General features: G+C 74.1%; 45 protein-coding genes and 1 pseudogene (1 of these 46 only partly in view). 28 read left to right on the forward strand and 18 right to left on the reverse strand.

Annotated elements, in window-relative coordinates; all coding sequences use genetic code 11:
* Positions 1-179: 179 nt before the first annotated feature.
* Together murA and GA0070216_RS02250 are read left to right on the forward strand one after the other, a co-directional pair.
* Complete coding sequence (gene murA, locus GA0070216_RS02245; RefSeq protein ID WP_091237782.1) at positions 180-1,535, forward strand: UDP-N-acetylglucosamine 1-carboxyvinyltransferase; 1,356 nt, start codon at positions 180-182, stop codon at positions 1,533-1,535.
* Between the two features lie 135 nt (positions 1,536-1,670).
* A complete protein-coding gene (locus tag GA0070216_RS02250; RefSeq protein WP_091237786.1) occupies positions 1,671-2,315 on the forward strand; it encodes a DUF3043 domain-containing protein in 645 nt (214 codons plus the stop codon).
* A 90-nt stretch (positions 2,316-2,405) separates the two neighbouring features.
* Here the strand turns inward: GA0070216_RS02250 and GA0070216_RS02255 are convergent, their stop codons facing one another.
* The 3 genes from GA0070216_RS02255 to GA0070216_RS02265 are packed head-to-tail and all read right to left on the reverse strand — an operon-like array spanning position 2,406 to position 5,075.
* Entirely contained in the window at positions 2,406-3,386 is a 981-nt protein-coding gene (locus tag GA0070216_RS02255; RefSeq protein ID WP_091237789.1) for an ABC transporter ATP-binding protein, read from the reverse strand.
* Positions 3,383-4,234, reverse strand: coding sequence for an ABC transporter permease (locus tag GA0070216_RS02260; RefSeq protein WP_245722250.1), 852 nt, complete (start codon positions 4,232-4,234; stop codon positions 3,383-3,385). Before GA0070216_RS02260 ends, GA0070216_RS02255 begins: the two co-directional genes overlap by 4 nt.
* Entirely contained in the window at positions 4,227-5,075 is an 849-nt protein-coding gene (locus GA0070216_RS02265; RefSeq protein ID WP_091237792.1) for an ABC transporter permease, read from the reverse strand. The genes GA0070216_RS02260 and GA0070216_RS02265 overlap by 8 nt, the downstream gene beginning before the upstream one ends.
* A 161-nt stretch (positions 5,076-5,236) precedes the next feature.
* Here GA0070216_RS02265 and GA0070216_RS36000 point away from each other — a divergent pair, with 161 nt between their 5' ends.
* Together GA0070216_RS36000 and GA0070216_RS02275 are read left to right on the forward strand one after the other, a co-directional pair.
* Complete coding sequence (locus GA0070216_RS36000) at positions 5,237-10,090, forward strand: WG repeat-containing protein (protein ID WP_281190392.1); 4,854 nt, start codon at positions 5,237-5,239, stop codon at positions 10,088-10,090.
* Between the two features lie 52 nt (positions 10,091-10,142).
* Positions 10,143-11,141: an aldo/keto reductase family protein gene (locus tag GA0070216_RS02275; protein WP_091237795.1), complete on the forward strand. Its 999-nt coding sequence runs from the start codon at positions 10,143-10,145 to the stop codon at positions 11,139-11,141.
* Positions 11,142-11,189: 48 nt separating this feature from the next.
* Here GA0070216_RS02275 and GA0070216_RS02280 read toward each other — a convergent pair whose 3' ends face one another.
* The gene (locus tag GA0070216_RS02280) at positions 11,190-11,987 is read right to left on the reverse strand and encodes a site-2 protease family protein (protein WP_091237797.1); all 798 of its coding nucleotides are present in this window, start codon (positions 11,985-11,987) and stop codon (positions 11,190-11,192) included.
* Positions 11,987-12,187 (reverse strand): hypothetical protein, encoded by a 201-nt coding sequence (locus GA0070216_RS02285; RefSeq protein ID WP_091237800.1) that lies wholly within the window; start codon positions 12,185-12,187, stop codon positions 11,987-11,989. Before GA0070216_RS02285 ends, GA0070216_RS02280 begins: the two co-directional genes overlap by 1 nt.
* A 171-nt stretch (positions 12,188-12,358) precedes the next feature.
* On the opposite strand from GA0070216_RS02285, the gene GA0070216_RS02290 reads away from it, so the two are divergent.
* The 3 genes from GA0070216_RS02290 (at position 12,359) to GA0070216_RS02300 (ending at position 16,507) form a co-directional block, all read left to right on the forward strand.
* Positions 12,359-14,383 carry a bifunctional adenosylcobinamide kinase/adenosylcobinamide-phosphate guanylyltransferase gene (locus tag GA0070216_RS02290; RefSeq protein WP_091237803.1) on the forward strand — a complete coding sequence of 675 codons (2,025 nt, stop codon included), beginning with the start codon at positions 12,359-12,361 and terminating at the stop codon, positions 14,381-14,383.
* Positions 14,340-15,146 (forward strand): adenosylcobinamide-GDP ribazoletransferase, encoded by an 807-nt coding sequence (cobS, locus tag GA0070216_RS02295; protein WP_091237806.1) that lies wholly within the window; start codon positions 14,340-14,342, stop codon positions 15,144-15,146. The genes GA0070216_RS02290 and cobS overlap by 44 nt, the downstream gene beginning before the upstream one ends.
* A 65-nt stretch (positions 15,147-15,211) precedes the next feature.
* Positions 15,212-16,507 (forward strand): DUF2314 domain-containing protein, encoded by a 1,296-nt coding sequence (locus GA0070216_RS02300; RefSeq protein WP_091238878.1) that lies wholly within the window; start codon positions 15,212-15,214, stop codon positions 16,505-16,507.
* A 342-nt stretch (positions 16,508-16,849) separates the two neighbouring features.
* Here GA0070216_RS02300 and gcvT read toward each other — a convergent pair whose 3' ends face one another.
* On the reverse strand, positions 16,850-17,980 hold the full coding sequence (gene gcvT, locus GA0070216_RS02305; protein WP_091237809.1) for a glycine cleavage system aminomethyltransferase GcvT: 1,131 nt from the start codon (positions 17,978-17,980) through the stop codon (positions 16,850-16,852).
* 161 nt (positions 17,981-18,141) lie between these two features.
* Between gcvT and GA0070216_RS02310 the strand changes: the two genes are divergently transcribed.
* Complete coding sequence (locus tag GA0070216_RS02310) at positions 18,142-19,713, forward strand: leucyl aminopeptidase (protein WP_091237812.1); 1,572 nt, start codon at positions 18,142-18,144, stop codon at positions 19,711-19,713.
* Positions 19,714-19,799: 86 nt separating this feature from the next.
* Here GA0070216_RS02310 and GA0070216_RS02315 read toward each other — a convergent pair whose 3' ends face one another.
* A complete protein-coding gene (locus tag GA0070216_RS02315; RefSeq protein WP_091237814.1) occupies positions 19,800-20,129 on the reverse strand; it encodes a hypothetical protein in 330 nt (109 codons plus the stop codon).
* Between the two features lie 181 nt (positions 20,130-20,310).
* Here GA0070216_RS02315 and lpdA point away from each other — a divergent pair, with 181 nt between their 5' ends.
* From lpdA to GA0070216_RS02360, 9 genes are all read left to right on the forward strand, one after another.
* The gene (gene lpdA / locus GA0070216_RS02320; protein WP_091237817.1) at positions 20,311-21,699 is read left to right on the forward strand and encodes a dihydrolipoyl dehydrogenase; all 1,389 of its coding nucleotides are present in this window, start codon (positions 20,311-20,313) and stop codon (positions 21,697-21,699) included.
* Between the two features lie 71 nt (positions 21,700-21,770).
* On the forward strand, positions 21,771-23,588 hold the full coding sequence (gene sucB / locus GA0070216_RS02325; protein WP_091237819.1) for a 2-oxoglutarate dehydrogenase, E2 component, dihydrolipoamide succinyltransferase: 1,818 nt from the start codon (positions 21,771-21,773) through the stop codon (positions 23,586-23,588).
* A gap of 94 nt (positions 23,589-23,682) precedes the next feature.
* Positions 23,683-23,856 (forward strand): hypothetical protein, encoded by a 174-nt coding sequence (locus GA0070216_RS34320; RefSeq protein ID WP_176738784.1) that lies wholly within the window; start codon positions 23,683-23,685, stop codon positions 23,854-23,856.
* Between the two features lie 77 nt (positions 23,857-23,933).
* Positions 23,934-24,461 carry a hemerythrin domain-containing protein gene (locus GA0070216_RS02335; protein ID WP_218108115.1) on the forward strand — a complete coding sequence of 176 codons (528 nt, stop codon included), beginning with the start codon at positions 23,934-23,936 and terminating at the stop codon, positions 24,459-24,461.
* A 149-nt stretch (positions 24,462-24,610) separates the two neighbouring features.
* Positions 24,611-25,549, forward strand: coding sequence for an LLM class flavin-dependent oxidoreductase (locus tag GA0070216_RS02340; RefSeq protein ID WP_091238884.1), 939 nt, complete (start codon positions 24,611-24,613; stop codon positions 25,547-25,549).
* Between the two features lie 207 nt (positions 25,550-25,756).
* Positions 25,757-26,656, forward strand: coding sequence for a TIGR01777 family oxidoreductase (locus tag GA0070216_RS02345; RefSeq protein ID WP_091237825.1), 900 nt, complete (start codon positions 25,757-25,759; stop codon positions 26,654-26,656).
* A gap of 152 nt (positions 26,657-26,808) precedes the next feature.
* Positions 26,809-28,632: a DUF6311 domain-containing protein gene (locus GA0070216_RS02350; protein ID WP_176738785.1), complete on the forward strand. Its 1,824-nt coding sequence runs from the start codon at positions 26,809-26,811 to the stop codon at positions 28,630-28,632.
* A gap of 73 nt (positions 28,633-28,705) precedes the next feature.
* Positions 28,706-29,344, forward strand: a complete 639-nt coding sequence (gene lipB, locus GA0070216_RS02355) for a lipoyl(octanoyl) transferase LipB (protein WP_091237831.1) — start codon at positions 28,706-28,708, stop codon at positions 29,342-29,344.
* 4 nt (positions 29,345-29,348) lie between these two features.
* Entirely contained in the window at positions 29,349-29,741 is a 393-nt protein-coding gene (locus GA0070216_RS02360) for a VOC family protein (RefSeq protein WP_091237834.1), read from the forward strand.
* Positions 29,742-30,374: 633 nt separating this feature from the next.
* On the opposite strand, the gene aspS is transcribed toward GA0070216_RS02360, so the two are convergent.
* The gene (gene aspS / locus GA0070216_RS02365) at positions 30,375-31,661 is read right to left on the reverse strand and encodes an aspartate--tRNA(Asn) ligase (protein ID WP_091237836.1); all 1,287 of its coding nucleotides are present in this window, start codon (positions 31,659-31,661) and stop codon (positions 30,375-30,377) included.
* Between the two features lie 358 nt (positions 31,662-32,019).
* On the opposite strand from aspS, the gene lipA reads away from it, so the two are divergent.
* The 3 genes from lipA (at position 32,020) to GA0070216_RS02380 (ending at position 35,591) form a co-directional block, all read left to right on the forward strand.
* A complete protein-coding gene (gene lipA, locus GA0070216_RS02370; protein ID WP_091237839.1) occupies positions 32,020-33,069 on the forward strand; it encodes a lipoyl synthase in 1,050 nt (349 codons plus the stop codon).
* Positions 33,070-33,285: 216 nt separating this feature from the next.
* Entirely contained in the window at positions 33,286-34,812 is a 1,527-nt protein-coding gene (locus GA0070216_RS02375) for an NAD(P)/FAD-dependent oxidoreductase (RefSeq protein ID WP_091237842.1), read from the forward strand.
* A gap of 89 nt (positions 34,813-34,901) precedes the next feature.
* A complete protein-coding gene (locus tag GA0070216_RS02380; protein WP_091237844.1) occupies positions 34,902-35,591 on the forward strand; it encodes a DUF4191 domain-containing protein in 690 nt (229 codons plus the stop codon).
* A gap of 124 nt (positions 35,592-35,715) precedes the next feature.
* On the opposite strand, the gene GA0070216_RS02385 is transcribed toward GA0070216_RS02380, so the two are convergent.
* Positions 35,716-36,123 (reverse strand): RDD family protein, encoded by a 408-nt coding sequence (locus GA0070216_RS02385; RefSeq protein ID WP_091238886.1) that lies wholly within the window; start codon positions 36,121-36,123, stop codon positions 35,716-35,718.
* 321 nt (positions 36,124-36,444) lie between these two features.
* Between GA0070216_RS02385 and glnA (GA0070216_RS02390) the strand changes: the two genes are divergently transcribed.
* Positions 36,445-37,869: a type I glutamate--ammonia ligase gene (gene glnA, locus GA0070216_RS02390; RefSeq protein ID WP_091237847.1), complete on the forward strand. Its 1,425-nt coding sequence runs from the start codon at positions 36,445-36,447 to the stop codon at positions 37,867-37,869.
* 15 nt (positions 37,870-37,884) lie between these two features.
* Here glnA (GA0070216_RS02390) and mptB (GA0070216_RS02395) read toward each other — a convergent pair whose 3' ends face one another.
* The gene (gene mptB, locus GA0070216_RS02395; protein WP_091237850.1) at positions 37,885-39,384 is read right to left on the reverse strand and encodes a polyprenol phosphomannose-dependent alpha 1,6 mannosyltransferase MptB; all 1,500 of its coding nucleotides are present in this window, start codon (positions 39,382-39,384) and stop codon (positions 37,885-37,887) included.
* 37 nt (positions 39,385-39,421) lie between these two features.
* Positions 39,422-40,855: a polyprenol phosphomannose-dependent alpha 1,6 mannosyltransferase MptB gene (gene mptB, locus GA0070216_RS02400; protein WP_176738811.1), complete on the reverse strand. Its 1,434-nt coding sequence runs from the start codon at positions 40,853-40,855 to the stop codon at positions 39,422-39,424.
* Positions 40,856-40,899: 44 nt separating this feature from the next.
* Between mptB (GA0070216_RS02400) and GA0070216_RS02405 the strand changes: the two genes are divergently transcribed.
* Positions 40,900-42,798, forward strand: coding sequence for a hypothetical protein (locus GA0070216_RS02405; protein ID WP_091237856.1), 1,899 nt, complete (start codon positions 40,900-40,902; stop codon positions 42,796-42,798).
* 185 nt (positions 42,799-42,983) lie between these two features.
* Here GA0070216_RS02405 and GA0070216_RS02410 read toward each other — a convergent pair whose 3' ends face one another.
* Entirely contained in the window at positions 42,984-43,607 is a 624-nt protein-coding gene (locus GA0070216_RS02410) for a helix-turn-helix domain-containing protein (RefSeq protein WP_245722252.1), read from the reverse strand.
* A gap of 326 nt (positions 43,608-43,933) precedes the next feature.
* Here GA0070216_RS02410 and GA0070216_RS36540 point away from each other — a divergent pair.
* Both GA0070216_RS36540 and GA0070216_RS36545 read left to right on the forward strand, forming a co-directional pair.
* Positions 43,934-45,028 (forward strand): annotated as a pseudogene (locus GA0070216_RS36540) (NAD(P)/FAD-dependent oxidoreductase); the annotation flags it as partial.
* Positions 45,029-45,154: 126 nt separating this feature from the next.
* Positions 45,155-45,775: a class I SAM-dependent methyltransferase gene (locus GA0070216_RS36545; RefSeq protein ID WP_425413127.1), complete on the forward strand. Its 621-nt coding sequence runs from the start codon at positions 45,155-45,157 to the stop codon at positions 45,773-45,775.
* Positions 45,776-45,813: 38 nt separating this feature from the next.
* Here the strand turns inward: GA0070216_RS36545 and GA0070216_RS02420 are convergent, their stop codons facing one another.
* Positions 45,814-48,927, reverse strand: coding sequence for a bifunctional [glutamine synthetase] adenylyltransferase/[glutamine synthetase]-adenylyl-L-tyrosine phosphorylase (locus GA0070216_RS02420; protein WP_091237862.1), 3,114 nt, complete (start codon positions 48,925-48,927; stop codon positions 45,814-45,816).
* Between the two features lies 1 nt (position 48,928).
* Positions 48,929-49,693, reverse strand: a complete 765-nt coding sequence (locus tag GA0070216_RS02425; RefSeq protein ID WP_091237865.1) for a type 1 glutamine amidotransferase — start codon at positions 49,691-49,693, stop codon at positions 48,929-48,931.
* Positions 49,694-49,902: 209 nt separating this feature from the next.
* On the opposite strand from GA0070216_RS02425, the gene GA0070216_RS02430 reads away from it, so the two are divergent.
* Entirely contained in the window at positions 49,903-50,778 is an 876-nt protein-coding gene (locus tag GA0070216_RS02430; RefSeq protein WP_425413128.1) for a S66 peptidase family protein, read from the forward strand.
* Positions 50,779-51,010: 232 nt separating this feature from the next.
* Complete coding sequence (locus GA0070216_RS02435; RefSeq protein ID WP_091237869.1) at positions 51,011-51,502, forward strand: hypothetical protein; 492 nt, start codon at positions 51,011-51,013, stop codon at positions 51,500-51,502.
* Positions 51,503-51,604: 102 nt separating this feature from the next.
* Here GA0070216_RS02435 and GA0070216_RS02440 read toward each other — a convergent pair whose 3' ends face one another.
* The 4 genes from GA0070216_RS02440 to glnA (GA0070216_RS02455) all read right to left on the reverse strand — a co-directional run bounded on the left by GA0070216_RS02440 (position 51,605) and on the right by glnA (GA0070216_RS02455) (position 54,991).
* Complete coding sequence (locus tag GA0070216_RS02440) at positions 51,605-51,979, reverse strand: VOC family protein (RefSeq protein ID WP_091237873.1); 375 nt, start codon at positions 51,977-51,979, stop codon at positions 51,605-51,607.
* 202 nt (positions 51,980-52,181) lie between these two features.
* Positions 52,182-52,874 (reverse strand): helix-turn-helix transcriptional regulator, encoded by a 693-nt coding sequence (locus GA0070216_RS02445; protein ID WP_091237876.1) that lies wholly within the window; start codon positions 52,872-52,874, stop codon positions 52,182-52,184.
* A gap of 117 nt (positions 52,875-52,991) precedes the next feature.
* A complete protein-coding gene (locus tag GA0070216_RS02450) occupies positions 52,992-53,417 on the reverse strand; it encodes a DUF350 domain-containing protein (protein ID WP_091237879.1) in 426 nt (141 codons plus the stop codon).
* Positions 53,418-53,641: 224 nt separating this feature from the next.
* A complete protein-coding gene (gene glnA, locus GA0070216_RS02455) occupies positions 53,642-54,991 on the reverse strand; it encodes a type I glutamate--ammonia ligase (RefSeq protein WP_067306034.1) in 1,350 nt (449 codons plus the stop codon).
* 247 nt (positions 54,992-55,238) lie between these two features.
* Between glnA (GA0070216_RS02455) and GA0070216_RS02460 the strand changes: the two genes are divergently transcribed.
* Together GA0070216_RS02460 and panB are read left to right on the forward strand one after the other, a co-directional pair.
* Positions 55,239-56,999, forward strand: coding sequence for an NAD+ synthase (locus GA0070216_RS02460; RefSeq protein ID WP_091237883.1), 1,761 nt, complete (start codon positions 55,239-55,241; stop codon positions 56,997-56,999).
* Between the two features lie 205 nt (positions 57,000-57,204).
* A protein-coding gene (gene panB, locus GA0070216_RS02465) for a 3-methyl-2-oxobutanoate hydroxymethyltransferase (RefSeq protein ID WP_091237886.1) crosses the window boundary here: on the forward strand, positions 57,205-57,671 show its 5' portion. Its footprint extends 379 nt past the window's final position; 467 of the gene's 846 nt are visible here — the first part of the coding sequence; the start codon lies at positions 57,205-57,207; its stop codon lies off the right edge, out of view.

The following is a 57,671-nucleotide window of genomic DNA, read 5'->3' on the forward strand; positions in this document are numbered from 1 at the left end:
ACCGCACGCTGACCGATTCCTATTTCGTCACGGAGGGCTATGCTGCCGGGGCGACGTACCACGGGGACCGTTTTGAGCCGGCCCCGTTCCGGGTAGCTGGACAGCTCGAACCGGACAGCTGGACAGCATGCCCCATCATCGACTCACCTGGCACCACCCGACACGCGCTGGAGGTTGCGTTGACGGACGACGTCCTGGTCGTACACGGAGGTACTCCGCTCGAAGGGCGGATCCGCGTTCGCGGCGCGAAGAACCTGGTCTCCAAGGCGATGGTCGCGACACTGCTGGGCGACTCGCCCAGCCGGCTGTTCGACGTCCCCAAGATCCGTGACGTCGAGGTGGTCCGCGGGCTGCTCGGCCTGCACGGGGTGAAGGTGACCGACGGCACCGAGGACGGCGAGCTGGTCTTCGACCCGTCCAACGTCGAGAGCGCCAGCACCGACCAGATCAACGTGCACGCCGGGTCCAGCCGGATCCCGATCCTGTTCTGCGGCCCGCTGCTGCACCGGCTCGGCCACGCCTTCATCCCCGACCTGGGCGGCTGCCACATCGGCCCCCGCCCGATCGACTTCCACCTGCAGGCGCTGCGCGAGTTCGGCGCGACGGTGGAGAAGACCCCCGAGGGTCTGCACCTGTCCGCGCCCAACGGGCTGCACGGCACGAAGTTCGCCCTGCCCTACCCGAGCGTCGGCGCGACCGAGCAGGTGCTGCTGACCGCGGTGATGGCCGAGGGCGTCACCGAGCTGCGCAACGCCGCCGTCGAGCCCGAGATCATCGACCTGATCTGCATCCTGCAGAAGATGGGCGCGATCATCAAGGTGCACACCGACCGGGTGATCGAGATCCAGGGCGTCAAGCGGCTGCACGGCTACAGCCACCGCCCGATCCCGGACCGGATCGAGGCGGCGAGCTGGGCGGCGGCGGCGCTGGCCACCCGGGGTCACGTCGAGGTGCTCGGCGCGCAGCAGGCCGACATGATGACCTTCCTGAACATCTTCCGCTCCGTCGGCGGCGAGTACGAGGTCACCGACGCCCGGCCGCCGAAGCTCAGCGACCCGGGCCAGGAGGGCGGCATCCGGTTCTGGCACCCCGGCGGTGAGCTGCACGCGGTGGCGCTGGAGACCGACGTGCACCCCGGCTTCATGACCGACTGGCAGCAGCCGCTGGTGGTGGCGCTGACCCAGGCCCGGGGCCTGTCGATCGTCCACGAGACGGTCTACGAGCAGCGGTTGGGCTACACCGAGGCGCTGAACACGATGGGCGCCAACATCCAGGTCTACCGGGACTGCCTCGGCGGCACCCCGTGCCGGTTCGGCCGGCGCAACTTCAAGCACTCCGCGGTGATCGCCGGCCCGAGCAAGCTGCACGCCGCCGACCTGGTCATCCCGGACCTGCGGGCCGGGTTCAGCCACCTGATCGCGGCGCTCGCCGCCGAGGGCACCTCCCGGGTGTACGGCGTCGACCTGATCAACCGGGGCTACGAGGACTTCGAGGCCAAGCTGGCCAGCCTCGGCGCGCACGCCGAGCGCCCGTAGCCCGCCCCGCCCCGCCGGGCGGCCGGGCCCCCACTCGGCCCGCTCCGTCCGGCGGCCGGGGGCCTGCTCGCCCCGCCCCACCGGGCGGCCGTGACCCCGTTCGACCCGCTCCACCGAGCGCCCGGTGCACCCGTGATGTGCACCGGGCGCCGTCGTGTGGCTACCCTTCACCTCGTGCCGTCGTTGTTTCGTCGCAAGTCCGCCGACTCCGACTCCTCCGCCACCGCCACGGTGGTGACCGAGGAGCCATCCGCCGCGCGCCCCCGGGGCTACACCCCGAGCAAGAAGGAACTGGGCGTCGAGACCCCGAAACGGCCGGTCGCCGGTCGCCGGCCGGCCGGTCCGACCCGGCCGTTGACCAAGGAGGAGGCCCGGGAGCAGCGCCGCAAGGCGCGCACCGAGGCCGCCGCCGAGTTCCGCCGCGAGGGCGGCCCCCGGGACCGGGGGCCGGAACGGCTGCTGGCCCGCAACGTGGTCGACTCCCGCCGGACGATCGGCACCTGGTTCTTCGGCGGCGCGTTGATCGTGCTGATCGGGTCGAACGCCGCGATGCCGCCGGCGATCCGGCTCGCCTCCAACGTGGTGTGGGGCGCGCTCGCGCTCGGCGTGGTGATCGACTCGGTGCTGATCTCCCGCCGGATCAAGAAGCTGGTGCGCAAGCGCCACCCCCACAGCGGTGAGCGGATGGGCTCGCTCTACCTCTACGCGATCATGCGGTCGATCACCTTCCGCCGGATGCGCGCCCCGGCCCCCCGGGTCAAGATCGGCGAAGCGATCTGACCGACGTCCTCCCGACGGCCCCGCCCGGTGGCGGGGCCGTCGTCGTACCCCGGTGATCCCGGCCCCGGGCCGGGCGGGGCGAGCAACCGGTCAGGCCGGGCGGCGCGGGTCGGGGGCGGGGGTCCGGTAGAGCCGGGCCACCACGTCCTCGATGTCCGGTTCGACGATCGAGACGTCGCGCAGCGCGGCCACCCCGGCCAACGCCGACACCACCTCCGCCACCCCCGCCGACTCCAGCGTGTAGACCAACCGGCGGCCGTCCGCCTCGACCCGGTGCAGCGGCGCACCCACCGGCTGCGGCGGCGTCGGCAGCGGGGCGTCCAGCTCGGCGACGACCAGCCGGCGGGAGCCGTACCGGGCGTGCAGGGCGGCGATCGAGCCGTCGTGCACCACCCGGCCGTGGTCGATCACCACCAGCCGGGCGCAGAGCCGCTCGATGTCGGCCAGGTCGTGGGTGGTGAGCACCAGCGTGGTGTCGCCGGCCCGGCCCAGCTCCGCCAGGAAGCCCCGGACCGCCTGCTTGCTCACCACGTCCAGCCCGATGGTCGGCTCGTCGAGGAAGAGCACCTGCGGGCCGTGCAGCAGCGCGGCGGTCAACTCGCCGCGCATCCGCTGCCCCAGCGACAGCTGCCGTACCGGGGTGTCCAGGAAGGCGTCCAGGTCGAGCAGGTCGCGGCAGCGGCGCAGCCGGGCGGCGTGGTCGGCGGCGGGCACCCGGTAGAGGTGGCGCAGCAGGTCGAACGAGTCCGCCAGCGGCAGATCCCACCAGAGCTGGGACCGCTGGCCGAAGACCACCCCGATCCGCAGCGCCAGCCGGGTCCGGTCGGCGACCGGTCGCAGGCCGCAGACCCGGGCCTGACCCGCCGACGGGCTCAGCACCCCGGTGAGCATCTTCAGGGTGGTCGACTTCCCCGCCCCGTTCGGGCCGATGTAGCCGAGCAACTCCCCCCGCTCCACCCGCAGGTCGATGCCGTCCACGGCGGTGACCGTCCGCTTCTCACGGCGCAGCCGGCCCGCCTTCACCCGTACCGTGAACTCCTTGCGCAGCCCGTCCAGCTCGATGACGCTCATGACCCCGTACTCCGGTAGTGGCGGACACCCGTGCGCCAGGCCGCCGCCGCGAGGGCGGCAGCGACCAGCGCCACCGCCGGCGCGGCCCACCCGGCCCACGGTGGCAGGCCGAGCGGGTCGGCGCGGCCCAGCAGCACCAGCGCCGGCTGGTAACTGACGAAGGCGAATCCCAGGCCGTACGCGAAGGCGGCCCGGAACCACCCCTCGAAGACGGTCACCGGGTACGAGGTGAAGTCCCGCCCGCCGTAGGTGACCGAGTTGGCCAGCTCGCCGGAGTCCACCCACCAGAACGACACGGTGGCGGTGGCCACGAAGATCGACCCGAAGAAGACCACCCCGGCCAGGGGGGCCACCACCGCCAGCGCCACCCGGGCCGGGGTCCAGTCGATCCCCGCCGAGCCCAGCGCCACCACCAGCACCCCCACCCCGAACACCCCCCGGGAGACCTTGCGCAGCGGCAGGTTCATCAGCAGCAGCTGGGGAAGCGTGCCGAGTGGTCGGACCAGCACCGCGTCGAACAGGCCGGTGCGCACCAGGCCGGGCAGCCGCTCGATGTTGCCGACCAGCAGATCCGCCACGGCGAAGGCGCTGGACGACAGCCCCACCATCACCAGCGTCTCGCGCAGCGTGAACCCGCCCAACTCCCGGGTCACCCCGTAGATCACCAGGACGGTGACCACGTCGAAGACGGTCGCCCCCACGTTGCCCAGCAGGTCCAGCAGGAACGACGCCCGGTACGCCGTCTGCGACCGGGCCTGCGCCCCGAGCAGCGCCCGGTACGCCCGCACCGTCCCACCCGGTCCGCTGCGCCGGTCGGCTGCGTCGACGAACGCCGGCCGCTCAACCACCCTGCACCACCAGCCGACGCTCGGCCCGGCGCTGCACCAGCCGGCAGGCCCCCAGCACCAGCACCGCCCAGCCGAGCTGGAGCGCTACCAGGCCGACCTGGGTGGCCGGCGGGTCCCGCTCGACCAGCACGTCGAGCGGGGTCTGCAACAGGCTCGGGAACGGGGTGCCGAACCACAGCGCCAGTTGCAGCCACTCCGGCAGGAACCGCAGCGGGAAGTAGAGCCCGGCCAGCACCCCCGAGCCCAGCGTCCACAGCAGCAGCGGACCCCGGGCGTCCTGCCACCAGTACGCGGTGGCGTTGACCAGGAACCGGCAGCCGAAGCAGAGCACCACGGCGGTCACCACGGAGACCGCGAAGAGCCCGACGGTGGGCCACCGGGACGGCAGGTAGACGTCGAAGAAGAGCGGCCCCACCAGGACCGGCGGGAGCAGCCGGGACAGTGCCGCGTAGCCGGCCCGACCCAGGTCGGTGGCGAGGTAGCTGGTCACCGGGTGCACCGGGCGGAGCAGGTCGCTGGCCACGTCGCCGGTGCGGATCCGGTCGGCCAGGTCGCTCCAGCCCCAGAGCAGCACCACGGCGAGCAGCCCCTGCCCCACCCAGACGAAGGTCGCGAGCTGGTCCCGGCCGTACCCGCCGACCGTCCCGGAACCGGCGGCGGCCAGCAGCACCGAGCAGCGCAGGAAACCGAAGACGGTGTTGGTCACGACACCGGCGAAGGCGGCCTGCCGATAGGTGGCGTACCGGCGGAAGCCGGCCCGGGATAAAGCCCCGAATGTCCGGAACCATCGGGTAACGTTTGCGCTCGTGGACGGTGCCACAGTGGCGGTGACCGAGCCCACGCCGCTACCCTCCTTCCGCAGCCCCGCCGTGCCGGACGGGGGACTCTACCGGCATCCCGGAGCGCCCGGCACGACAATTTGCAACGAGGTGACACCGCCGTGAGCGAGCGACGCGAGCCGGGCATCGGACCGCGCCGCACGCGTGGCCACGGAGCCCTCCGATGACGGGCGGTTGGGCCGACCGTTGGGACGCCCCGCCGGAACCCGCCTGGGTGATCGAGCCGACCAGCGAATGGGACCCCCAGTTCCCCGGCCAGCGCTACCCCGGCGACATCGGCAGCCAGTATGCCGACCCCCGGGGACGGGCCACCACCTCCGGCCGCGCCGAGGTGCCCCCGCTCGCCCCGACCCGCCCCGACGGCACCTACCTCGGCCGGTCCTGGGCCGACCAGCAGGACGACGAGACGACCCGCCGGGACGACCCGCACACCGATCACGACGCGTACCGCCGACCGGTCGACGAGGCGTACCGACGGCCCTCCGACGAGCCGATCTGGCAGCGGGAACGCCGTCAGCCCGCGACGGACCGGCACGACGACCGGACCGTACCCGACCGGTACGACGACCGACCGGACGCGGACCGGCAGGCCGGTCGGACCAGTTGGTCCGACCGGCGGCGCAGCAGCGCCGAGCCGGCCCCGACCGGGTGGCACCAGGACCGGTCCGGCACCGACCGGCACCGGACCGGCCGCTACGACACCCCGCCCCGCCAGGACCGCACCGCCCCCGGCGTCACGCCGGTCTCCCCCGGCCGGCCACCCGTCTCCCCCGCCCCACACCACGAGCCGCCCCGCCATGAGCCGCCCCGCCATGAGCCGCCCCTCGGCGGGCGGTCCGGCCGGTTCGCCGAACCCGGCTGGACGTCCGAGCCAGCGCAGGCCCCGCCCCGCCGACGCAGCACCGGCGAACGTCCCGCCGCCGACCGTCCGGCCGCCGACCACCACACCACCGACCGCCCCGCCCCCGACCGCCCCGCCGCCGACGACGGCAGCCGCGACCGGCGTGCCGCCGACGGTGACGGTCGTGCCCGGCGGGACGCCGACGGCCTCGGTCCCGATCGTCGGATCAGCGCCGACGGCGGTCACGACCGCTCTGCCCGCCCCGAGGACAGCTACCGACGGGGCGCTGCCGAAGCCGGATACCAGCGCCCGGCCGCCCGTCACGACGATCACGGCCGCAGGGGCACCGAGGACGGCCACACCCGGCGGACCGCCGACGACTCCCCCGGCTACGACCGCTACACCGCCGACTTCGCCGGCCCCGGCCGTCGGGCCGCCGAGGACCCGTACCGCCGCGCCACCGGCGGGTACGACCCGTTTCCGGCCCGGCCCGAGCGGGACCAGCCGACCCGGTTCCGGGAGGACGAACCGCTCCGGTCGAGCCGTCGGGAGGTTGACGAACGGCCCGCCGCACGGGGCCACGACGACCATCGCCGCCGCCCGCTCGACGACGACCGGGGGGCGATGTCGCCCATTCCCGAGGAGCGGTGGCAGCACCCGCGCGGGCGCGACGAGCGCCGGCCACCGGACCCGCGCGAGGCCGCGGCGCGCAGCGAGGCGTACCCCCACCTGCGTTCCCGCGAGACCGCTGCGCCGTCCGAGCCGTGGAGCCGCTCCGGCACGGACCGGGCGGAAAGGCTGCGCCCCGACCGCGAACCGGAGCACGGCCGCGACGGCCGGCAGCCGTACCCCCGGCCGGAGCGCCACCCGGCCGGGCCGGCCCGGCCGGTCGCCCCGCCCGCCCGCCACGACGACCGCCCGGCGGCCCGGACCGCCCCGGACCCCCTCGGGGACCGTCGGACCCCGGGGCGTCCGGTCTCCGGTACGCCGTTCTACGGCAGGCCACCCGGCCACCCGGTGTCCGGGGTCCCGGTCTCCGGATCGCCGGTCTCCCCGGCTCCGGTGTCGTCGGCATCCGCCGCCCCGCCGGCCGCCCCGCCCGTGACCGGTCCCTGGGGCCCCCGCCCCGGCCCGCCCCCGCCACAGCCCGGCGACCGCCCCGCCGGTGCCCGTCCGGGTGACGTCGCCACCACCCCGGTCGCTGGCCGGCCCGGCCCGGTGCCGCCAGGCACCCCCGCGCCGCCCGCCGACCTGCCGACCCGGGAGCGCCACACCGACCGGTGGTCGTCCGCCCCCGACCCGGACGAGGTGGCCCCGGTCTCGGCACCACCGGCCGCCCGGTTGCACATCGAGTTCCGCCGGCCCACCGAGGCCGCCCCGCCGGTCGATCGGCCCGCCGCCGGACCGAGCACCGACCGGGCCGCCGCCGGGCCACCCCCGGCGGCAACCACGGGCGGCTCCGGAACCGACCGGACCGCGCTGGAGATCACCCCGGACAAGCCACGCCGGTACGTCCCACCGACGCCGGAGCCCGACGCCACCGACCACCGGGACACCGCCGCCCCCCGTACGACGCCGGGAGGCTCGGCGGCATGGTTCCGACCCGGCCGGTCCACCTCCACGCCGGCCACACCACCCGCCCCGAGCACGGCACCCACGGGGACGGCGTCGACCGGCGCTTCGGCGGCCACGACCGAGTCGGTGCCACCCCGCGCGGGTCGCCCGACCTCCACCCCGCTCCCGTCGGACGTGTCGCGGACGGAAGTCCCGGTGCCCCGGTCGCCGGCGCCTCCACCGGCTCCCGACGCCGGTCCCCGGCCGGCCCCACCCACCGGCACCTCCGACGAGGACCGGTCGGCAACCCCGGCCACCGACATCGCCGACGCCGATGGGCGGCCTGCCGTCGCCGACCGTGAAACGGGATTCGTGGACCGGGCGACCAGCGCCGGCCCCTCCGCCGCCCGACCCGGTTCCGACCGCGACTCCCTGCCGACCACCGGCCGGGGCACCCCGCCCGCCGCGACCGACGCCCCCGGTGGGACCGGGCTACCTCCGTCGGCCGACCCCGTCACGCCCGCCGGCTCCCTGGCCGTGCCGACGGACGTCCACGACGGGAACCTGCCACCGCGCCGACCCGCAGTGGCGGTTCCGGCCGACGATTCCGGTCCGGCGCGCGAAACCGCCCCGATCGACCTCGCCGGGCTCGACGCACCCCCGGCCGGCGACGCCGTCCCGACGGCCGTTCCGGGCAGCACTCTCCCGGGCAGCACCCTCCCGGCAACGCCCGCACCCCGCGGCACCGGGACCCGGCCCACCGCCACCGGTCCACGAGGCACCGACCCCGCCGGCGACGGTCCGGCGACCACCACCGCCGGCAGCGCCACCGACAGAACGGCTGCCGTGGCGGCGACCAGCGCACCCGCAGCCCCCGACACCGGGGCGGTCACCGCCACCGGAACGCTGACCGGCGCCACCGGCACCGCAGCGGAGGACGGCGCACCGGCGGCCACCAACGCCGCTACCGGAGCGGCCGCCGGTGCCGGCGATCCGGCCGGCGGCACACCGGAGCGGGCCGTCACCGGAACCCGTCCGGACGACGCCGGCCCGGTGGCGACGGTCGTCGGTGAGCAGGACCGGACGCCGACCCCGGACCGGACCGCGTTCCCCGATCGGGCCACCGCTCCCGACCGGGACGAGACGCCGGACCGGGACGCCACTCCTGACCGGGACGAGACTCCCGACCTGGACGAGACTCCCGACGAGGCCGCGACCGCGGACCGGGAGGCGTCTCCCGGTCGGGTCGCGACCGCGGACCGGACCGTGTCCCCGGACGCCGTCCCGGCTGCGCAGGAGGCCGTGCCCACGCACCTGCTCCAGGGCGATCCGGAGCAGGTGCTGGCCGGCTACCGGTGGCGACTGGACCCGCAGACCCTGCGCGAGGTGGTCGACGACCCGGCCGAGCTGCGGATCATCCGGGGCCGGCTGACCGAGAAGCTCGCCTCGTCGCTGGACAACCGAGCCCGGGCCCGGCTGCTCAGTCTGCGGGCGGTGGTCTCCCGGCTGGTCGACGACCTGGACGACGCGGTGGCCGACGGCCGGCTCGCACTGACCTACGCCGAGGCGACCGGCGAACTGCGGCGTACCGCGCTGGCCCGGGCGCGGCTGGCCGAGGCGCTGCGCTGGAAGGGGGAGTTCGCCGAGGCCGACCGGCTCTTCACCGAGGCCAACTCGACGGAACTGCCGGACCTGCTCCGGTCGGCGCTGCACGAGCACGCCGGCCGGTGCTGCTACGACCAGGGCCGGTTGATCGAGGCGTGCGGGCACTTCGAACGGGCCCTGGACCTGCACCGGGCCGACGATCCGGAGCTGACCGACCGGATCGGGGTGGCGCTGGACGCGGTGCACGCCCGAGCGGTGGCGCGGAAGGGGTTCGGGCCGTACCCGCGCAGCCAGGAGGAGATGCGGCACGGCCGCCGCTCGCCGCTGCCCACCCACGACGGCCAGGACCGCTGGGGGTACGCGGACACCGACGGTGACCTCGTCGTCGAATACCGGTACGCCGAGGCGCAGCCGTTCCACGAGCAGTTGGCCTGGGTACGCCGCCCCGACCAGGCCGGCTGGGAGTTGATCGACGAGGCCGGCACCACCCTGCTCGGCCCCGCGTACGCCCGGGTGCTGCCCTTCTCCGACGGCCTGGCCTGGGTGTCGCAGGGCGGCGACGCGGACTGGTCGGCGATCGAACCCGACGGGACCGTGCTGGTGCCGGGCGGCTTCGAGGAGGTGCGACCGTTCCGGGCCGGGGTGGCCGCCGTGCGGCGGGGCGGCTGGGGGGCGGTGGACCGGCACGGTCGACTGGTCGTCGCGCCGCGCTACCACGGGATCGCCACGATGCTGTCCGACGGTCGTCGGCTCGACGGCTTCACCGACGAGGGACTGGCCGTGGTGGAGCTGGCCGGGCGCCGGGGCGTGCTCGACCGCACCGGCGCGGTGCTGGTCCGGCCGGTGCACCCGGCGTTGGTGATCCACCCGGTGGCGTTCCTGGTCGGCGACGGGATGAGCCACTGGGGGGCGTTGGACCGGCGGGGCGAACCGCTGATCCCCCCGGTGCACGCCGACTGGGACGCGGTGGTGGCGGAGATCGACCGGCTGCTCGCCGACGCCCACCCGGTGCTCTGACGCCCGCCCGCGCCGACGGGTGCCCGGGGCCGGGCGGGGCTAGGGTCGCAGGATGGAATTCCGACACCTTGGCCGCTCGGGCCTCATCGTCAGCGAGATCTCGTACGGCAACTGGATCACCCACGGTTCCCAGGTCGAGGAGGAGGCGGCGCTGGCGTGTGTCCGGGCCGCCCTGGACAGCGGCATCACCACCTTCGACACCGCCGACGTCTACGCCGGCACCCGCGCCGAGACGGTGCTCGGCAAGGCCCTCGCCGGGGAGCGCCGGGAGGGGCTGGAGATCTTCACCAAGGTCTTCTGGCCGACCGGCCCCGGCCGCAACGACCGTGGCCTGTCCCGCAAGCACATCATGGAGTCGATCAACGGCTCGCTGCGCCGCCTCCAGACCGACCACGTGGACCTCTACCAGGCCCACCGGTACGACTACAGCACGCCGCTGGAGGAGACGATGGAGGCCTTCGCCGACGTCGTACGCGCCGGCAAGGCGCACTACATCGGCGTCTCGGAGTGGAAGGCGTCGCAGCTGCGGGAGGCGCACGCCCTCGCCCGGGAACTGCGCATCCCGCTGGTCTCCAACCAGCCGCAGTACTCGATGCTGTGGCGGGTCATCGAGACCGAGGTGGTGCCCGCCAGCGAGGAGCTGGGCATCTCCCAGATCGTCTGGTCGCCGATGGCCCAGGGCGTGCTGTCCGGCAAGTACCTGCCGGGCCAGCCGCCGCCGGCCGGCTCCCGGGCCACCGACGAGAAGTCCGGGGCCAACTTCATCGCGCAGTGGCTGGGCGACGAGGTGCTGACCCGGGTGCAGCAGCTCAAGCCGCTCGCCGAGCAGGCGGGGCTGACCATGCCGCAGCTCGCCGTCGCCTGGGTGCTCCAGAACCCGAACGTCGCCTCGGCGATCATCGGCGCGTCCCGCCCCGACCAGGTCCACGACAACGTCAAGGCGGCCGGGGTGACCCTGGAGGCCGACCTGCTCAAGGCCATCGACGACATCGTCGCCCCGGTCACCGAGCGGGACCCGGCCAAGACCGAGAGCCCGGCCCAGCGCCCCTGACCGGCACCGACCGCACCCCGTCCCGGACGGTTGCCGGGTGGGGTGCGGTCAGGTCCGCCAGAAGCGGATCAGGGACAACGCGGTGCTGTAGAGCCACGGCGGCAGGCCCAGCAGGTCGCTGAGCCAGAAGACGGCGGTGAAGAACCAGTTGCCGATGCGCGGGTTCCACAGCAGGGCGAAGAGCAGGATGAAGCCGAACGGCGCGAACATGTCGTACATCCGGCGCCACTGCGGGTTGAGCCACGGCTGGATCATGTTGCCGCCGTCCAGACCGGGCACCGGGAGCAGGTTCAGCACGCTGGCGGTGAGCTGGAGGAACGCCAGCAGCGCCACCCCGGCCCAGAACTCCAGCGGGCCGCCGGCGTCGATCCCCACCCGCAGCACCACCACCAGCAGCAGGGTGAACAGCACGTTGGTGGCCGGGCCGGCGAGGCTGACCAGGGTGTGCCGCAGCCGCCCCGGGATGGCGTGCCGGTCCACCCAGACCGCCCCACCGGGCAGGCCGATGCCGCCGAGCAGCACCACCACCACCGGCAACACGATCGACAGCAGCGGGTGGGTGTACTTGAGCGGGTTCAACGTCAGGTAGCCCCGGTGGGCGATGTCCCGGTCACCGGCCCGGTACGCGACCACCGCGTGGGCGTACTCGTGCAGGCACAGCGAGACCAGCCAGCCGGAGACGACGAAGAGGAACACGTCGAACCGGACGTTGCCGACCCCGTTCCAGATCAGCACGCCACTGGTCACGAAGAGCGCCACCAGGGCCAGGAAGATCGGACTGGGCCGGAACGCCGCCCGGGGCACACCGAGCACCAACGGCTCGCCCCCCGGACGGTCGTACGCCATCACTCCGCCGTCGGCAGCAGGCTCATCCGGTAGTCCACCCGGTCGTCCTCGACGAGCGTGACCGAGGTGACGCCGGACGCCGCGAGCTCCCGCCATGCCTGACCGATCCAGGACTCGGCGTCCGCCTGGCTGCTGAACGTCTCCGCCGGCCCGTCGACCGGTGCGCCGTCCGTGCCCTCGTACCGCCAGCTCCACGCCATGCCGCGTCTCCCCTCGCCGCTTTGCCGTCCCCGGGGGACGGACCCCCGCAAGCGTAGTCGGCCGTTGCCGGAGCGCACCGGACGCACGCCTGCCGGTGGCCGGGTTCCGCGCAGCGTGACCGGTCCGGGCCGGCGGGCGGGGCCAGGCCGGGCGGCCTTAAGGTACGGGGCATGTCCGTTGACGGGTGGAACACGGTCCTGGTGCTCGGCGGTATCCGTTCGGGCAAGTCGGAGTTCGCCGAGGCCCTGGTGGCCGACGCCCCCACGGTGCGGTACGTGGCGACCTCGGCCGCCGCCGACCCGGACGACACCGAGTGGGCCACCCGACTGGCCGCCCACCGGGCCCGTCGGCCGGGCAGCTGGACCACCGAGGAGACCGCCGGGGACCCGCGCCGGCTGGCCGACGTGCTCGCCTCGGCCGGGCCGAACGAGACCCTGCTCGTGGACGACCTGGGCGGCTGGGTGACCGTGCTGCTCGACCCGGCCCACCAGCCGGCCGACGACGTGGCCACGATCGCCGAACTGGCCGAGGCGGTGCGGGCCAGCGAGGCACGGATCGTGCTGGTCAGCCCGGAGGTGGGGCTGTCGCTGGTGCCGACCACCCCGTTGGGGCGGGCGTTCACCGATGCGCTGGGCGCCGCCAACCGGGCCGTCGCGGACGCCTGCGACGCCGTCGCGCTGGTGGTCGCCGGTCAGCCGGCCTGGCTCAAGCCGTCCACCCCGGCCCGGCTGGTCGGCGTACCCGCCCAGGCCGTCCCGACCGGTGGTACGACCGTCCCGACCAGCAGCACGGGCAGCACGGCGGCCACGGCCGACGGGGCGGCGGACCCGGCCGACGGGCCACCCCCGCCGCTGCCGGAGGTGCTGACCCCCACCGTGCCGGCGGCCCCGGCCGCAGCGGCTGCCGACGGCACCGCCTGGGCGGCACCGACCATGGCGTTGCCGGTGGTCGCCACCGGGCTGGTCATCCAGCCCGGCATGGAACTGCCGATGCCCGACGAGTACGCCGGCCCGCAGGCGGTGCAGCGACTCGGCACCCTGGACCTGCCGGGAGCCGGACTGGGCGTGCTGGAGCGGGTGGTCGAGTTCGCCGCCGCCACCCAGGGCACCCCGACCCCGACGCCGTGGACCGACGTCCGGGTGCTGCTGCTGCACGGCGACCACGCCGGGGGCACGGCGGCCGGGGCGGTGCCCGGGGAGTCGGCCCGGCTGGCCGGGCAGGCCCGCGCCGGCCGGGGGGCGTTGGCCCGGCTGGCCGCCGAGAGCGGTGCCAGCCTCCAGGTGGTGGACGCGCCGCCGTCCGCGCCGATCGAGCACGGGCCGGCGCTGGACACCGACGCCGTCGAGTCGGCCCTGCGCTACGGCTGGCGGTTGGCCGAGGAGGCCGCCGGGGCGGGCGTACGACTGCTGGTGCTCGGCGCGTGCGGGGCCGGTGCCGAGGCCGCCGCCGCCGCGGTGCTGGTCGCTACCGCGGGCGCGGAGGCCCCGACCGTGCTCGGCCGGGTGCACACCGCCGACGGCGAGATCGACGACGCCGCCTGGATGGTGCGCTGCGCCACCGTCCGGGACGCGCTGCACCGCACCCGCCGTTCTCCCCGCGACGCCAAGGACGTGCTGGCCGAGCTGGGCGGCGGTGACGTGGCGGTGGCCACCGGCGTGCTGCTCGGTGCGACCGCCCGCCGGGTGCCGGTGCTGCTCGACGGGCCGGTCGGGCTGGCCGCCGGCATGATCAGCCGGGACCTGGCCGGACAGACCCGGCACTGGTGCCTGCTGGTCGACCACGGCGGCCATCCGGCGGTCCGGCTCGCCGCCGACGTGCTCGGCCTGACCCCGCTGCTGGACCTGCGGCTCGACCTCGGTGAGGGGGCGAACGCGCTGGCCGCCCTGCCGCTGTTGCGCTCGGTGCTGGCGCTGGCGGGGTCGCTGCCCGTGCACCCGCAGCACGGTGGCGTCGACGACGAGCCGGCCGGCGACCCGACCGGGACCAGCACCACGCCGGGCGGCGACGCCCCCGCCGTCACCGTGCCGGCCGACGACACCTCGGCCACCACGCCGACCGGTGCCGCATCGGCGACCGACGAGGCAGCTGAGCCCGACGTTGCCCCGGAGTTCGCCGAGCCCGAGCCGGCCGGCCCGGGTCCGACCACCATCGATGCCGGGCCGGAGCGCGACCCGTCCGGCCGGCGTGCCGGCTGAGTCGGGGCGCGGCGACGGGTTCCGGCTGGCGCTGACCACCTTCACCACCGTCCCGGTCCGCCCCGGCCGGATCGACCGGGCGACGGCGGGCACCGCGATGGCGCTCGCCCCGCTGGTCGGGGTGCTGCTCGGGGCGGTACTCGGTGCGGTGCTGCTGGGCCTGGCCGCGCTCGCCCCACCCCTGGTCGCCGCCGGACTGACCGTCGGGGTGGCGGCCCTGGTCACCCGGGGGCTGCATCTGGACGGGTTGGCCGACACCGTGGACGCGCTGGGGTCGTACCGGCGGGGTTCGGCGGCGCTGGAGATCATGAAGAAGCCGGACGTGGGCCCGTTCGGGGTGGTCGCGCTGGTGGTCGTCCTGCTGCTCCAGACGGCGACCCTCGCCGAGTTGGCCGGACGGTCCTGGCCGGCGACGCTCGCGGCCGTGGTGGCCGGCACCGCCGCCGGTCGGCTCGGGGTCACCCTGGCCTGCCGCCGGGGGGTGCCGGCGGCCCGCCCCGACGGGATGGGCGCGCTGGTCGCCGGGACGGTCGGGCCGGTCGCGCCGGTCGTCGGCACGCTCGCCGTCGCGCTGGCGGCGACGCCGGCCGTGCCGGGCCGCCCGTGGCAGGGGCCGCTGGCCGTGCTGGCCGCCCTCGTCGTCGCCACCGGACTGCTCCGGCACCTGGTACGCCGGCTCGGCGGCATCACCGGCGACGTCCTCGGGGCCATGGTGGAGGTGGTGACCACGCTGGTCTACCTGGGCTTCGTCCTGTCCGGCTGAGGACGACGCGGCGCGCCGGGTAGCGTTTGCCCCGACAGCACCGGCACGGCCTTCCGGGGGACGACTTGCTCATCACGGACGACTTCCTGCCCGTACCGGTCCCGGAGTCGCTCAGCGCGACCTACCTGGTACCGATGGCGGGGTTGCCACCGGTGAGCCCGAAGACCGCGGTACGAGCGCTCGCGGGCCGGCTCGCCGACCCGGTCTACGGCCTGGCCACGCAGATGCTGGACAGCCCGCTGATGTCGGTGGACACCCGCTCGATCGACGAGTTTCCGCAACTGCCGCCGGACCTGCTCACCGCGTTCGGTGCCACCGAGGCCCAGTTGGGCCGGCTCGCCGCCGCCAGCCACCTGGTGGTGGTGCAGGCCGAGTACCGGCCGGGCTGGCCACCGGCGCACGAGTGGGCGGCCCGGGCGGTGGCCGCGGCCGTCGCCGAATCCGTCGACGGTGACGTGGTGGACGTGTTCGGGTTGCAGTTCCTCGACCCGGCGACGGCGCTGAAGTCGCTGCCGGACGCGCAGGGCCGGATCCGGCTGGTCGACTGGGTGCTGGTCCCCTACTCCTCGGACACCGAGGGGCTGTGGTTCACCACCAAGGGGCTGCGCCGCTTCGGGCTGTTGGAGTTGCAGACCCAGGGGGTGCCCGACCATCTCACCCGGGCCTGGGGCGCGGTGCTGACCGGTGCCGCCCGTCGACTGCTGCGGGACTGGACCGACGGGCTGGCCGGCGAGGAGGTGCCGGCGTTCGTGCAGCTTCCGGTGCTGGCCACGGTGACCGGGCACGACATCGCGGTCGCGTACGGCAATCCGGAGCAGCACGGCGCGACGGCCCCGGTGCTGTTGCGGCTGGAGCTGGACCCGGCCACCGACCCCGAGGCCGACTCGTTCCTCAGCCTGCGTCCCCCGCCCGGTCACCCCGGGCCGGACGGCCGCTACTACGCGGCGGCCTGCGCGACCCTCTTCTCCGGCATCGAACCGGACGTCCGGTACGCCCGCTCGGGCGACGCGATGAGCCGGGCCGTCGCCACCGCCCGTGCCGGGCTGGACGACATCCGGGCCCGGTTCCTCGCCGACGGGCTGCCGCCGGAGGCACAGCTGGTGGTCAAGTACGGCCTGGCCGGCGACGACGGCCCCGAGTACGTCTGGGCCGGGGTGAACTCTTGGGACGCCCCGGAGCGGATCATCGGCGCGAGCGCCAGCGACGCCAACACCGACCCCACCGTCCGGATCGGCTCGCCGGTCGAGGTGGCGGTCACCGAGGTCGTCGACTGGGCGGTCCTCGACGGCACCGGCGTCATCGAGGGCGGCTGGACCCAGGCAGTCCTCGACGCCGGCGAACGCCCCCACCCCACCCACTGACCCCACCCGGCCCCACCCCCCACCCCGCCCGAGTCCGCCCGGCTCGGCCCGGCCCGGCTCGGCCCGGCTCGGCCCGGCTCGGCCCGGCTCGGCCCGGCTCGGCCCGGCTCGGCCCGGCCCGGTGATCAAGAGGTTTAGGTCAAAATCCCGGCCTGACATGACGTAAACCTCTTGATCACCGAGGCCGGTCGGGGGCGCGGAGGCCAGCCTCGGGTGATCAAGAGGTTTAGGTCAGGATTTCGGCCTGAGATGACGTAAACCTCTTGATCACCGAGGCCAGCCCGGGGCGAGGCCAGAACCCACGGAGGCCGGCCCGGGGCGAGGCCAGAACCGGTGGGGTGGTTAGCGGACTGAGGGGGTGACGAAGGGGGGGCGGGTCAGGCGCATCTGGGCGCGGCGGCCCCGGATGTCGACCTCGACCAGGTCGCCGTCAGCGAGTTTCGGCTCGGTGTCCAGCAGGGCGAGGGCGATGCCCTGCTTGCGGGTCGGGCTGAAGGTGCCGCTGGTGATCGTGCCGACCGGGGTGTCGCCGACGTGCACGGTCATCCCGGCGCGCGGGATGGCCCGGTCGACGGCTTCCAGGCCGCGCAGCGTACGGCGGGGGCCGGCGGCCTTCTCGGCGCGCAGCGCGTCGCGGCCCCAGAAGGCCGGCTTGTCCCAGCCCACCGCCCAGCCGGAGCGCCCCTGCACGGGGGTGATGTCCAGGGAGAGGTCCTGCCCGTGCAGCGGGTAGCCCATCTCGGTACGCAGGGTGTCCCGGGCTCCCAGCCCGCAGGCGCGCAGCTCGACCTGCGCTCCGACCGCGAAGATCGCATCCCAGACGGCGACGGCGTGTTCGGCCGGCACGACCAGCTCGTAGCCCAGCTCACCGGTGTAACCGGTACGGCAGACGGTCAGCTCGGCACCGGCCAGCGTCGCCGGGGAGAAGCTCATGTAGTCGTGCCCGGTGGGCAGGGCCAGCGCGTCGAGCAGTGCGGCCGAGCGGGGGCCCTGCACGGCCAGCACCGCGTATTGGTCGTGCTCGTCGGTGACCTCGACGTCGGCCGGGGCGGCGGCGCGCAGCCGGCGTACCACCTCGGCGGTGTTCGCCGCGTTGGGGATGAGGAAGACGTGGTCGTCGGCGTACCGGTAGGCGATGATGTCGTCGACCACCCCGCCGGTGGCGTCGTCGCAGCAGAGCGTGTACTGCGCCTTCCCCGCCCCGATCCGGTCCAGGTCGTTGGTCAGGCAGGAGTTGACGAACCGCGCCGCGCCGGGGCCGGTGACCCGCGCCTTGCCCAGGTGTGAGACGTCGAAGACCCCGACCGCCGTCCGGACCGCCGCGTGTTCCTTGAGGACGCCGCCGCCGGCGTACTCCAGGGGCATCTCCCAGCCCCCGAAGGGGGCGAACTTGGCACCGAGCGCGGTGTGCCGCGCGTGCAGCGGGGAACGGCGCAGCCGGGTCGCGGCGGCGTCGGAGGTCACGTCCGTCATGGGTGGCAACTTACCGGTGGGTGCGCCGCTGGTTAGCATCGGCGGGACCCGTCGGCACATCGGCGGGACGCACCCGCGCTCCGGCGGGTAGGTTGCCGCCGGAGACCATCACCGCCGGTACGCGACGACGCGGCCGGCCCGGCCCGCCCGGAGTAGCTTCAGTGACATCGTCCAGCACCACCCTCAGCCTGGTCGACACCGACCCCGCCGAGCTCGCGGTCGACGCGATCGTGATCGGCGTACACAGTCAGACCACCGGCCCGGACGCCACGAGCGGTCCCGCCGGCACCCTGCTGCTGGCCGACGGCGCGGAGAGCATCGCCGCCGCCTTCGACGGCAAGCTGACCGCGACGCTGGCCCTGCTCGGCGCGACCGGCGGCCCGGGCGAGGTGATCAAGCTGGCCACGCTGGGCACCGTCACCGCCCCGCTGGTCCTGGCGGTCGGGCTGGGTCCGGAGCCGACCGGGGCCGCCCCCGCCCCGGAGACCCTGCGCCGGGCCACCGGCGCGGCGGTCCGGGCGCTGGCCGGGGCGCCGCGGGTGGCGCTGAGCCTGCCGCTGCCCGACAACGCCGACGCCCCGGCCGTGCTGCGCGCGGTCGCCGAGGGTGCGCTGCTCGGCGGCTACCGCTTCGCCGGCTACAAGACCACGCCGCAGCCGTCCCGGCGGGAGCCGGTGGCCGAGGTGCTGATCGCCGTACCGGACGCCGCCGACGAGGCCGCCCGGGCCGAGATCGACCGGGCCACCGCGGTGGCCGGTGCGGTGCGGACCAGCCGGGACTGGGTCAACACCGCGCCGAACGAGCTGCGTCCGCCGGCCTTCGCCGAGGCCGTGGCCACCGCCGCCCGGGCCGCCGGGCTCGACGTCGAGGTGCTCGACGAGCAGGAGCTGCGGGCCGGCGGGTACGGCGGCATCACCGCCGTCGGGCAGGGCTCGGAGGCCCCGCCACGCCTGGTCAAGCTGACCTGGACCCCGGTGGGCGAGACCAACGGCAAGCGGGTGGCGCTGGTCGGCAAGGGCATCACCTTCGACACCGGCGGCATCTCGATCAAGCCGGCGCAGGGCATGTGGGAGATGAAGTCCGACATGGCCGGCGCGGCGGCCGTCGGCGCGGCGATGCTGGCGATCGCCGCGCTCAAGCCGTCCGTGACGGTGACCGGTTACCTGCCGATGGCCGAGAACATGCCGTCGGGCACCAGCTACCGGCCGGGTGACGTGGTCACCATGTTCAACGGCAAGCGGGTCGAGGTGCTCAACACCGACGCCGAGGGCCGGATGATCCTCGGCGACGCGATGGCCCGCGCCTGCGCCGACGGGACCGACTACCTGTTCGAGACCTCCACCCTCACCGGCGGCCAGGTGATCGCGCTGGGCAAGCGGATCGCCGGGGTGATGGGCACCCCCGAGCTGTGCGAGCGGGTGAAGGTGGCCGGCGACGCGGTCGGCGAGCCGGCCTGGCCGATGCCGCTGCCGGACGACGTACGCAAGGGCATGGACTCGGACGTGGCGGACATCTCGCAGGTCAACGCGGGCATGGACCGGGCCGGTCACATGTTGCAGGGCGGGGTGTTCCTGCGCGAGTTCGTCACCGACGAGGTGGCCTGGGCGCACATCGACATCGCCGGTCCCAGCTACCACTCGGGTGAGCCGACCGGCTACTGGACCAAGGGCGGCACCGGGGTACCGGTGCGTACCCTGCTGCAACTGGTCGAGGACGTCGCCGCCAACGGCTGACGGATTCGCGACACACGGATTCGCGACACCACGACGGGACGCCCACGGGCGTCCCGTCCGCGTTTCCCGGGTCTACCCGCGCGCGGTCAGAACAGCTCGGGCCGACGCTTGCGGCGCTCGTTGTAGTCGCGCATGCGCTGTGGGTAGCCCATCAGCCGGACGTCGTAGATCGGGATGCCCAGGGCGTGCGCGAAGCGGCGGGCACCGTCCGGGCCGTCGATGCGTCGCCGGGTCCACTCGCCGTCGTCGGCGATCATGATGACGGTGGTGTCGGTCATCGTGGTCCGGGGTTCGACGAACGCCTCGACACCCCGGCGGGTCCGGACGAAGTTGGCCAGATGATCCAGGTCGGCCCGGTCGGCCGGCCGGTCACGGTTGGCCGCGGTCGGCGGTTTGCGTCGCCGGAACAGCGCCACCGGGCGTCTCCTCTCCCCCGTCCATCGTCGAGGACGGTGCCAAGAGTACGTGTCGGTGACGTGTCATTGGGCACCTCGGTACGCGCTGCGGACGGGCAAGTGACAAGATGACCGAGGTGGGGTCTGCCCGTGCCGCCCCGCCGTAACCCCCCGATGCAGCGAAGCGACCAGGGAGTTGGACGTGAGCGAGCCGAACGACGCAACCTTCGACATCGTCATTCTCGGAGGTGGCAGCGGCGGCTACGCGGCGGCGCTGCGTGCCGCCCAGCTTGACCTCTCCGTCGCGCTGATCGAGAAGGGCAAGCTCGGCGGGACCTGCCTGCACAACGGCTGCATCCCGACCAAGGCGCTGCTGCACGCGGCGGAGATCGCCGACCAGACCCGCGAGTCGGCGCAGTTCGGCGTCAAGGCCGAGCTGGTCGGCATCGACATGGCCGGGGTCAACTCGTACAAGGACGGGGTGGTCTCCCGGCTGTACAAGGGCCTCCAGGGGCTGGTCGGCGGCAGCAAGAACATCACCTTCGTGGCGGGCGCCGGCAAGCTGGTCGGCAAGAACGTCGTCGAGGTGGACGGCAAGCGCTACACCGGCCGCAACCTGATCCTGGCCTCCGGCTCGTACGCGAAGAGCCTGCCCGGCCTGGAGGTCGACGGCGAGCGGATCATCACCAGCGACCACGCGCTGACCCTGGACCGCGTCCCGGCGTCGGTGATCGTGCTGGGTGGCGGCGTGATCGGCGTCGAGTTCGCCAGCGTGTGGAGGTCCTTCGGGGTGGACGTGACCATCGTCGAGGCGCTGCCCCGGCTGGTGGCCGCCGAGGACGAGGAGTCGTCGAAGGCGCTGGAGCGGGCGTTCCGCAAGCGGAAGATCAACTTCAAGGTCGGCAAGCCCTTCGAGAAGGTCGAGAAGACCGAGAAGGGCGTCAAGCTGACCATCTCCGGTGGCGAGACCGTCGAGGCCGAGCTGCTGCTGGTCGCCGTCGGGCGGGGTCCGAACACCGCCGACCTCGGCTACGCCGAGCAGGGCGTCAAGCTCGACCGCGGTTACGTGCTGACCGACGAGCGGCTGCGCACCGGGGTGCCGAACGTCTACGCGGTCGGCGACATCGTGCCCGGCCTCCAGCTCGCCCACCGCGGCTTCGCCCAGGGCATCTTCGTCGCCGAGGAGATCGCCGGCCTGAACCCGGCCGTGATCGACGAGGTCGGCATCCCGCGGGTCACCTACTCCGACCCCGAGCTGGCGTCGGTGGGCCTGACCGAGGCGAAGGCCAAGGAGCAGTACGGCGACAAGGTCAAGACCTACAACTACAACCTGGGCGGCAACGGCAAGAGCCAGATCCTCAAGACCGCCGGCTTCGTGAAGCTGGTGCGGGTCGAGGACGGCCCGGTGGTCGGCGTACACATGGTGGGTGCCCGGGTCGGTGAGCTGATCGGCGAGGCGCAGCTCATCTACAACTGGGAGGCCTACCCGGCGGAGGTGGCGCAGCTCGTGCACGCCCACCCGACCCAGAACGAGGCCCTGGGCGAGGCACACCTGGCCCTGGCCGGCAAGCCGCTGCACGCGCACGCCTGACCCACACTCATTCCGCGACGCCGGCGGCAAGCGGGCGAGGATCGCACCAGGCCACGAAGGAGTTTCATAACATGCCGGTATCGGTCACCATGCCTCGGCTCGGCGAGAGCGTCACCGAGGGCACCGTCACCCGCTGGCTCAAGCAGGAGGGCGAGACCGTCGAGGTCGACGAGCCGCTGCTGGAGGTCTCCACCGACAAGGTCGACACCGAGATCCCGTCCCCCGCCGCGGGGGTGCTGAGCCGGATCGTGGTCGCCGAGGACGAGACCGCCGAGGTGGGCAGCGAGCTGGCCGTCATCTCCGGCGAGGGCGAGTCGGCCGGCTCGGCCGCCCCGCAGGAGGACGAGGCCGCCGAGCCGGAGCAGGCCGAGCCGGCCACCGAGCCGACGGCCGCCGCCGAGGGCACCGGCCCGGAGCCCGAGCAGGAGCAGGAGCAGCCGAAGGCGCAGGCCGCCCCGGCGTCCTCGGGTGCGGGCACCGCGGTGAAGATGCCGGCCCTGGGCGAGAGCGTCACCGAGGGCACCGTCACCCGCTGGCTCAAGCAGGTCGGCGAGACCGTCGAGGTCGACGAGCCGCTGCTGGAGGTCTCCACCGACAAGGTCGACACCGAGATCCCGTCGCCGGTCGCCGGCACCGTCCTGGAGATCAAGGTCCCCGAGGACGAGACCGCCGCGGTGGGCGCGGACCTGGCGATCATCGGTACGGCGGACGCCGCCCCGGCCGAGTCGGCACCGGAGCCGGAGCCCGCCCCGAAGGCGGAGGCCAAGCCCGAGCCGAAGCCGGAGCCCGAGGTCGCCGAGCCGACCCCGGGTGCGGGATACAACGAGCCGGCCGCCGAGGCCGAGTCGGCGGCCCAGCCGGCGAAGGCGGAGCAGGCCGCCCAGCCGGCCGCTCCCACCGCCCCGCCGGCCCGGTCGTCGGCCCCCGCCCAGGGCGGCGGCGAGGAGGCCGCCGGTTACGTGACCCCGCTGGTCCGCAAGCTGGCCGGCGAGCACGGCGTCGACCTGGCGTCGGTCAACGGCACCGGGGTCGGTGGCCGGATCCGCAAGCAGGACGTGCTGGAGGCGGCGGAGAAGGCGAAGGCGGCCAAGGCCGCCCCGGCCCCCACCCCGCAGCAGGCCGCGGCGGCCCCGGCGAAGCCGGCGGCCAAGGCGCAGCCGAGCGCCAAGCGCGGCAGCACCGAGAAGCTGCCCCGGATCCGGGCGACCATCGCCAAGCGGATGCAGCAGTCACTGCACGAGATGGCGCAGCTGACCACGGTGATCGAGGTGGACGTCACCCGGATCGCCAAGCTGCGCACCCAGGCCAAGGAGCCGTTCCAGCAGCGGCACGGCGTGAAGCTGTCGTTCCTGCCGTTCTTCGCCCTGGCGGCCATCGAGGCGTTGCAGACGTACCCGATCGTCAACGCGAGCATGGACCTCGACGCCGGCACGATCACCTACCCCGACGCCGAGCACCTGGGCATCGCGGTGGACACCGAGCGCGGCCTGATGGTGCCGGTCATCCACGGTGCGGGTGACCTCAACCTGGGCGGCATCGCCAAGCGGATCGCCGACCTGGCCGTGCGCACCCGGACCAACAAGATCAGCCCGGACGAGATCGCCGGGGCGACCTTCACGCTGACCAACACCGGCAGCCGGGGCGCGCTCTTCGACACCCCGATCGTGCCGTCGCCGCAGTCGGCGATGCTCGGCACCGGTGCCGTGGTGAAGCGTCCGGTCGTGGTGAACGACCCGGACCTGGGTGAGGTCGTCGCGGTCCGTTCGATGGTCTACCTGGCCCTGTCCTACGACCACCGGCTGATCGACGGCGCCGACGCGGCCCGTTTCCTGGTCGCGGTCAAGGAGCGGCTGGAGGGCGGCAACTTCGAGGCCGAGTTGGGCCTGTAACACCCGCGTTCGACGAAGGCGCCCCGGTCATCGACCGGGGCGCCTTCGTCGTCACCGCGCCCGCGTCGGGTTGATCGTGGTGGAGGTGGTGACCATGGGTGGTTCCCGGCAGGCCCTGCGCCGGGTCGTGCACGCCGAGCGGATCGACCACGAGGCGCACGGGGCCGCCTGGCGGGCCCGCTGGCACGAGGAGGCCCCCGATCAGCGGCCGGACGGCGCGCCTGGTGCGACGCCGTCGGGGCCGGACAGCGCGCCGGGTACGTCCTAGAATCGGTACCAGCGTCGCGGTGTACCCGGCAAGGAGACCGCCGAGGGCATGGAGGCGCGGGACAGCATGGGACACATGTGCACCCCGATTCCACCCCGGCCGACCGCCTGACCGCGCTCGGCCACCAACTGGTAGAGATCCATCTCTGGCTGCTCGACGAGCTCGACCAGATCCGGGCCGCCCTCGACGCCGACCCGTCGGCCGACGCCGAGCCACCCGCCGGCGGCCGGCTACGCAACCTGCGTACCCACTGTCTCAGCTTCTGCGCGGCGCTGACCCGGCACCACACCGGCGAGGACACCGGGGCGTTCCGGGTGCTCGCCGACGAGGTGCCCGAGCTGCGGCCGGTGCTCGACAAGCTCAGCCGGGACCACCGCATGGTCGACTGGATCGTGCGGCGGATCGAGGCGCTGGTCGCCGACCCACCGGTCGACGACCCGGCGGCCCTGGACCGGGTACGCGTCGAGCTGAACGGCCTCTCCGCCATCCTCGAATCGCACTTCCGCTACGAGGAGCGCACCCTGACCGCCGCGCTCGACACGCTCGGCGACCGGGCCGGCGGGACCGAGGAACTGCTCGGCGTGGCCCCGCCACCGGACTGGTGAGCCCATGTTGATGGCGACCAGGTCGTGCAGTATCGGGCCCGGCGGAGACACGGGTGGACGGCACTACCGGGAGCGCGTGCGATTCTCCGGTTGGCAGAATCCGGGCGTACGGGATGGCCGGGACGGCCCGCGACGGCGAAGCTGGCCCGGTGACCGTCTTCTCGCTCCAGGCCACCCCGACCGATGCGGCGAGCTGGCTCGACCTCGCCCGCCGGGCCGAGGCCGCCGGCTTCGACGCCCTGCTCGCCGCCGACCATCCGGGTGACGTGACGTCCCCGTTCGTCGCGCTCGCCGCCGCCGCCGCGGTGACCACCACGATCGGGCTCGGCTCGTACGTGTCGAACCTGGGTGTGCGGGAACCGATCCTGCTCGCCGCCGACGTGGCCACCCTCGACCTGGTCTCCGGCGGGCGGGCCCGGCTCGGCGTCGGGGCCGGCCACACCCCCGCCGAATGGGCCGCCGTCGGCCGGGTACGCCCCGACGTGGCCGGCCGGGTACGCCGCTGCGTGGCCGTCGCCGAGGCGGTCCGCGCCCTGCTCGACGGCTCCCCGGTGACGGTCGACTCCCCCGACCTGGTCGCCCGGGAGGCCCGGCTGACCTCGCCCCGGCCGGTGCAGGAGCACATCCCGCTGACCATGGGCACCGCCAACTCGACGCTGCTGCGCTGGGCCGGCGCGCACGCCGACGTGGTCGGGTTGACCGGTTTCGGGCGTACCCTCGCCGACGGTCACCGGCACGAGGCGCGCTGGCGGACCGACCAGATCGAGGCGCAGCTCGCGCACGTGGCGGCCGGCGCGGCCGGCCGGGACACACCGCCCGCCCTGGAGGCCCTGGTGCAGACGGTGGCGGTCACCGACGACGCCGAGGCCGCCGCCGCCGAGCAGGCCGGTCGGCTCGGTCTGTCCGTCGCCGAACTGCTGGCCACCCCGTTCGTGTTGATCGGCACGGTGGACGAGATCGTCGCGGCGGTCGCCGCCCACCGGCGTCGCTGGGGCGTCACCCGCTTCGTGGTACGCCGGGACGCCCTCGCACCGCTCCTCCCGGTCCTGGCCCGCCTGCCCGGCACCGCACCGGTACGGGACGAGTGAGTCCCCGGCCGGGCGGTCAGCTCGGCCCACTGCCGGCGGAGGCGTTCACCGAGGTGGAGCGGCTTCTCGCCGACCTGCGCCCGGTCCCCGCCGGCGACGCCGGGCACCGGTAGTCCCGCGCCGCGGGCCAGCCCGGTCGTGCTCCGTTCGCCGGGCCGGCCGGCGGTCGGCGCATCCGATCGGGCCCGCGTACCCGAAGATGGGGGTATGCGGATCCTCATGGCCGGCGTGTCCGGCTTCCTCGGCACCCGGCTGGTCGATCGGCTCACCGGCGACGGGCACCAGGTCACCCGGCTGGTCCGGCGGTCGCCGCGGAACCCCGACGAACAGCGGTGGGACCCGGCCGCCGGGCAGCTCGACCCGGCCGTGGTGGCCGGGGCCGAGGCGGTGGTCAACCTGGCCGGGGCCGGGGTCGGCGACAAGCGGTGGACCGACGACTACCGCCGGGTGATCCGGTCCAGCCGGGTGGACAGCACCACCACACTGGCCGTCACCATCGCCGGGTTGCCGGCGGCCGACCGGCCCCGGGTGCTGCTGAACTCCTCGGCGGTCGGCTGGTATGGCAACACCGGCGACCGGGTCGTCGAGGAGGACGCCCCGGCGGGTGAGGGGTTCCTCGCCGACGTGTGCCGGGTCTGGGAGGCGGCGACCCGGCCGGCCGAGGATGCCGGGGTACGGGTGGTGCGGCTGCGGACCGGTCTGCCGTTGCACCGTGACGGCGGGTTGCTCAAACCACAGCTGCTGCCGTTCAAGCTGGGCATCGCCGGCAAACTGGGCAGCGGACGGCAGTGGCTGCCGTGGATCTCGCTACGGGACTGGCTGGACGCCACGGTGTTCCTGCTGACCGCCGAGGAGATCGCCGGGCCGGTCAACGTCGTCGGCCCGCACCCGGTCACCAATGCCGAGTTCACCCGGGAGCTGGCCCGCCAACTGCACCGCCCGGCGATCGTCCCGATTCCCGCGCTCGCCCTGAAGGTCGCCCTGGGCGGCTTCGCCCAGGAGGCGCTGACCAGCACCCGGGTCCTGCCCGGTGTCCTCACCCGGGCTGACTTCCCCTGGACCCACCCCGCTCTCCCCGCTGCCCTGCACGCCGCCCTGACCGAGTGAGGGCGATCAGCGGCCGGCCTGCCGGGTAGCCACCTGGTCGCCGCCCACGCATCCAGCACCGACGATACGACGGTCCGCCGGTCCGATTCCCGCCCGGCGTCGAGTTGCGGGTCCACCCGGTCGGTCCAGTTCCGGTTGGTAACGTCCGCTCCGTGCCGTCTTCCCCCACCCTGGCCGCCGACCAGCCGCCCACCGCCGCGCCGGACACCGGCCGGGGGCGGCGGGCCGACCTGATCGTGGTGATCGTCGCGGTGGTGCTGGCGGTCTGGGTGACCAGCGGCCTGTGGCGCGACCCGAACCAGCGGGCCATCACCGTGAACTCCAGCGACCAGGCGCTCTTCGAGTGGCTGCTCGCCTTCGGCGGGCACGCGGTCACCCATGGGGAGAATCCGCTCTTCACCCACCTGCTCAACGTGCCGGACGGGGTGAACCTCGCCGTCAACACCTCGATCACCGTGTACGCGGTGGTCTTCGCGCCGCTGACGTACCTGATCGGGCCACCGGCGACGTTCCTGGTGATCCTCACCCTCAACCTGGCCGCCACCGCGCTGGCCTGGTATTGGCTGCTCTCCCGGCGTCTGGTCGGCAGCCGGCTCGCGGCGGGGATCGGGGCGCTGTTCATCGCCTTCTCCCCCGGCATGGTCTCGCACGCCAACGCCCACCTGAACTGGACCGCTGGCTGGCTGGTGCCGCTGCTGGTGGCGGCGGTGTTCGCGCTGCGCCGACCCGGGCGCTGGTGGCGGGGCGGGCTGGTGCTCGGCGTGCTGGTCGCGGTGGCCTTCTCGATCGCCGCCGAGGGGCTGTTCTTCACCGCCCTGGCGGTCGCCGTCTTCCTCGGCGTCTGGGCGGTGCACCCGGCCCGCCGGGCCCAGGCCCGCGCCGCACTGCCGGACTTCCTGCGCGGGCTGGCGGTGACCGCGCTGGTCGCCGGGGTGCTGCTGGCGTATCCGCTGTGGCTGCACTTCGCCGGGCCGCAGCGGTTCCACGGCACCGGCTTCGACCCGGTCATCCACGCCGAGGACATCGCCGCGTTCGGCGCGTACCCGAGCCGGTCGCTGGCCGGGGCCGCCGGGCTGGACACCTCGCTGGCGCCCAACCCGACCGAGGAGAACAGCTTCTTCGGGCTGCCGCTGCTGCTGCTCACCGTGGCCTGCTTCGGGCTGCTGTGGCGACGGGCCAGCCCCGGCCGGCGGGCCACGCTGACCGCGCTCGGGGTGACCGCCGTGGTCTTCGCGGTGCTCTCCTGGGGGCCGCTGGCGAAGTGGAACGGGCGGCGCACCGGCCAACTGCTGCCCTTCGGGGTGCTGGACAACCTGCCGGTGGTCAACGCCGCCCTGCCGTCCCGGCTGGCCCTGGTGGTCGCCCCGGTGATCGGGGTGCTGCTGGCATACACGGTCGACCGGTTGCGGGCGACGCCGCCGGGCCGGACGGCAGCCTGGGCGTGGGGGGTGGGTTTCGCCGCGGCGTTGCTGCCGCTGCTGCCCACCCCGCTGTTGACCAGCGTCCGCCCGACGGTGCCGGCGTTCGTCACCGCCGGCACCTGGCGGCAGTACGTCTCACCGGGCGGCGTGCTCACCCCGATCCCACTGACCCTGGACGTCACGCCCGACGGCCAGCGCTGGCAGGCGTACGCCCTGGCCCATCGGCAGGGTGCGTTCCGGCTGCCCGCCGGGTTCTTCCTCGGACCCGGCGGTCCCGACGGGCGGGGTCGGATCGGACCGCCGCCGCGCACCTTCGACACCCTGATGGACCAGGCCGGTCGCACCGGGTTGGTGCCGATCGTCACCGAGGGCAGCATCCGCCTCTCCCGGGCCGACCTGCGCTACTGGGGGGTCGAGGCGGTCGTCCTCCCCGACGAGGTACACGGGGCCAAGTACGACCTCGACGAGGACGCCCTGCGCCGCACCGCCACCGCGCTGCTCGGCGAGCCCCGCCGGGTGGACGACGTCTGGCTCTGGACCGTCCCCGCCTCCTGACCGTCCCCGCCTCCTGGCCGACGCGACGAGGCTCACGGGTCGGGTCAGGTGCGGGCGGGGCTAGGGTGGTGGGGTGAGCGTGACGACTTCCGGGGTGACCACCGTCCGGGCCGGTGTGGTCGACTATCCGGCCGCATGGGACGAGCAGCGACGGCTGCACGCGGAGGTGGTGGCCGGTGAGCGTGGCGACACCGTGCTGCTGCTGGAGCACCCGAGCGTCTACACCGCCGGCAAGCGCACCGAGCCGTGGGACCGGCCGATGGACGGGACCCCCGTGGTCGACGTCGACCGGGGCGGCAAGATCACCTGGCACGGGCCGGGGCAGCTCGTCGGCTACCCGATCGTCCGACTGCCCGACCCGGTGGACGTGGTCGCCTACGTCCGCCGCACCGAGCAACTGCTGATCGACGTCTGCGCCGAGTTCGGGCTGACCGCCGGCCGGGTCGAGGGGCGCAGCGGGGTCTGGGTGCCCGATGACGACCGGGGGCCGGCCCGCAAGGTGGCCGCCATCGGCATCCGGGTCGCCCGCGGGGTCACCCAGCACGGCTTCTCGATCAACTGCGACTGCGACCTGTCGTACTATGACCGGATCGTGCCCTGCGGCATCGCCGACGCCGGCACCACGTCGCTCACCGCCGAACTGGGCCGCCCGGTCCCGGTGGCCGACGTCCTCCCGGTGGTGGAGCGGCACCTGCCCACCCTGCTCGGCTGAGCCGATGCGGATCGACCTCGTCACTCTCGTCGTCGCCGACTACGACCCGGCCATCGCGTTCTTCACCGGGATTCTCGGCTTCGAACTGGTCGAGGACGAGCCCTCGCTGACCAACGACGGTCGCCCGAAGCGATGGGTGGTGGTCCGCCCGCCCGGCGCGCAGACCGGCATCCTGCTGGCCCGTGCCGACGGCGAGCGGCAGGAGGCGGTGGTCGGTGACCAGGTGGCCGGCCGGGTCGGCTTCTTCCTTCAGGTGGACGATTTCGACACCGTCCACAGGCGGTTGGTCGACGCCGGCGTGGAGTTCGTGAAGCCGCCGCGCACCGAGCCGTACGGTCGGGTGGCGGTGTTCCGGGACATCGCCGGCAACCGCTGGGACCTGCTCGGCACGGCCTGACCCCGCTGCCCCTGTTGCCCCGTCGAGCCGTCGCAGATCCACCGCGACCGGCATCCGCCAGGCTGCTGCCCCTCGCCCCCCACTCGCACCCCCGGCCCCGCCCCGGTCAGGCCGCTCGCCTGACCGGGGCGTCTGCGGGTGTGAGGTTCGTTCTCGAACGGTCGGCGCAGACATTCTCCGCCGCAACCCCACCTCTCAGTCCGCTACGCAGCGTCAAGACCCCGCCGGTTGCCACCTACCTCTCTCACCCACTTTGCTCTGCTGCCCAGAACGCACCAAACACGAAAAGTGACCGTTGCGTCGATGGCAGCAGAGCAAAGTGCGGATGGGCAGGTAAGCGGAGCAGGAGGCGAGGGCAGCAAAACTCCTGTTCAGCGAGGTGCGGGCAGAATCCAGAAAAGAAGATGCGCTACCCCCGCCCCGCACCGATCACGGAGAGCAACGAGAGCTGGCATCTGCGGCACCATTACCCAGAGTGCACGCCACGACCCACCACGGCTCGACCCACCACGCCCCGAACCCCCACGGCTCGAACCCGGCACGGCCCAACCCACCACGGCTCGAACCACCACGGCACGGCACAGCTCGAACCACCACGGCACGGCACAGCCGGTCGCGCGGGTGCTCGGCGACTCAGGGGGTCAGCCGGTGCAGGTCGCGCGGGAAGGCGGTCACCTCCCGGACGTTGGCCGCACCGACCAGCCGGGCCACGAACCGCTCCAGGCCGATCGCGAAGCCGCCGTGCGGCGGCATCCCGTGCCGGAAGGCGTCGACGTACCCGGCGTAGGGCTCGACCGGCTCGCCGCGGGCCGCCAGCGCCGCCAGGTAGTCCGCGTGGCGGTGCAGCCGCTGCCCGCCGGTGACCAGCTCCAGCCCGCGAAAGAGCAGGTCGAAACCGTTGGAGTACGCGGGCCGGGCCGGGTCGGGATGGGTGTAGAACGGCCGCTTCGCCATCGGGTACCCGGTGACGAAGAGGAAGTCCGAGCCGTGGGCGGTGCGGGCCCACTCCCCCAGCGTCCGCTCGTGGGCGGGGGCCAGGTCCGGCTCGTCGGGGGGCGCGCCGGCGATCCGCAGCGCCTCGGTGAAGTGCACGGCCGGGATCTCGACCGGCACCTCGGGCAGGGTCAGGCCCAGGGTCGCCACCGCGCCGCCGGCCCGCCGGGCCACCTCGGCGAGCATCCCGGCGAGGGTGTCCCGCAGCACCACCATCACGTCCCGGTGGTCGACGACGAAGCCCAGCTCGACGTCGAGTGAGGTGTACTGGGCCAGGTGCCGGACGGTGTCGTGCGGTTCGGCCCGGAACACCGGCCCCACCTCGTAGACCCGCTCGAACACCCCCACCATCAGCTGCTTGTAGAACTGCGGTGACTGGGCCAGGTAGGCGGGTCGACCGAACCAGTCGAGGGTGAAGACGTTCGCCCCGCTCTCGGTGGACGTGGCGACCACCTTCGGGGTGTGCACCTCCACGAAGTCCCGGGCGTCCAGGGCGGCCCGGAAGCCGGCCACCGCCGCCGCCGAGATCCGCAGGGCGGCCGAGCGGGTCGGGTGCCGCAGCGCCACCGACGCGTGGTCGAGCTGGGTGGGCAGGGCCGCGGTGAGCGCCGGCCGGTACAGGTCGAACGGGGGCGGCACGGCGGGCGGGCCGAGTGGTCGTACCGTCGGACCGGTCAGCTCGACCCCGGCGGGCGCGGTGCCGTTCGCGGTGACCGTGCCGACCACCTCGACCACGGTCTCCTCGGGCAGGGCCGTCACGTCGGCCCGGACGGCCGGGTCGGCCACCACCACCTGGGTCAGGCCGGCGGCGTCCCGGACGATCAGGAAGGCCACCGACTTCAGCAGTCGGCGGCGGTGCACCCAACCGGCGATCCGCACGGTCTCGCCGACACGGGTGGGCAGGTGGGAGGACAGGATGCGTTGCACGGCGGTTACCTCCTCGATCAATCGCAACGCGATCCCCGGGAGGTGTGGGCGAGCGGGAACCTCGCGGTGCCACCACACCTTCGCCCCCGCCACGGCGGGGGCCTCATTCGTCGCCTTTTCACCGGGGCCAGCCGGGCGGGCTCTACTGGGCACGCGGACGCGCCGTTCTTCCCGCGGCTCGGGAGGGTCTTCGCGCCCCGGCGTCAGACCGCCTTCCAGCAACCGGCGGCTCTCTGCACTGGCGGATCGGGGCGGTACTCGGCTCCGTCACAGCTCTGCCGGCACGCTAGCACCCGCCCCGGCGGCCTGTAACGGGCTTTTTCGGCCCACCGGTGTCCGGTGTCACAAGACCGGTGACGTGACGCCGGTCGCCCGACGTGCATCGATCGCCGCCGACGGGCGTAGGCTCGGTTTTGTGACGATCGAGCACTCCGCGCCGACGACCCAGCAGGCAGCGCGCTCCGCGACGGTCGCCCCCGAGGGGCGACGGATGCTGCGGATCGAGGCGCGCAACGCCGAGACGCCGATCGAGCGCAAACCGCCGTGGATCAAGGTCAAGGCCAAGATGGGGCCGGAGTACACCGAGCTGCGGGGGCTGGTCTCCCGCGAGGGGCTGCACACCGTCTGCCAGGAGGCCGGCTGCCCCAACATCTACGAGTGCTGGGAGGACCGGGAGGCCACCTTCCTCATCGGCGGCGACCAGTGCACCCGACGCTGTGACTTCTGCCAGATCGACACCGGCAAGCCGGCCGAGTTCGACGCCGACGAGCCCCGCCGGGTCGCCGAGTCGGTCGCGACGATGGGCCTGCGGTACGCCACCATCACCGGCGTGGCGCGGGACGACCTGCCCGACGGCGGCGCGTGGTTGTACGCCGAGACCGTCCGGCAGATCCACGCGTTGCGTTCCGGCTGCGGCGTCGAGCTGCTGATCCCCGACTTCAACGCGGTCCCCGAGCAGCTCGCCGAGGTGTTCGGCGCCCGGCCGGAGGTGCTGGCGCACAACGTCGAGACGGTGCCACGGATCTTCAAGCGGATCCGCCCGGCGTTCCGCTACGAGCGCTCGCTCGACGTGATCCGGCAGGCCCGCGCCGACGGCCTGGTCACCAAGAGCAACCTGATCCTGGGCATGGGCGAGGAGCGGGCCGAGGTCTCCCAGGCGCTGCGCGACCTGCACGAGGCCGGCTGCGAGCTGATCACCATCACCCAGTACCTGCGGCCCACCCCCCGGCACCACCCGGTGACCCGGTGGGTCAAGCCGGAGGAGTTCGTCGAGCTGCGCGCGGAGGCCGAGGAGATCGGTTTCGCCGGGGTGATGAGCGGGCCGCTGGTGCGCTCGTCGTACCGGGCGGGTCGGCTCTACCAGCAGGCCCTGACGGCCCGTCAGGACACCTCGGTCACCGTCGGCTGACCCGGGACGCCACCGGGGTACGCCCGCACGAGGGCGCCGGCCACGGCAACGACCGCCGGGCATTCGAGGGTGTCGATCCTCCCAGACCTCGGCTGCCCCCGCAAGGGAGTGACGGGCCGCAGCTCGGCGTCGATTCGACGGTGCTCCCCGAGCAGGGCGAGATCGTGTTAGATTCCGCCAGCCCCGACCCCTAACTCATCGATGGTGGTGTCTTTGATGGCGCAGCCGCACACGGTTGTCATCGGCGCCGGCCCCGCCGGACTCACCGCCGCGTACGAGTTGACCCGACGGCACGCCCCCGTCGAGGTGGTCGAGGCCGACGACGTGGTCGGCGGGATCAGCCGCACCGTGGAGCGGGAGGGCTGGCGCTTCGACATCGGCGGGCACCGGTTCTTCACGAAGGTGTCCCGGGTCGAGGCGTTCTGGCACGAACTGCTCTCCGACGACGACTTCCTGCTGCGCCCCCGGATGAGCCGGATCCACTACCAGGGACGGCTGTTCGACTATCCGCTGCGGGCCGGCAACGCCCTGAAGAACCTGGGTGTGCTGGAGGCGTCCCGGTGTGTCGGGTCGTACCTGTGGGCGCGGGTGCGCCCGCCGGCCGACCAGACCCACTTCGAGGGTTGGGTGTCGGCCCGGTTCGGGGCCCGGCTGTACCGGATGTTGTTCAAGACGTACACCGAGAAGGTGTGGGGCATTCCCGCGACGGAGCTGCAGGCGGACTGGGCGGCCCAGCGGATCCGCAACCTCTCCCTCGGCGCGGCGATCCGCGGTGCGCTGCTGCCCAAGCGGGGCGGCAACGACGTGACCAGCCTGATCGAGGAGTTCCGTTACCCCCGGCTCGGCCCGGGGATGATGTGGGAGCGCTGCGCCGAACTGGTGGTCAAGGCCGGCGGGACGGTCGAGCTGGAGACCGCCGTCCGCACGGTGCACCGCGAGGACGGCCGGGCGGTCGCGGTGACCGTCGACGGCCCGGCCGGTGAGCGACGGATCGCCGCCGACCACGTGGTGTCCAGCATGCCGATCTCGGCCCTGGTCCGGGCGATGGACCCGCCCGCCCCGGCGGCGGTGCGCGACGCCGCCGGCCTGCTGCGGTACCGGGACTTCCTGACCGTGGCGCTGGTGGTGCCCACCGAGGCCAGCTTCCCCGACAACTGGATCTACGTACACACCCCGGGGGTGAAGGTCGGCCGGATCCAGAACTTCGGCGCCTGGTCGCCGGAGATGGTCCGTGACGGCGGCACCTGCCTCGGCCTGGAGTACTTCGTCAACGAGGGTGACGAGCTGTGGTCGACCCCCGATCCGGAGCTGGTCGCCTTCGGCACCGCCGAGCTGGAGCGGCTCGGCCTGGTCAGCCCCGGCTCGGTCACCACCGGGTACGTGGTGCGGATGCCGAAGGCCTACCCGGTCTACGACGAGGGCTACGGCGAGGCCGTCGAGGTGATCCGCCGCTGGCTGGCCGAGGCCGTGCCGAACGTGCACCCGGTGGGTCGCAACGGCATGCACCGGTACAACAACCAGGACCACTCGATGCTCACCGCGATGTTGACGGCGGAGAACATCCTCGACGGCACCGACCACGACGTCTGGTCGGTCAACGTCGAGGAGGACTACCACGAGGAGGGCGGCAGCGACGGCGCCGGCCACAGCGGCACGGGTCAGAGCGGCACGGGCCGCGCCGCCCCGGTCGTGCCGCGCCCCCGCACCGCGCCGCCGGCCGAAGACCGCTCGCCCACCGGCTGACCACTGTCGGCACCGGTCGGGACCGCACCTGCCCGCCGGCCCCCGGCCGGGGATCATCCGTCCTGGCGGGGACCACTAGACTCGGCGGCATGGCAAAGCCCCAGGAGAAGGTCTCGTTCGGCCAGCGGCTGAAGCAGATCGGGATGGTGTTCCAGTTCACCGCCAAGCAGGACCGGTGGTTCGCGCCGCTGGCCGCCGGGGCGGTGCTGATCCCGCTCGCGCTCACCGTGGTCGCGGTGATCCTCTGGGGCTGGCTGTGGCTGCCGATCGGCATCCTGTTCGCCCTGCTCGCCGTGCTGATCGTGCTCAACCTGCGGTCCAACAAGGCGATGATGAACGCGGCCGAGGGGCAGCCCGGCGCGGCGGCGCAGATCATGGAGAGCATGCGCGGCGACTGGCGGGTCACCCCGGCGGTCAGCTCCACCACCCAGATGGACATGGTGCACCTGGTGATCGGTCGGCCCGGCGTGATCCTGCTCGCCGAGGGGCACCCGCAGCGGGTCCGGGGCCTGCTGGGCCAGGAGAAGCGCCGGCTGGCCAAGGTGATCGGCTCCGCGCCGTTGCACGACTACGTGATCGGCCAGGGCGAGGGTGAGCTGCCGATCCGCAAGCTGCGGATGACCCTGATGCGGCTGCCGCGCACCCTGAACGGCAAGGACGTCAACTCGCTCGACAAGCGGCTCAAGGCGCTCACCGCCCGCCCGCAGATGCCCAAGGGCGCGATCCCGAAGAACATGCGGCCCCCGGGCCGCGCGTTCCGCCAGACGCGGGGCCGCTGACCCTTCCCTGGTACGCCGAGAGCCGGGCCGGTCCGTCGGGCCCGGCTCTCACCGCGTCCGGGGTCGGGTCACCGCCGCGACGCCCGGGTCAGCGGTCGGGGCAGGCAGGGCGGGTCAGGGCAGGTCAGCGGGCGGGGCGCGGTGCGTCGGCGATGACCGCGCCGGTGAGCCGGTCGTGCAGGCCACGGCGTTGCTCGTCCATGATCAGGGGTGGCACCACCAGGGCCAGGAGCAGGCCGCGCAGGAGCGCCCGGGGTATCCCGAGCCGCCCGCCGTCGGACCAGTCGAGGCAGCGCAGCCGGGTGATCCACATGCCGGGGGTCTGGGCGAAGAGGCCGAGGAAGAGGCCGTACTCGACGATGAGCACCGCCACCGGGGCCCAGCCGTCGCGGACCGGGTCGGCGAAGAAGTTCGACACCAGCAGGCAGAGCACCCAGTCGATCACCAGGGCGCCGAACCGTCGACCGAGACTCGGCGGGACGAAGGCGGGATCGGTGGCGGGCGGCACCGGTGCCGCAGGCGGACTCGTCACGGTGGTCAAGGGTAGTCAGCCCCGGCCCCGGCGTCGGTCAGGGGCGGTCGCCGGGGGCCGCCGCCGCCCGACCTGCCAGTCACCAGGTGGACGGGCAGGGCGTTCTCGCAGTTTGTGCAAATTCGGTCTAATCACTACGAATGGCGATACAGTGCTCCAGCCGGTATCGTCCGAACGGACAACCCGGCGGGTACTGAGCGGCGCAGATGACGCTCCGCGAGCGGCGTAACACGGCAGAAACATTGGAGACACGGGCGAGCAACCCCATGGTCATAGCGTCGCCAGAGCCCAGCCACCGGAGTGGACGTGCCAGGAGGACGTGTGTTTGCCAATCCCGAGGAACTCCTGCGATACCTCAAGAACGAGGACGTAAAGTTCGTCGACGTACGTTTTTGTGACCTGCCCGGCGTGATGCAGCACTTCAATCTGCCGGTGGAGTCCTTCGACGACAGCGTCTTCACCGACGGTCTCGCGTTCGACGGTTCGTCGATCCGCGGTTTCCAGGCGATCCACGAGTCGGACATGCTCCTGCTCCCGGACGTCGCGACCGCCTTCATCGACCCGTTCCGCACCCAGAAGACCCTCGCGCTGAACTTCTTCATCCACGACCCGTTCACCCGGGAGGCCTACTCCCGGGACCCGCGTAACGTGGCCAAGAAGGCCGAGGCCTACCTCGCCGCCAGCGGCATCGCCGACACCGCGTACTTCGGTGCCGAGGCCGAGTTCTACATCTTCGACTCGATCCGCCACGAGACCTCCGCGCACCAGTCGTTCTACTACATCGACTCGGTCGAGGGCGCGTGGAACACCGGGCGCGAGGAGGTCGGCGGCAACCGCGGCTACAAGACCGCGTACAAGGGCGGCTACTTCCCGGTGCCGCCGGTGGACCACTACGCCGACCTGCGCGACTCGATCGTGCGTCGCCTGGTCGACGGCGGTTTCAGCGTGGAGCGCTCGCACCACGAGGTCGGCACCGCCGGCCAGTCGGAGATCAACTACCGGTTCTCCACCCTGCTGCACGCCGGTGACCAGCTCCAGCTCTTCAAGTACATCGTGAAGAACGAGGCCTGGGCCAACGGCAAGACGGCCACCTTCATGCCGAAGCCGCTCTTCGGCGACAACGGCTCCGGTATGCACACCCACCAGAGCCTCTGGCTCAACGGCGAGCCGCTGTTCTACGACGAGACCGGCTACGCCGGCCTGTCGGACATGGCCCGCTGGTACATCGGTGGCCTGCTGCACCACGCCCCGTCGCTGCTGGCGTTCACCAACCCGACGGTCAACTCGTACCGTCGGCTGGTGCCCGGCTACGAGGCCCCGGTCAACCTGGTCTACTCGCAGCGCAACCGGTCCGCCTGCACCCGCATCCCGGTCACCGGCAGCAACGCCAAGGCCAAGCGGGTCGAGTTCCGGGTGCCGGACCCGTCCAGCAACCCGTACCTCGCCTTCTCGGCGATGATGATGGCCGGCCTGGACGGCATCAAGAGCAAGATGGAGCCGCCGGCCCCGATCGACAAGGACCTCTACGACCTCCCGCCGGAGGAGTGGGGCGACGTCAAGCAGGTGCCGGGCTCGCTGCCCGAGGTGCTCGACGCCCTGGAGGCCGACCACGACTACCTGCTCGACGGTGGCGTCTTCACGCCCGACCTGATCTCCACCTGGGTCGGCTGGAAGCGGGCCAACGAGGTCGACCCGGTGCGTCTGCGCCCGACCCCGCACGAGTTCGCGATGTACTTCGACTGCTGAGGCTCCCCTCGACGGTCACGTTCCACCGGCCGGGCCGGCTCCGCTTCCGCGGGGCCGGCCCGTTCCGTTGCGCCGGCTCCGCGCCGCGCCCACCAGCACCGCCACCACCAGGGCGGTCATCAGGATCGCGCCGGGCGCCTTGCTGTACCGGGCGACCGTGGTGCCGTCCGGCAGGGTGAGGAAGGCCGCCACCGCCGCAGGCAGCACGAACCAGGTCGTCCGGGTCGCCGACACCGCGAGCAGCAGCAGCGGCCAGGTCACGTACCACGGGTGCAGGACCGGGGCGAGCAGCACCGTCGCGGCCAGCGCCGTGCCCGCCGCCAGCAGGGTGACCCGGGGCCGGGCCGCCGCCAGCCGGTGCACCCGCTGCCGGACGTCGTTGAGCCGGCGCAGCGCCGTCCACGCCCGCCACCAGAGCACCGCCAGCAGCACCGCCAGCACCAGCAGGCCCACCGCCCGGGTCACCGGCACCGCGCCCGGGTGCCGTCCGGCCAGCCTGCCGACGTAGTCGACCACGAAACCGACCGCCGTCGGTGCCGACGTCCACTGCTCCGAGTCACCGCTGCGGGCCAGCCCGTTCAGCCAGCCCAACCCCAGCCCGGACAGCGCCGAGGCGGCCGCCAGGGTGACCAGGACCGTCCCGGCCAGCCGACCGCCGTCGCGCAGCAGGGCCCGGAGGGTGTAGCGGCCGTGCACCGCCCCCAACGCCGCGAAGGGCAGCACCACCACCGCGGTCGCCTTCACCGCCACCGCCAACCCGAACAGCACCCCGGCCACGAGCAGCGCCCCCGTCCGCCCGGACGACCGCACCAGCACCAGCAGGCCCAGCAGGAGCAGGCCGAGCATCACCGCGTCGTTGTGCGCGCCGGCCACCAGGTGCACCCCGACCAGCGGGGAGGCCAACCCCAGCCAGGCAGCCCGGCGGGTGGGCACCCCGGCGGCGCGGGCCAGGCCGGGCAGGCAGAGCGCCGCCAGCAGCACCCCGGCCACGGCGTACAGCCGCAGCACGGCCAGGGTGCCGACCAGGGTGCCGCCGAGCACGGCGGCCAGCGCGGCCAGCAGCACGAAGACCGGGCCGTACGGGGCCGGGGTGTCCCGCCAGATCGAGGCCACCGAGTCGACCCACGGGCAGCCGGCCGCCGCCACCCCCACCCGGTACGGGTCGTGCCCGGCCGCGTACGACCAGCCCTGGCAGGCGTACGAGTAGACGTCCCGGCTGGCCAGCGGCGGGGTGACCAACAGCGGCAGCGCCCACAGCCCGGCGGTGACGTACGCCCACCGGGTCGATGGCGCGCCGGCGCGCAGCGCCCACCAGGAACCCACCATCAGCGCCGTCCCGGCCAGCCAGCACAGGATCGCGGCGGGACCGTGCGGCGCGCGCCACGGGCCGGTCGGCGGCACCTCGGACAGCACCCCGCCCTGCCAGGCGGCCACGGCGAGCAGCACCGCGCCAATCAACCCGACATAGCGCGCCGAACGGGCCCGCCCCTCGGTCGGCACGCCCGGTCCGGTCACCGGCCATCTCTCCTCAGTCGGCGGTCGAATCGGCGGTTCAGTCGGCGGTCGGGTCGACGGTGGTGGACCGCCGGCCCGCCCGCGCCGACCGTACCAACCAGACGGCCACCACGATCACCAACAGCGTCATCAGCGGGGCGCCGGGCATCTTGGTGAACCGGGGCAACCCGGTGCCGTCGGGCAGCACCAGGAACGACGAGATCAACGCCACCAGCGCGAACCACCGGCTCGTCCGGTGGGTCGTCGCGGCGAGCACCGCCATCGGCCACAGCCAGTACCAGGGGTGGAACATCGGCGCGAGGGCCACCGTCGCGGCCAGGGCCAGGCCGGCGTGCCAGAGCGGGTCGCGGGTGCGGGCCCGCCACCACAACCAGACCAGCAGCACCGCCAGCACCCCCATGCCGATCGCCCGGGTCACCGGCAGGGCGTCGATGTCCGCGCCGAACAACGCCGCGACATAGCCCGCGGTCTGCCCGACCGCGGTCGGCGGCGAGGTCCAGGCGATCGCCAGGCCACCCTGTTCCAGGCCGGCGATCCACCCGAAGTCCAGGCCCGCCGCCAGGGTCGCGCCGGCCACCGCGAGCAGCGCGCCGCCGGCGACCGGCAGGCCGTCGCGCAGCAGCGCCCTGATCCGGTACGGCCCGACCAGCGCGGCCAGCACCGCGAACGGCACCACCACCAGCGCGGTCACCTTCACCGCGCCGGCCAGGCCGACCAGCACCCCACCGGCCAGCAACGGCCAGCGCCGCCCGGGGTTGGCCGCCACCACGGCCAGGCCGGCGGCCAGCAGGCCGATCATCAGTGCGTCGTTGTGCGCCCCCGAGATCAGGTGTACGCCGACCAGCGGGGAGGCCAGCGCCAGCCAGAGCGCCCGCCCCACCGGCACCCCGCAGCGTCGGGCCAGCACCGGCAGGCAGGCGGCGGCCAACGCCACCCCGAGCACCGCGAGCAACCGGAACAGGGCGATGTTCACGGTCAGCGCGGTGTCGGTGTCGAGTGACCCGGTGGCCCGGACGATCGCCCCTGCGATCATCACGAAGAGCGGCCCGTAGGGCGCCGGAGTGTCCCGCCAGATGTAGGAGATGGTGTCGATCCAGGCGCAGGGCAGCGCCGACACCCCCTGCTCGTACGGGTTGATCCCGGCCGCGTAGCTGGCGCCCTGGCAGGAGTACGCGTACACGTCCCGGCTGCCCAGCGGCGGCGCGAACAGCAACGGCAGCACCCAGAGCCCGGCGGTGACCAGCGCCCACCGGGCCGACGGCACCCGGTCGCGCAGGGTCCACCACGCCCAGGCCAGCAGCCCGGTGCCGACCAGCCAGAGGGCCAGGATGAGCGGCCCGTGCCGGCTCTGCCAGATGCTGACCGGGGTGGGACGCAGTTCCCCACCCGGCAACGCGCCCCCGAGGTACGCGGCGATGGCGAGCAGCACCGAACCGGACAGACCGAGCCAGCGGGACAGGTGGTGAGGCACGTCCGTCATGCTGCCAGTACCGTGGTCGCGGACCGGAGGTGGGCATGCGGGGCAGCAGGGTGGTGGGGTCGGCCACCGGTTTCGCCGCCGCGCTCGCCGGGGTGTGGTTGGCGCTGCCCCGGCTGGGCTCGGACCTGTCCGCCCAGGTGGCACGGGCCGACTTCTTCGCCGCGCACGGTTTCGCCCTGGTCGACCTGCGCTGGTACGCCGGCATCCAGCCGCTCGGCTACAGCCTGGTCTCGCCGCCGCTGATGGCGACCCTCGGGGTACGTCCCACGGGGGCGCTGGCACTGGTCGTCTCGGCCGCCGCGTTCGCCGCCCTGCTGGTGCGTACCGGTGTGCCCAGGCCACTGCTCGGCAGCCTGGTCGGGGTGCTGACGATCACCGGCAACCTGGTCTCCGGCCGGGTCACCTACGCCCTCGGGGTGGCGTTCGGGCTGGCCGCCCTGCTCGCCCTGACCCTGCCGACCGCCACCACCGGACCCGTTGCCGCCCGGACGGGCCGTGACGACACCGACGGCGAGCCGACCGCCGCCGTCGACCCTGCTGCCGCACCGACCGACCGGGGCGCAACCGCCACCCGACCGGCTGCCCCGGGTCGGGCGGGCGCTCCCCGGGACGGCCGGGACGGCCGGGACGGGCCGACCGGCGGGCGCTGGGTCAGGCCGGTCCTGGTGGTGGCCGGTGCGGTGCTGGCATCGGCGACCAGCCCGGTGGCGGGTCTGTTCGTCGGCCTGGTCGGGGTCTCGCTGCTGGTCACCCGCCGGTGGGCCGACGGCCTGCTGCTCGGCGTCGCGGCGGCGGTGCCGCTGGCGGTCACCGGGCTGCTGTTCGGCGAGGGCGGCTGGATGAACATCAGTCGCACGGACACCCTACGGTCGGTCACCGTCAGCCTGCTGGTGGCCGGGTTGGTGGCGTACCGGCCGGTGCGGGTGGGGGCGTTGCTGGCAGCGGGCGGGGTGCTGGCTGCCGCACTGGTACACACCCCGGTCGGGCTGAACGCGACCCGGCTGGTGACGATGTTCGCGCTGCCGGTGCTGGCCGCCGCCGCCCGCCCACCCGGCTGGCTGACCGCCCGGCTGCCCACCGCACCCCGCCCTCCGGTCCTCGACCCGGCCGGCGGGTCCGGGGCCGGGAAGGTCATGGAAACCGGCGCGATGGCGCGACACGGATCGGTGGCGCAGTCCGGCGGGGCGGCGCGGGACGGATCGGGCCTGGAGATCGGCGGGGCGGGGCGGGGCGGGTCGGGCGGACGGATCGGGCGGACGGTCCTGGCGGGGCTACTGGCGCTGGTGTGCTGGTGGTTGCCGCCGGTGGTCGCGGCCGACCTGCGCAGCGCCGACGATCCGACCGCCGACCGGGGCTACTTCGACCCGCTCGCCGCCGAGCTGGGCCGGCGTGGGCTCACCGGGCGGGTGGAGGTGCCGCCGACCCGCAACTACTGGGAGGCCGCGCAGCTCGGCGAGGTCCCGCTGGCCCGGGGCTGGCTGCGCCAGGTCGACATCGGCCGTAACCCGCTGTTCTTCACCACCGTCCCGGGGGCCACCGGCACCGGGGTGCCGTTGACCGCCGACACCTACCGGGCATGGCTGGACGAGTACGCCGTGCAGTACGTCGCCGTCCCCGACGCGCCGCTGTCCTGGGTGGGCCGGGCCGAGGCGGAACTGGTCGGCGCGGGGTTGCCGTACCTGACCGAGGTCTGGTCGGACCGGCACTGGCGGTTGTACGCGGTGACCGACCCGACCCCGCTGGTCGCCGCGCCCGGGGAACTGGTGCGACACGACGGCGCCAGCCTGACCTTCCGCACCACCGCCCCCGGTCGGATCCTCATCCGTATCCGCCACTCCCCCTGGCTGACCGCCTCAGCCCCCGCCACCGTCACCGCCGACGGCCCCTGGACCCTGGTGACCGTCCCCACCCCCGGCACCTGGACCCTCCACTAACCCCCTCCCACCCGCCCCTCCCGGTCCCCGCACCCCGCCCCGACCGGGTGTTGATCAAGAGGTTTACGTCATCCTGCTCGGGATTCCTGACCAAAACCTCTTGATCAACCGGAGAATCCGCCGGGGCGGGGGCGGGGGCCGGGATAGGGGTGGGGACGGGGGCGGGGTGGGGGTGGGGGTGGGGGTCAGTTGGGGGGGTGGTTTTGTTTGGTGGGGGAGGGGCGGGCGCGGACGTGTAGGCGCTCGCCCTGGGGGCCGAAGAGGCTGAGGATCTCCGCCGGGGCGTCGTACGGGTTGCCGAACCAGTGCGGGGTACGGGTGTCGAACTCGGCGACCTCACCGGCGTCGAGGGTGAGATCGTGGCCGCCGAGCAGCAGCCGGACCCGACCGGAGAGCACGTAGAGCCACTCGTACCCCTCGTGCACCTGCTGGGTCGGCTCCCCCACCGGCACCCCGGGCGGATAGATCATCTTGTACGCCTGGACCCCTCCCGGGCGGCGGGTCAGCGGCACGATGGTGACGCCGTTGCGGAGCACCGGCCGGCGGTGCACCCGGGGGTCGCGGGTCTGCGGCGTACCGACGAGGTCGTCCAACGGCACCCGGTGGAAGCGGGCCAGGGCGAGCAGGAGTTCCAGGGTGGGCCGCCGACCGCCGGACTCCAGCCGGGACAGCGTGCTGACCGAGATCCCGGTCGCCGTGCCGAGCTGGCTCAGGGTCACGCCACGCTGCTGACGCAGTGCCCGCAGCCGAGGCCCGACGGTGGTCAGCACCTCCTCCGAGGTGATGGCCCCCGGGTCGTCCGGGGCCACCCACCGCCCTGGGCCCGACCCCTCCCCCCGATCCGGTCCGTGCTCACGGTCCGGCCCCTCCCCCCGATCCGGCCCGTGCTCACGGTCCGGCCCGTGCTCACCACCCGCCCGGGACCCCGCGCCGTCCGGCCTGTGCTCGTGGCCTACCCGGGTCGCGCGGTCCAGGTCGGGTACGCCGGGCGGGCCAGGCTCGACTTCGGGGTTCCTGCGGTCGTCGGCCACCGTGCCAGTTTGCCATTCCGGCAACGATGTTTGGCAGCTTGGCGATTCGGGTGGACGATCCGGAGCATCGGCGGGACGGCCCCGCCCGCAAGGAGGCAGAGACCATGACGTACCTGGTGGTGCACGACGTGGTGGTGGTCGGCGGCGGCGCGGCGGGGCTCAGCGGGGCGCTCGCCCTGGGCCGGTTCCGCCGCGACGTGGTGGTGGTCGACGGCGGCGCCCCCCGCAACGCCCCGGCCGACCACGTGCACAACTTCCTGACCAACGAGGGTGCCCCACCCGCGACCCTGTACGCGACCGGCCGCGCCGAGGTGGCCCGGTACGGCGTGACCCTGCTCGACGGCACCGTCACCGCCGCCCACCCGATCGACCCCGCCCACCTCACCGACCCCGCCCACCCGGCGACCGCCGCCCACCCGCACGACGACACCGCATCACCGCACGACACCGCAATGCCGCACGACGACACCGCACAGCCGGCTGACCCCGCACGACCGGGCGACCAGGCCGGGCCGGCGCGGTTCGCGGTGACCCTCGCCGAGGGCCGTACCCTGCACACCCGGCGGTTGCTGGTCACCACCGGGCTGGTCGACGAGCTGCCCGACGTGCCGGGCCTGGCCGACCGGTGGGGTCGCGACGTGCTGCACTGCCCCTACTGCCACGGCTGGGAGGTGCGCGACCAGGCCGTCGGGGTGCTCGCCACCGGCCCGATGGCCGCCCACCAGGCGCTGCTGTTCCGCCAGCTCACCGACGACGTGGTGGTCTTCACGCACACCGCTGGGCCGTTGCCCGCCGACGAGGCGGAGAAGCTGGCCGCCCGGGGCGTCACCGTGGTCGACGGTGAGGTGGCGCAGTTGGAGGTCACCGCCGACCGGCTCACCGGCGTACGGCTGCGTTCCGGCGTGGTGGTCCCCCGGGCGGCGCTGGTGGTGGCCCCCCGGTTCGAGGCGCGGGCCGCGTTCCTCACCGGGCTCGGGTTGACCACCGAGGACTTCGTCGTCGGCGGGCACGCCTTCGGTGACCGGGTCACCGCGGACGCCACCGGTGCGACCGGGGTGCCCGGCGTGTGGGTGGCCGGCAACGTCACCGACCCGCAGGCCACCGTGATCGCCGCTGCGGCCGCGGGGTTGAAGGCCGCCGCCGCGCTCAACGCCGACCTGATCGCCGAGGACACCGAGCGGGCGGTGGCCGCGCGCCGGGCCACCGCCGGGCGGACCGGCGACGGGGCCGGCAGGCAGGTCAGCGGTGACCGCGGGACAGACGGCGGGCCCGGGACCGACGGCGGGCAGGTCGACGGCGGGCACGGGACCGGCGACGACGCGGCCGTGGACGAGGAGACCGCCCGACACTGGGACGAGCTGTACCAGGGCCGGGAGCGGCGCTGGAGCGGGCGACCCAATCCGCACCTGGTCGACGTGGTCGGGGCGCTGCCGCCGGGCACCGCCCTCGACCTGGGTTGCGGCGAGGGCGGCGACGCGGTGTGGCTGGCCCGGCAGGGTTGGCGGGTGACCGCGGTCGACGTCTCCACCACCGCGTTGGCGCGGTCGGCCGCCGCGGTGACGGCCGCCGGGGTGGCTGCCCTGGTCGACTTCCAGCGGCACGACCTGGCCCGGACCTTCCCGGCCGGCGTGTTCGACCTGGTCTCGGCGCAGTTCCTCCAGTCGCCGCTGGACTTTCCCCGGGCCGAGGTGCTGCGGGCGGCGGTCCGGGCGGTCGCCCCCGGTGGGCGGCTGCTGGTGGTCGAGCACGGCGCGGTACCGCCGTGGGGCAACGCCGAGCACCACCACGTGCGGTTCCCCACCCCGCAGGAGACCCTGGCCGACCTCGATCTCGACCCGGACGGGTGGCACGTCGAGCGGCTGGACGCGCCGCAGCGGCAGGCTACCGGCCCGAACGGCGAGCACGGCACCCTGATCGACCACCTGGTGCTGGTCCGCCGCCGCTGACCGGCCCGGCCGGGCACACCCCGCCTGCGTCGGCGGGCTCAGCTCTCCAGGACCCGCTGCATGGCGGCCCGGGAGCGCCGGGCGGTGCGCAGGTAGTCGTCCAGGAACTCCCCCGGGTCGTCCGCGCCGAGCAGCCGCGCCACGCCGGCCAACTCCACCCCGTGCCGGGGGAGCTGGTCGCCGGCGCGACCCCGGACCAGCATCAGCGCGTTGCGGACCTGCGCGGCGAGGGTCCACCCGGCGACCATCGCGGCGGCGTCCGCCGGGTCGACCAGCTTGGCGTCCCGGGCCGCCGCAAGGGCATCGAGGGTACGCGTGCCGCGCAGCTGCGGGTGCGCACCGGCGTTGCGGAGCTGGAGCAGCTGCACCGCCCACTCGACGTCGGCCAGGCCGCCCCGGCCGAGCTTGGTGTGGGTGGCGGGGTCGGCGCCCCGGGGCAGCCGTTCGTTCTCCACCCGGGCCTTGATCCGGCGGATCTCGACGACCTGCTCGCGGGTCAACCCGTCGGCCGGGTAGCGGACCGGGTCGACCATGGTCTCGAACTCGGTGCCCAGGTCGGCGTCGCCGCAGACGAACCGGGCCCGCAGCAGCGCCTGCGCCTCCCAGACCCGCGACCAACGGGCGTAATACTGGGCATACGCGGCGAGGCTGCGCACCAGCGGGCCCTGCCGACCCTCCGGGCGCAGGTCGGCGTCGACGCCGAGCGCCGGGTCGGGGGCCGGGGCGGCGAGCAGCCGGCGCAGCTCCTCGGCGATCGCGTGCGCGGTGGCGCTGGCCGTGCTCTCCGCCGACCCGGTCGGCGGGTCGTAGACGAAGAGCACGTCGGCGTCGGAGAGGTAGTTGGACTCGTACCCGCCGAGCCGGCCGAGGCCGATCACCGCGAACCGCAGGCCGGGCAGTTCCGGTTGGGCGGCCCGGACGGCGCGCAGCGCGGCGGACAGGGTGGCGTCGGTGACGTAGGACAGCCCGGTGCCGACCCGGGTGACGTCGGCCAGGGGACCGGCCGGCACGCCGCGTTCGGGGCGCGGGGCCAGCCCGCCGGCCCGGCTGAGCACGTCGGCGCAGGCGATCCGGACGAGTTCCCGGCGGCGCAGCGCGCGTACCGCCCGGGTCGCCTCGACCGGGTCGGCGTGCCGGGCCGCCGCGGCGGCGAACCCGTCGCAGAGCACCTCCCGGGGGCGGGGCGTCAACTCGGTCTCCTCGGCCAGCAGCCGCAGCGCCTCCGGCTCCCGGGCCAGCAGGTCGGCCGCGTAGCGGGACGACGACAGCACCCGGGCCAGCCGGCGGGCCACCGGGCCGGAGTCGCGCAGCAGCCGCAGATACCACGGGGTGCTCCCGAGAGAGTCGGAGACCTGCCGGTAGTTGAGCAGCCCCCGGTCCGGTTCGGGCGCGTCGGCGAACTCGCTGAGCAGCACCGGCAGCAGGGTCCGCTGGATGGCGGCGGTCCGGCTCACCCCGCCGGTGAGGGCCTGGAGGTGACGCAGCGCCCCGGCCGGATCGGCGAAACCGAGGATCTCCAGCCGGTGCCGGGCCGCCTCCGGGGTGAGTCGCAACCCGTCGGCGGGCACCCGGGCCACCGACTCCAGCAGCGGCCGGTAGAGCAGTTTGGCGTGCAGCCGGCGTACCTCGGTGGCGTGGGCGACCCAGTCGGCGCGGAAGCTCTCCACGGCGCTGCGGCCCGGGATGGCGGCGTAGCCGAGCGCGGCGGCCAGCCAGCGCAGCGCGGTCGGCTCGGTCGGCACGGTGTGGGTACGCCGCAGCGCCTGGAGCTGGAGCCGGTGCTCGACGCCGCGCAGGAAGCGGTACCCGCGCAGCAGCGCCTCGCCGTCGGCCCGCCCGACGTAGCCGCCCGCCACCAGCGCACGCAGCGCCGGCACGGTGCCCCGCACCCGCAGCGACTCGTCGCCCCGGCCGTGCACCAGTTGCAGCAGTTGGACGGCGAACTCGATGTCCCGCAGCCCGCCGGGACCCCGTTTGATCTCGCGGTCCAGCTCCTTCGGCGGGATGTTGTCGATGATCCGGCGGCGCATGGCACGCACGTCGGAGACCGCCTCGGGTCGCTCGGACGCCCGCCAGACCAGCGGCGCGAGGGCGTCGACCCACTCCCCGGCCAGCGCCAGGTCACCGGCGGCCGGGCGGGCCTTGAGCAGCGCCTGGAACTCCCAGGTGCGGGCCCACCGCTGGTAGTAGGCGAGGTGGCTGGCCAGGGTACGCACCAGCGGCCCCCGGTTGCCCTCCGGGCGCAGCGCGGCGTCCACCGGCCAGGCGACCAGCCCGCAGATGTGGATCAGCCGGGCGGCGACGGTGGTCGCGGCGGGCAGGTCCTCGTCGGTCGCGGCCACGAAGATCACGTCGACGTCGGAGACGTAGTTCAGCTCGTCGCCACCGCACTTGCCCATCGCCACCACGGCCAGCCGGGGCCGGGTGGTCCCCGCCGGCAGCTCGGCCACCGCGATCTCGTACGCCGCCGCGAGGGTGGCGTCGGCCAGCGCGGAGAGCGCCGCCATCACCTGCTCCAGGCCCCGCCCACCGGTCAGGTCGGCCGCCGCGATCCGCAGCAACGCCAGCCGGTACGCCTGCCGCAGCACCGCCACCGGCGCGGTGGCGGTGGTCAGCCGGGCGGCGAGGACCAGGTCGAGCCGCCCGTCGGCGGTGGGGGCCAGCCCGTCCGGGGCGGTGTCGAGCACCGTCCACTGCCCGGGGTTGGCGACCAGGTGATCACCCAGGGCGGCGGAGGCGCCGAGCACGGCGACCAGCCGACGACGCAGACCGGGGTCGGCGGCGAGCGCGGTCAGCACCGCCGACCCACCGGCCGGCGCGACCGCGCCCACGCCGTCGGACGCCGGCACCGCCGACGTCGGGTCGCCGGGACCCGGGCCGCCCGACGTCGAGGTGCCGGCCCGGGTCCCGCCGGTGCGCGCGGCCCGGCGCTCGGTCTCCACCATCCGGTGCAGTTGGCGCAGCGCCAGATCCGGGTCGGCAGCCCGGGAGAGCGCGGCCAGCAGGTCGGCCGCCGCCCGGTCGGTGGGCTCCTGCTCGTCGGCCTGCCACAGCCCGAGCCCGTCCGCGCCGAGCAGGTCGGCGGCGCGGACCCCGCCGTCACCCTCGGCGAAGCCGTAGCGGGCCAGCCGTCCCCTGGTCGGTCTGCTCATCTCAGTGGCCGAGCAGGGGCAGGCTGCGGCGGGTGTCGTCGTCCAGCTCGCCGAGGGCGAGGGCGGCGAACCGGACGGCGAACGGCTGCCACACCTCCTCGACGTCGGCCATCACCCGGTCGCAGGCGGCCACCACCAGCTCCTCGTCGTAGCCCAGTTCGGCGAGCAGTGCGGAGTCCCGGGCCCAGTCGGCGATCATCGCGGTGTCGCACTCGATGTGGAACTGGAGACCCCAGGCCCGGTCGCCGAGCCGGAACGCCTGGTGCGGGTAGCGGGTCGAGGCGGCCAGCAGGGTGGCGGCCCGGGGCAGCTCGGTGATCTCGTCGGAGTGCCACTGGAGCACGTCCGGGATCAGCGGCACGTAGCGGAACAACAGGTCGCTCTCGGCGGCGTCGCGCCGGCCGACCACCCCCGGGCCCACCTCGGGGCCGGACGGGCTGCGCTCGACCAGGCCGGCGTGCGCGGTGGCCAGCAACTGCGCGCCGAGGCAGACGCCGAGGGTCGGCACCCGGTGTCGGACGGCCTTGCGCAGCAGGCCCTCCAGCTTGGGGTACCAGGGAGCCCCGGGGGTGCCGTCCGGTGCCGGGTGCGCCCGCTGGTCGCCGCCGAGCACCACCAGCGCCACGTAGCCGGCCAGGTCGTCGGGGAGGTCGTCGCCGGCGTGCGGGCGCAGCACCCGCAGCTCCAGGCCCCCCTCCGCCAGCCACTCCCCCAGCCGTCGGGGGTCGTCGGTCGGGTCGTTCTCGATCACCAGTGCGGTTCCCACGCCGTCGAGGCTAGCGGGTAGGTCGACCGCCACCCGTAACGCCTCGTGTCGACCCGACGGTGGCGCTGCCCCGAGGCCGTGCCGCCCCGACGTCGGCGCTGCCCCGGATCGCCTCGGCCCGCGCGGCGGGGCGGCTATGCTCGGCCGCTGTGATCGTCGACGACCCGTCCGTCCTGCGCCCGCCCGTGCTGTGCGAGGGCGACACGGTGATGCTGGTCTCGCCGTCCGGGCCGACCCGCCCGGAGCGGGTGGCGCGCGGCATCGAACTGCTGACCGGCTGGGGGCTGCGGCCGGTGGTGGCGCCCCACGCGTACGCCCGACGGGGTTACCTCGCCGGTGACGACGCGTTGCGCGCCGCCGACCTGAACGCCGCCTTCGCCGACCCGCAGGTACGCGGGGTGATCTGCACCCGGGGTGGTTACGGCGCGCAACGGGTGGTCGACCTGATCGACATGGCCGCCGTCCGGCGGGACCCGAAGGTGGTGGCCGGGTTCTCCGACATCACCGCCCTGCAGTTCGCGCTCTGGCGGGGCGCCCGGCTTGCCGGTGTGCACGGTCCCGGGGCGGCCTGGGTCGACGAGCGGACCCCGCTGCGCTCGGCGGAGTCGCTGCACGCGGCGCTGATGACCACCGCGCCGGTGACCGTCGCGGCGGTGCCCGGGGAGACGACGTATCCGGTCCGGGTCCCCGGTCGGGCGGTCGGTCGACTGCTCGGCGGGAACCTCTGCCTGATCACCGCCACCCTCGGCACCCCGGACATGCCGGACCTGAGCGGGGTGGTGCTGCTCGTCGAGGAGGTGCAGGAACCCCCGTACAAGGTCGACCGGATGCTCACCCACCTGCGTCGCGCCGGGGCGCTGAACGGCCTGGCCGGGGTGGCGGTGGGCCAGTTCACCGACTGCGTCGACGGCTGGGACACCACCGTCGTGGACGTCCTCACCGACCGCCTGGGCGACCTCGGCGTCCCGGTCCTCGGCGGCCTCCCGATCGGCCACGGCCCCGGCCAACTCACCGTCCCCGTAGGCACCCACGCCACCCTCGACACCGAGGCCGGCACCCTCACCACCACCCCCGCCGTCCAGTAACCCCCCTCCCCCACCGCCCGGCCTCCCCCCACCGCCCGCCCCGCCCCGCCCCGCCTCGGTGATCAAGAGGTTTGCGGGGCCGGTAAGCGCGTTCCTGACCGAAACCTCTTGATCACGGGGGGCGGGTGGGTGGGATTGTCAGCTGGGGGACAGGGTCGGGACGGGAGGCTTTCAGGTTCGGTGGTCACTGTGGGTGACGTCAACGCATCACCACCGACGTACTGGAGGACTGATGTCCCGCACGATGTCGAAGAAGCACCTGCTGGTCGGCTTCGCCGCCGCCGGGGTGCTCGGGGTGGGGATCGCCGCTCCCACGGTGGCCTTCGCCCAGCACGGGGCCACCCCGACGCCGAGCGCCAGCAGCGCGGCTGAGCCGGGCACCGACCGGCAGCAGCGCGCCGATCAGCAGCATGAGTTCGCCGAGGCGCTGGCCACGGAGCTGGGCGTGGACACCGACAAGGTGACCGCCGCCCTGGAGAAGGTGCGCGCGCAGCACAAGGGCCCGGGCAAGGGCCCGGACAAGGGCGACCGGCCGGAGCGCCCGTCGGCCGAGGACCGGCAGGAGAAGCTGGCGGAGCGGCTGACCCAGGCGGTCAAGGACGGCAAGCTCACCCAGGAGCAGGCCGACGCGATCACCAAGGCCGTCGAGGCCGGGGTGTTCCCGGGCCCGGGTCCGGGTGGCCCCGGACGCCACGGCGGTCCGGCGGGTACGCCCGGCAAGTGACCCACCTTCGGCCCGCCCGACCCGGCGGGCCGAAGATCAACACGGGCGGGCCGGAGGCGCGGTGTCCGACGCACTGGGACACCGCACCTCCGGCCCCTCGCCTCAGGCGGTGACCGGCGGGGAGAAGACGCCGAGCTGGTTGCCCGACGGGTCACGCAGCAGGGCGAGGGTCAACCCGACCGGCGTGCTCCTCGGTGGCGACAGCACCGTGCCACCCGCCGCCTCGGCCCGCCGGCACGTCTGCGCCACGTCGGACACCTCGGCGTAGAGGATCGCGTAGCCGGGTGCGCCCTCGGCGATGGCCCGGATGCCTCCGCCGATGCCGGCCGGCTGCCCCGCGCCGGTCGTCCGGTAGGAACCGCCCCCGGCCGCGCCCTCCTCGGTGAAGGCCCAGCCGAACAACTCCGCGTAGAAGCCTTGCACCTCGTCCGGCCGGTCGGTGCCGATCTCGAACCAGGTGATGGGTGTGCTGGTCACGTGCGTCGCCTCCTGTTCCCCTGCCGGCCGGGCGGCCGGTGGGCTCGGCAGCCAGCCTCCCCGGCGTCCGCGACAGCGTCCTGTCGGTGTTTACGGAAAAAGCCTGCGGGTCGTCGGCACCGGACGCCAGGCCGGGCACCCCGTCGACGGGTCACTCCTGGCGGTCAGCCCGCCTCCGCCCCGGGACTGACCGGTCGGCCGCTCACACCAGGGCCAGTCGGTGCACCCGCTCGGGTGGGACGTCCAGGTCGGCCGGGGAGAGCTCCCGGGTCACCCGCTCCGGCAACACCTCGACGTCGCAGATCCGGTCGGTACGGAAGCAGCGCGGCCCGTTACGGAGCCGGCACCAGGCGAGCAGGTACCAGTGCCGGCTGTTGCCCAGGTAGCCCAACGGCTCGACCTCGCGTGACGAGGCCACGCCGCAGCGGTCGGCGTACCCCAGGCGGAGCACCCGACGGGCGGAGACCGCGTCGGCGACGACAGCCGGGAGGGACGTGGCCGGCCCGGTGCCGATCAGCAGCACCCGGCCAGCGAGCAGGCGGGCGTCGGCGGCGTCGGCGGCCGGCAGCACCGCGAGCAGTTTGCGCAGCGCGGTGCCGCCCGCCGCGGCGAACGGGGTGCCGGCGAGCCGGTGCAGGGCCACCGCCATCGCCACCGCCTCCGCGGCGGTCAGGTTGACCGGCGGCAGGGTGTGCGAACGGTCGACCACGTAACCGCCGGTGCGGCCGGGCTCGGCCCAGATCGGCACACCCGCACCCTGGAGGGCGACGATGTCCCGTTCGACGGTGCGGGTGCTCACCTCGAACCGGGCGGCCAGCCAGCGGGCGCTGCGCGGCCGGGGCGACACCGCCCGCAACTCTTCCACCAGGGCATAGAGACGAGCGGTCCGGTTCACCCCCGCACGCTACGACGGGGGTACGACGCACCGACCCGGCACCGTCGACCCCCCGGGGCGGGCCCGTCGGAGGCGAGCCCGGTCAGCCGAGAAGCACGGGTGGGACCGCGAGCCTGGTCAGGCGATGCAGGCGCAGACGATCAGGGCCGCGCCGAAGTGGGTGGCGGCGCTGACCCGGGCCGCCGGGTGCGGCTCGTCCGAGCAGATGACCTCACCGAGTCGACCCGGGGTCAGCAGGTCCAGGACCCCGAAGGCCAACGCCATGACGGCCAGCCCGATCAGCCCGAAGAGCACCGTCGAGGCGAGCCCCTTGGCGAAGTCGTCATAGCTGGTCACGATCGCGGTGAAGACGATGCCGGCGACACCCAGCTGGTTGGCGGCCAGCAGCAGCCCGGCGTTGCCGTTGCGCTGCACCCAGATCAGCTCGCGCAGCTTGCCCGGGGTGAGCACGTCGACCAGCACGAAGCCGGCCGCCATCAGCGCCACCCCGACGACACCGAACACGACGCTCTGCCATGCTCCGGTGAGCAGATCCTCCAGCACCGACGGCCTCCCGACCTCCTGCGCCCGGCGCGGGTGCCGGCACGGTGATCGAGACGATAGCGGCACCGCGCCACCCTCGACACCCCCCGGACCGTCGAACACCCGGATCATCGAACACCCGGACCGTCGGCAGACCCGGGACCGTCGAACACCCGGAGCCCCGCCGGACCGGGGACGTCGAGGACCCGGGGCCGCACGGGCCCCGGGTCCTCGACGGCAGCCGGTTACAACGACAGGTAACGCTGCCGCTCGTACGGGGTGACCTCGCGGCGGTACTGCTCCCACTCGGCCCGCTTGTTGCGCAGGAAGAAGTCGAAGACGTGCTCGCCGAGCACCTCGGCGACCAGCTCGGAGCCGGCCATCACGTCGATCGCCTCGGACAGGTTCTCCGGCAGCGCCTCGTAGCCCATCGCGCGGCGCTCGGCGCTGGTCAGCGACCAGACGTCGTCCTCCGCGCCGGGCGGCAGCTCGTAGCCCTCCTCGATGCCCTTGAGGCCCGCGCCGAGCATGACGGCGAACGCCAGGTAGGGGTTGGTCGCCGAGTCCAGCGAACGGACCTCCACCCGGGCCGAGTTCGGCTTGCCGTACGCGGGGACGCGGACCAGCGCGGACCGGTTCAGGTGCCCCCAGCAGACGTACGCCGGGCTCTCGGTGATCCGGTCCGGCAACGCCTGCGGGAACAGCCGCTTGTACGAGTTGACCCACTGGTTGGTGACCGCGGTGTATTCCCGGGCGTGCATCAGCAGGCCGGCGATGAACGACTTCGCCACCTTCGACAGCTTCATCGGGTCACCGGAGTCGTGGAACGCGTTGCGCTCCCCCTCGAACAGCGACAGGTGGGTGTGCATGCCGCTGCCCGGCTGGTCGGTGAAGGGCTTCGGCATGAAGCTGGCCTGCACGCCGGTGGAGAGCGCCACCTCCTTGACCACGTGCCGGAAGGTCATGATGTTGTCGGCGGTGGTCAGCGCGTCGGCGTACCGCAGGTCGATCTCCTGCTGGCCGGGGGCGACCTCGTGGTGGCTGAACTCCACCGAGATGCCGATCCGTTCCAGCGCCAGCACGGCCTGCCGGCGGAAGTCCCGCGCCACCGCGTGCGTGGTGTGCTCGAAGTAGCCGCCGCTGTCCACGGCGGTGGGCACCGAGCCGTCCTGCGGGCCGTTCTCCAGCAGGAAGAACTCGATCTCCGGGTGGGTGTAGAAGGTGAAGCCCTTCTCGGCCGCCTTGGACAGCATCCGGCGCAGCACGTGCCGTGGGTCGGCCCAGGACGGGCCGCCGTCGGGCAGCAGGATGTCGCAGAACATCCGGGCGCTCTCGCCGCTGACCCCACCCTCGAACGGGAACACCTGGAAGGTGGTCGGGTCCGGCATGGCGACCATGTCGGACTCGAAGACCCGGGCGAAGCCCTCGATGGCCGAGCCGTCGAACCCGATGCCCTCCTCGAAGGCCGCCTCCAGCTCCGCCGGAGCGACTGAGACGCTCTTGAGCGTGCCCAGCACGTCGGTGAACCACAGCCGGACGAACCGGATGTCCCGCTCTTCCAGCGTACGGAGGACGAACTCCTGCTGACGGTCCACTTCCCCAACCCCTCGCGCGACGTACGTCCGGCACCGGGCGGCCGATCCGTCCTGACCGCCCAGTCTTCCCCGGCCTGGTTAAGCAGACGTTACGCGACCTGCTGCCGCTCGTCCTGCGGTGTCCCGACCGACGGATCGACGGGCGGCCCCGCCACCAGCACCGGGCCGGCCGGGCGTCGCGAAAGGGTGGCCGGCGTCTCGTCGGAGCCGCCGGATCGACCGACTGCCGCTGGGGCAAGATGAGGGCATGCCCACCCTGCGTCTGGCCCTGTGCCAGGTCAACCCGACCGTCGGCGACACCGTCGGCAACGCCGAGCTGATCCGGGCCTGGACCCGTCGGGCCGCCGCCGCCGGCGCCCAGCTCGTCGCCTTCCCGGAGATGACGCTCACCGGCTACCCGGTCGAGGACCTGGTCTTCCGCCGTTCCTTCGTCGCCGCCTCACAGGCCGCGGTGCGGCAGCTCGCCGCCGACCTGGCCGCCGACGGCCTCGGTGACCTGCCGGTCGTGGTCGGCTACCTGGACGCCGACGGCCCGCCCCAGGTCAGCGGGGACGCCCAGCCGGGCCGGGGGGCCCGCAACGCCGCCGCGCTGCTGCACCGGGGCGAGGTGGCGGCCCGCTACTTCAAGCACCACCTGCCCAACTACGGCGTCTTCGACGAGGACCGCTACTTCGTGCCCGGGGACACCCTGACCGTGGTGCGCATCGGCGGGGTGGACGTGGCGCTGACCATCTGTGAGGACCTGTGGCAGGCCGGCGGCCCGTTCGCGGTCGCCCGGCAGGCCGGCGTCGGCCTGGTGGTCAACATCAACGGCTCGCCGTACGAGCTGAACAAGGACGACGTCCGGCTGCCGCTGGTGGGCCGCCGGGCCGCCGAGGCCGGTGCCCCGATCGCGTACGTCAACATGGTCGGCGGCCAGGACGAGCTGGTCTTCGAGGGCGACTCGATGATCGTCACCCCCGACGGGGACCTGCTCACCCGGGCGCCGCAGTTCGTCGAGCACCTGCTCGTACACGACGTGGAGTTGGCCGGGGCGGGCCCGCACGCCGCCGACACCGAGGACCTCGCCGACGGGATGCGGGTGGTACGTCGTACCGTCGAGGTGGTCCCGCCGGCCCCGACCGGGCCGGCGGCCCACGGTGGCCTGCTGGCGCCGGTCGCCGACGAGGCCGAGGTGTGGCAGGCGCTGGTGCTGGGCCTGCGCGACTACGTCAACAAGAACCGCTTCCCCTCGGTGGTGTTGGGCCTGTCCGGCGGGATCGACTCGGCGGTGGTGGCCGCGCTGGCCGTCGACGCGCTCGGGCCCCGGCGGGTGGTCGGCGTCTCGCTGCCCAGCCAGCACTCCTCGGAGCACTCCCGGGCCGACGCGGAGGACCTGGCCAAGCGGACCGGTCTGGACTACCGGGTCGAGCCGATCCAGCCGATGGTGGACACCTTCCTGGCGAACCTCTCGCTGTCCGGGGTGGCGGTGGAGAACCTCCAGGCCCGGGTGCGCGGGGTGATCCTGATGGCACTGTCCAACCAGGAGGGGCACCTGGTCCTCACCACCGGCAACAAGAGCGAACTGGCGGTCGGCTACTCGACCCTGTACGGCGACTCGGTCGGCGGTTTCAACCCGGTCAAGGACGTCTGGAAGACGCTGATCTGGCGGTTGGCGAAGTGGCGCAACGCCGACGCGGCCCGCCGGGGCGAGACCCCGCCGATCCCCGAGAACTCCATCGGCAAGCCCCCGTCGGCCGAGCTGAGCCCCGGCCAGCTCGACAGCGACAGCCTGCCCGACTACGACGTGCTGGACCCGATCCTGATCGGCTACGTCGACGGCGACCTGGGCCGGGCCGGTCTGGTGGAGTCCGGCCACGACCCGGCGGTGGTGGACCGGGTGCTGCGGCTGGTGGACACCGCCGAGTACAAGCGCCGGCAGTCCGCGCCCGGCACGAAGATCTCGATGAAGGCGTTCGGCCGGGACCGCCGCCTGCCGATCACCAACCGGTGGCGCGAGGACGGCTGACCACCCGGCCCGACGGAGCGTCGCCCGGTCGCCGGCTGACCACCCGACCCGTCGGGGCGTCGCCCGGGTCGGCCGCCGGCCGGTCGGGTGTCGCCCCGACGGAGTGAAATCCTGCACTGTCGCCTGCCGTCGACAGGTCGTGTGGTGCGACGATCGCGACGGAACCCGGGGACCGCGACAGCGGCCTCGAGGAAAGGAGACAGCCATGGTGGAGTCCACCCCGACCGAGGTGACCGCCCTGTACGGCGGGCCGGCCACCCGCCGGGTCCGTACCCGTGACCTGATCGCCGCCAAGGAGCGCGGCGACCGGTGGGCGATGCTCACCTCGTACGACCAGTACACCGCCTCGATCTTCGACCAGGCGGGGATCCCGGCGCTGCTGGTCGGCGACTCGGCGGCGAACAACGTGTTCGGTTACGAGACCACCCTGCCGGTGACCGTCGACGAACTGTTGCCGTTGGTCCGCGCCGTGGTCCGGGCGACCCGGCACACGCTGGTCGTCGGTGACCTGCCGTTCGGCTCGTACGAGGAGGGGCCGACGCAGGCGCTGCGCACGGCGGTGCGGTTCATGAAGGAGGGCGGCTGCCACGCGGTGAAGCTGGAGGGTGGCCGGCGCTGCGCCGACCAGATCGCGGCGATCACCGGGGCGGGCATCCCGGTGATGGCGCACAT

The sequence above is a fragment of the Micromonospora matsumotoense genome (assembly GCF_900091525.1).
Taxonomy (GTDB): Bacteria; Actinomycetota; Actinomycetes; order Mycobacteriales; family Micromonosporaceae; genus Micromonospora; species Micromonospora matsumotoensis.

What these genes read in the sequence shown, in the direction of transcription:
- cobS (WP_091237806.1), top strand. Translation starts at nt 14,340, where the DNA reads ATGCCGGGCCGGAGCGCGACCCGTCCGGCCGGCGTGCCGGCTGAGTCG.
- GA0070216_RS02430 (WP_425413128.1), top strand. Translation starts at nt 49,903, where the DNA reads ATGCTGGTCTCGCCGTCCGGGCCGACCCGCCCGGAGCGGGTGGCGCGC.
- GA0070216_RS02345 (WP_091237825.1), top strand. Translation starts at nt 25,757, where the DNA reads ATGCGGATCCTCATGGCCGGCGTGTCCGGCTTCCTCGGCACCCGGCTG.
- GA0070216_RS02285 (WP_091237800.1), bottom strand. Translation starts at nt 12,187, where the DNA reads ATGGCGTGGAGCTGGCGGTACGAGGGCACGGACGGCGCACCGGTCGAC.
- GA0070216_RS02290 (WP_091237803.1), top strand. Translation starts at nt 12,359, where the DNA reads ATGTCCGTTGACGGGTGGAACACGGTCCTGGTGCTCGGCGGTATCCGT.
- GA0070216_RS02360 (WP_091237834.1), top strand. Translation starts at nt 29,349, where the DNA reads ATGCGGATCGACCTCGTCACTCTCGTCGTCGCCGACTACGACCCGGCC.
- GA0070216_RS02375 (WP_091237842.1), top strand. Translation starts at nt 33,286, where the DNA reads ATGGCGCAGCCGCACACGGTTGTCATCGGCGCCGGCCCCGCCGGACTC.
- GA0070216_RS02380 (WP_091237844.1), top strand. Translation starts at nt 34,902, where the DNA reads ATGGCAAAGCCCCAGGAGAAGGTCTCGTTCGGCCAGCGGCTGAAGCAG.
- GA0070216_RS02275 (WP_091237795.1), top strand. Translation starts at nt 10,143, where the DNA reads ATGGAATTCCGACACCTTGGCCGCTCGGGCCTCATCGTCAGCGAGATC.
- GA0070216_RS02420 (WP_091237862.1), bottom strand. Translation starts at nt 48,927, where the DNA reads ATGAGCAGACCGACCAGGGGACGGCTGGCCCGCTACGGCTTCGCCGAG.
- GA0070216_RS02435 (WP_091237869.1), top strand. Translation starts at nt 51,011, where the DNA reads ATGTCCCGCACGATGTCGAAGAAGCACCTGCTGGTCGGCTTCGCCGCC.
- sucB (WP_091237819.1), top strand. Translation starts at nt 21,771, where the DNA reads ATGCCGGTATCGGTCACCATGCCTCGGCTCGGCGAGAGCGTCACCGAG.
- gcvT (WP_091237809.1), bottom strand. Translation starts at nt 17,980, where the DNA reads ATGACGGACGTGACCTCCGACGCCGCCGCGACCCGGCTGCGCCGTTCC.
- GA0070216_RS02405 (WP_091237856.1), top strand. Translation starts at nt 40,900, where the DNA reads ATGCGGGGCAGCAGGGTGGTGGGGTCGGCCACCGGTTTCGCCGCCGCG.
- GA0070216_RS02255 (WP_091237789.1), bottom strand. Translation starts at nt 3,386, where the DNA reads ATGAGCGTCATCGAGCTGGACGGGCTGCGCAAGGAGTTCACGGTACGG.
- GA0070216_RS02460 (WP_091237883.1), top strand. Translation starts at nt 55,239, where the DNA reads ATGCCCACCCTGCGTCTGGCCCTGTGCCAGGTCAACCCGACCGTCGGC.
- GA0070216_RS34320 (WP_176738784.1), top strand. Translation starts at nt 23,683, where the DNA reads ATGGGTGGTTCCCGGCAGGCCCTGCGCCGGGTCGTGCACGCCGAGCGG.
- GA0070216_RS02250 (WP_091237786.1), top strand. Translation starts at nt 1,671, where the DNA reads ATGTGCACCGGGCGCCGTCGTGTGGCTACCCTTCACCTCGTGCCGTCG.
- GA0070216_RS36000 (WP_281190392.1), top strand. Translation starts at nt 5,237, where the DNA reads ATGACGGGCGGTTGGGCCGACCGTTGGGACGCCCCGCCGGAACCCGCC.
- GA0070216_RS02280 (WP_091237797.1), bottom strand. Translation starts at nt 11,987, where the DNA reads ATGGCGTACGACCGTCCGGGGGGCGAGCCGTTGGTGCTCGGTGTGCCC.